This is a genomic window from Barrientosiimonas humi (assembly GCF_006716095.1).
Taxonomy (GTDB): domain Bacteria; phylum Actinomycetota; class Actinomycetes; order Actinomycetales; family Dermatophilaceae; genus Barrientosiimonas; species Barrientosiimonas humi.
The window spans coordinates 2,945,456-3,003,126 of sequence record NZ_VFOK01000001.1; the positions used below are offsets into that span (position 1 = coordinate 2,945,456).

The window sequence follows — 57,671 nt, forward strand, 5'->3', positions numbered from 1 at the left end:
GGTCGTTGCAGCGCTCGACGTCACCGGCCTGCACCTCGTGCATCCCCGCCAGCTCCTGCACCGGCACCCCCAGCGCCTCGGCGAGCGGCGCGGCGGTGAGCTGCGCACGCAGGGCGCGGGAGGCGTACACCGCCTGGACGCCCTGGTCGGCGACGGCGTCGGGGATGGCCGCCGCCTGCTCGGTCCCGAGCTCGGTGAGCCCGGGGCCGGGCAGCAGCGTGTCGAGCGAGTGAGCGACGTTGGCGGGCGTCTGGCCGTGACGGATCAGCAGGAGGCGCACGCGGCCCATGCTCCCACGCGTCCCGCGCCGCGCCCGCCGGTCGTCAGCTGGTGCGCCGGTCGAGCGCGCGCAGCCGGGCGAGGGCCTTGTCGACGACCGTGGTGTCGGGCGAGCGCAGCTGCGCGTCGAGGCGGCGGACCTCGCTCGGGTTCAGCCCGGCGGCCTTGGCCTTGGCGAGGTTCTCCGGCGACGACAGGCGCATCGCGACGACGCGGTCGGCGGCGGCGCGGGTGCGCTGCGCCGGGCTCTGCTGCGGCGTCGGCTCGGCGCTGCGCTGCGCCGTCGCGGTGCGGCCGGTGACCGACGGGCCGAACAGGTTGGCGTAGCCCACGTTGCCGGCGCGGTTGGGGTGGTAGGACTCCTCGACCGGGTTGCTCAGCCCGTTGATCCACTCCGGGTCGTCGCACACGGCGTGGCCGGTGAACGAGGCGGTGGGGTCGACGAAGCGGAAGCCCGCACCGGTCGCCTTGCCCCGCGCCAGCGTGTTCAGCTCGCCGGTCGCGGTGTTGAGGCTGCTCTGCTCGTCGGGCGCGAAGAACGTGAGGGCGTTGCAGTCCTCGCCGTTGAAGATGCGCGGGTAGCCGCCGACCGTGACCGCCGCGTTGGCCGCCTTGGTGCGCACCTGCCCGAACAGGTTGTCGTAGCGCCCCGGCAGCTGGTCGCGCAGGATCGCCCGGCCGCCCGCGATCGCCCCCTCGCAGTCGCTCATCCAGCCCGGCTGCGCGCACTCGGTGAGGATGGAGGAGAACCCGACGTCGTTGCCGCCGATGGTCATCGTGACGTAGCCGGTGCCGCTGCCGAGCGTCCCCAGCTGGCTGTCGATCACGCTGGAGGTCGTCGCGCCCGTGCACGCCTGGTAGTCCAGGTTCAGGCCGTACGTCTGCGCCACCAGCGCGGGGTAGCCGTACGGCGAGCGGTAGCAGTCGTCGACCTTGGCGCGGGTGCCCACGTCGGCGGAGTAGGAGTCGCCGAGCGCGACGTAGTCGCCCGCCGCGGCCTGTGCGGGGGTGGTGGAGGACAGGACGAGCGCGGCGGCTGCGGTCAGCAGCCCGGCGGCGCGCAGCGGGGAGGTGGTCATGGGCCTCACCCTGGCCCGGTCGGGGCGTCCCCGGGGCATACGGCAGGTCAAGACTTCCCCAACTGCACGCTGCCTCTACGGTGAACGGCCATGAGCGGTGATCGCCCGTGAGCTCCAACCTCGCCTGCATCGGGATGGGCGTGACCTCACCGGCCGAGCTGTCCGAGCTGGTCGCGCAGGTCGCCCGCCTCGGCAGCGAGCCGGTGGCGGACAGCCCCGGCGTGCAGACGTACGCCTGGCAGGACGCCAGCGGCGCGCGCGTCGTGCTCGACGTGCTGGCGGGCAAGCCGCTGATCCTGCCGTCGTTCGCGAGCTCCAGCGACTTCACCAGCACGGCGGTCGAGGCGCACTCCCCCGACGTCGCCAGGGTGACGGTGCTCGGGGAGGACGGCGTGACCGAGACCGGTGTGACGTGCGAGCTGGAGCAGCGGCGACACGTCGAGGGTCAGGTCGATGCCGGCCGAATCCGGTTGGTAGCGCTCGGGATCAACGTCACTGCCTTCGACGACGAGCCGACCTTCCTCGCCGACGACGCGAGCCTGCTGGGCACCGAGGACGAGCTCGGTCCACCCCCGCCCGAGGTCGCCGAGCGCGGCCTCGCCTGGCCGCCGCGCATGTCGGCCTCGGCGTTCTTCGCCAACGGCTTCTACCCCGGCCCGGTCGACCCGACCCCGCACGCGCTCCTGTCCGGCGTGGTGCTGCGCGCCGAGGTCCGCACCAACTCGCTGACCGGCCGCCGCTTCGTCGCCTCCCGCGTGCTCACCGCGTTCGGCGAGCTCGACCTGTGCCTGCCCGAGGAGTTCGCGCTGCTGCTCCCCGGCCAGGTGATCGCCGGCACGGTCGCCGTGGTCGGCCGGCTGCTGGAGGACACCCCGGCCGCCTCCGCGGAGCGGGCTGGCGAGGATGCCGGTGGCGACGACGACGCCCAGCCTCGCCCCGGCGAGACCCGCCGCGAGTGGCGCGACCGCACCGGCCGCTGACTGTCGAGTCGGTCGAGCAGGGCACTCCACGCTGGTCGAGCGCCGCCCTGAGTAGCGCGAGGGACGAGCGCGTATCGAAGGGTAGGGCGAGCCGCTAGGCGAGGCCGTATCGAGACCAGGTCACCTACTCGTGTGGTGACCGAAAGGCGCCGGGAGGCGTGAGTACGCCTGGGGTGACGACGGATTCGCGAGTCGCCGACGGCGTACATCGCCAGAGTGGTCACCAACTAACAAAGTGGTCGGTTGCAACTGACCAGTCTTTGAGCTCGACGCCAGTCTGGGCGGGGTCGGTCCTGACCCGACCCCACGATCTCGACACGACAGTGCGTTGTTGACACGAAGTGCTGCTACAGCACGCATTCCTGTCAACAACGTCAGTCCGTGTCAACAACGTCGGGCTCTGTCAGCAACGTCACCACGGTGAGCCATCAGACCAGGCCGACCAGGCACCCGCTCCCGCTTCCAGGCGCCTTTCGGTGGCCACAGACCGTGGTGACGGGTCTCGATACGGCCTCGCCTAGCGGCTCGGCCTACCCTTCGATACGCGCTCGTCCCTCGCGCTACTCAGGGCGGCGCTCGACCAGCTTGGGGGCGTTCGACCACCTTGGTGCTACTCGACGGACGTGGCGGCCCGAACCTCCCGGTCGAGCTGGTGCAGCCGGGCCTCGGCGTCGGGGCCGCCGGCCTCGGCGAGGCGGCGCACCTCGTCGACATCGAGACCCGAATCCTTCGCACCCGCAAGGCTTTCCGGCGACAACAGGTCGGGCAGGCGGAACATCTTGCGGCCGTGGTCGTGGGGGCGGCCGTACGCGATCGCGGGCCTGCTGGACAGCACGGCCGGACGCTGCTGGGCGGGCGCTGCGACCGGTTGCCGGCCCAGCTCGACCAGCACCGCGTCGGCGATCGCCCGGTGGCCAGCGGCGTTGGGGTGGAACGACTCGTCCAGCGGCCACGACGCGCCGCGGATCCACTCCGGGTCCTGGCAGACGGCGTGCCCCTGGAACTCGTCGCGCACGTCGACGAACACCGCACCCGCCGCGCGGGCGGCCGCCCCCATCACCTCGGCGAGCAGGTCGGCGGCGGCGTTGAGCCGGGTGAGCTCGCGCGGGCTGAAGAACGTCGACAGGTTGCAGTCCTCGCCGGCGAACAGCCGCGGGTAGCCCGTGGCGACGACCTGCGCCTGCGGCGCGCGCGAGCGTACGTCCTCGTGGAGCGCCGCCAGCCGGTCCGGCAGGTCCTCGCGCATCACCCGCTCGGCCTCGTCGATGATCGGGTCGGTCTCGCCCATCCAGGCCGGGCGGGCGCAGGCGGTGAGCACCTCGGCGAACCCGGCGTCGTTGCCGCCGACCGACATCGTGACCAGCTCGGTCGCGGAGTCGAGGCGGGCGAGCTGGCCACGGCGTACGTCGTCGACCACCGCGCCCGAACAGGCTTCGTAGGCAAGGGTTCTGCCGATCTCCTCGGCCACGATCACCGGGTATCCGGCGCGCGACCGGAAGCAGGCGTCGACACGTTCGCCGCCGCCGACACCGGCGGCGTAGGAGTCTCCGAGCGCGACGTAGGTCATGGGTCCATCCAAGCGGGTCGGGGCCTCGATACGCCCTCCGCTGCGCTCCGGGCTACTCGACCGACGTGTCCGCTGCGCTCCGGGCTGCTCGACCGGCGTGCTCGACCGGCTTCGGGCTGAGCGGCGCGATCAGGAGTGGCCGGCGCGCAGCACCATCTCCAGCTCGAACCGGGTCAGCGGGTCGTCGAGGGCGTCGCCGAAGATCTCGCGCAGCTGGCCGACGCGGTAGCCGACGGTCTGCGGGTGGATGTGCAGCTCGGCCGCGACCTTGGCCCGCTCGCCCTGGTGGCTGAGCCACGAGAGCAGCGTCTCGGCGAGCCGCGCGCGCTGGTTGGGCCGCAGCTGGTCCAGCGGCGCAAGCCGTTGTGCCGCAAGGTCGTTCAGCAGCTCGGGCTCGTGCCCGAGCACCAGGGTCGACAGGTGGTCGCGCACCCACCACGGGCCGTCGCCCTCGGCCGCCTGCACCGACGCCGGGTCGGGCATCGTCATGGCCGCGTGCGCCGCCCGCAACGAGCCGGCCGCCCGCAGCCACGGGCGTACCGGACCGATCCAGGCCCGCCGCCCGGCCAGCACCCGCTCCAGCTCGGCCCGGGCCCGCTCGCTGCGCGGGGCGGCGACCAGCACCACGGCGTACTCGCTGCGCGAGCGGGCCAGCCCCCGCTCGCCGAGCGCGAGCCGCAGCCCGTCGGCCTTCTCCAGCGGCATCGCGGCCACGACGACCTCGCGCGGGATGACCCAGCCGGCGTCGGCGGCGAGCGCGCGCAGGTCGGCCTCCTCGGCCCGGCCCGACACCAGCTGCTCGAGCAGCGCGGCCCGGCGCCGGTCGCGCTCGCCGGCCTGCCGGAACTGCTCGGCGGTGAACGCCTCGATGCTGGCCGAGGACAGCTCGTCGATGTAGACGAAGATCGACTCGCCGAGCGGCATGAGCAGGGTCGGGTCGAGCCCCTCCTGCACCGAGATGCGCGACACCGCCCGGAACGCCATCCGCGCCCCGACGCGGTAGGCCCCGAGCAGCGCCTCGAGCGGGCGGCCGGTGCGGGCCTCGCCCTTGCCGAGCCCGGCGTACACCAGCCGCGCCTCGGGCGGCAGCGCCGGCTCGTCACGGCCCGGCAGCTCCAGCAGCAACCGGCTGAGCGCGACCTCGACGCCCTGGCGCACGGCCACCCCGAAGTCGCCCTCGAGCGGGCGGGAGTAGGCGGGCACGTCGCGCTGGATCGCCTCGATGATCGACTCGACGATCTCGCCGAGGTGGGGCTGCAGCGCCCGGGACACCTCGCGCGGGAGCGAGGCCCAGGGGGGCGGGTCACCCGTTAGGGGTGTGTCGGGCGTCACGTCAGGCCTCTCCGTGCCCCTTTTTTCAGCGCCTCGCAACAAAGACGCTCGCCCCGATTGTGAGCACGAGCAGCAGAATATGACCCGCCGCGCCAATCACACTAGACGGGTGACTGAACGACGACCTCTGGCGATGCGCGCGCTCGGTGTGTTCACCGCGCCGTTCCCGCCCGAGGAGTTCCTGGGGCTGGTGAACCCCTTGTCCTCGGCGCGCCAGCTGCGCGGCGTGGTCACCCGCGTGACCCCCGAGACCGACCACAGCACCACCATCCACTTCCGCCCCGGCCGTGGCTGGTCGGCCCACGCCGCGGGGCAGTACGCCCGCATCGGCGTCGAGATCGACGGCGTGCGCCAGTGGCGCAGCTACTCGCTGTCGGCCGCCGAGGGCCACGACCCCGCGATCACCGTGACGGCCATCGGCCGGGTGTCCCAGCACCTGGTGCAGCACACCCGCGTCGGAGACGTGCTCTTCCTCGCCCCGCCGCAGGGCGACTTCGTGCTGCCGCCCGGCCCGCGCCCGCTGCTGATGCTGACCGCCGGCTCCGGCATCACCCCGGTCATGTCGATGATCCGCACCCTCGTGCCGCGCCGCCGCGACGCCGACGTGGTGCTCATCCACTCCTCGCGCACCCCGCAGACCACGCTGTTCCGCGAGGAGCTCGCCGAGCTCGCGCAGGACAACCCCGGCCTGCACGTCGTGCACCGCTACACCGCGGTCGAGGGCCGCCTCGACCTGCGCAGCCCCGACCAGCTCGAGGCCACCTGCCCCGACTGGCGCTCGCGCAAGGCGTACGTCTGCGGCCCGACCGAGCTGCTCGACGACGCCACCGACTTCTGGCGCACCTTCCACGCCGAGGACGCCCTCTCGGTCGAGCGGTTCGAGACCGGCCTGCTCGCCGGCGACGCCGCCGGGGGCCGCGTGGTCTTCGAGAAGTCCGACAAGGAGGCCGAGGCGGAAGGCTCGACCACCCTGCTCGAGGTCGGCGAGAACGCCGGCGTCCTCATGCCCCACGGGTGCCGCATGGGCATCTGCCACAGCTGTCTGACCCCGCTGCTCTCGGGACAGGTCAAGGACCTGCGCACCGGAGAGATCCGGAGCGACGAGGGCGAGCTCATCCAGACGTGCATCTCGGCCGCAGCCGGCCCGGTGCACCTCGACGTCTGACCCCTTGAACGCAACACGACAGGAGCATTCCCTGATGGCCCTGGCCGCAGTTCCCTACACGACCACCGACGACGAGCCGTTCGACACCTCGTTGCGGCGTGGCAGCAAGCCGTCCGCCGTCAAGCGCACCGGTGTGCTCCCCACCGAGGGCAGCCCGACCGTGCGCCCGCCGGGCGCGGACCACCTGAGCGACGACGACGTACGCCAGCTCGGGGCCGAGCTGGACGCGATCCGTGACGAGGTGATCCAGTCGCGCGGGGCCCGCGACGCGGCGTACATCAAGCGGATGATCAAGATCCAGCGCAGCCTGGAGCTCGGCGGCCGGCTGCTGATGCTGGCCTCGCGCTACAAGCCCGCGTGGGTCGCCGGCACCGGGATGGTCGCGACGGCCAAGGTGCTCGACAACATGGAGATCGGGCACAACACGCTGCACGGGCAGTGGGACTGGATGCGCGACCCCGACATCCACTCCACGACGTACGAGTGGGACTTCGTCGCGCCGGCGCGCGGCTGGCAGCACACGCACAACGACCTGCACCACACCTGGACCAACGTCATCGGCAAGGACCGCGACGTGGGCTACAACATCCTGCGCGTCAGCGAGGACCAGCCGTGGACCAAGCGCGACATCTTCAACCCGGCGGTCAACGCGGGGCTGTCGCTGGTCTTCGAGTGGGGCATCGCCTCCTACGACCTGGAGTGGGACCAGGTGCAGGAGGGGCACAAGACCCGCGAGGCGTTCGACGCCGACATGGCGCTGCTCAAGCGCAAGGCCGCGAAGCAGGTGCTGAAGGAGTACATCGCCTTCCCGTTCGTCGCGCAGGTCGTGTCGCGCTCGGGCGTCGCGGCGCTGACCGCGTCGGTGGCGGCCAACGCGCTGCGCAACGTGTGGGCGCACGCGGTGATCTTCTGCGGTCACTTCCCCGAGGGCGTCGAGACGTTCAGCGAGGAGATGATCGAGGGCGAGACGCGCGGTGACTGGTACATCCGCCAGATGATGGGCTCGGCCAACCTGTCGGGCAGCAAGTTCTTCCACATCATGACCGGCAACCTCAGCCACCAGATCGAGCACCACTGCTTCCCCGACATCCCGTCGAACCGCTACATCGAGATCGCGCCGCGGGTGCGCGAGATCTGCGAGCGCTACGGCCTGCCCTACACCACCGGCCCGCTGCCCAAGCAGCTCGCGTCGACGTGGAAGCGGATCTTCCAGCTGTCGCTGCCGGAGGGCAAGCGCTGGCGCGACGTGCCGGCGCTGCTGCGCGCCTGAGGCGAGCCGGGCGTACGCCATCGGCCGGCCGGGCGTACGCCATCGGCCGGCCGGGCCTGCCCGGCTGGCAGACTTGCCGGCCATGGATCCCCGTTCGTTGCTGCTGGTCCGGCACGGGCAGGCGTCGTTCGGCAAGCAGGACTACGACCAGCTCTCCCCGAGCGGGCACCGACAGGCGCGGCTGCTCGGCGCCGACCTGGCGCGGCGCGGGCTGCGGCCCGACCGGATCGTGTGCGGCGGCATGAAGCGGCACGCGCAGACGGTCGCCGAGATCGTCGTCGGCGCCGAGTGGGAGGACCTGGAGACCGAGGTCGACGGGCGGTGGAACGAGCTGGACCACGTCGATGTGATCCAGGCCTACCGCCCGGCCTATCGGCACAACCTGCTGCTCAAGGCCGACATGGTGCGCACGCTGCGCCCGCGCGCGGCGTTCGAGTCGATGTTCGAGCAGGCGCTGCGGCGCTGGGCCGGCGGCCAGCACGACGCCGACTACCGCGAGAGCTTCGGCGCCTTCCGCGAGCGCGTCGACGCCGCGTTCGACGCGACGGTGGAGGCCACCACGGGCCGTACGCTCGTGGTCACCTCCGCCGGCTGCGTCAGCCAGATCGCCGCGCGCCTCACCGCGGCCGGCAGCCTGGACGCCTGGAAGGAGTTCGCGCTGAGCATCTCCAACACCAGCGTCAGCCGGGTCGCGCTCGGCAAGGAACGGGCGCGGCTGCAGACGTTCAACGAGGTGAGCCACCTGGACGCCGCCGGGCTGGTGACGCTGCGCTGAGCGGACGCGGGGTGAGGCTCAGTTCCTCGCTGCCCTGATGACGGCGATCGCCAGGCACACCAGCACGCTCACGAGCAGCACCCTTCGCGCGACCCGGCGCACGTGCTCCCGCTCGTCGGTCCAGGCGAGCAAGGTCGCGAGTCCGGCGATGCTGCCGGAGAGACCGAGCAAGACGCTGTAGATCATCACTACCGGCGACCATCGGTGAGACGCCGCCACCTCCCTGGGCGCAAGCCTGCATCACCGGCACACGTCGGGCCTGATGGCAGCCGTCACGGAGTCATCACGATGGTTGTTCACCGGCCACGGCGACCTGCCACCGTCGCGCCGCCGGGCTGGTGACGCTGCGCTGAGCGGGGTGCCGGACGGCGGAGGCGCACGGTCGTGACGCGGCGTAGCCTCGCCAGCATGTACCTCCCCAGCCACAGCGTCGTCGAGGACGAGGACCAGGTCCGGGCGTTCGTCGCGGCGGTGGGCTCGGCCAGCCTGGTCACCGTCGGCGACGACGGCGTCCCCGACGCCACGACGCTCCCGGTCCTCTGGGAGGGCGACCGCGTCACCTGCCACCTGGCGCGCAACAACGAGCAGTGGCAACGGATCTCGGGGGGCGCGCCCGGGCTCCTGGTCGTGCGCGGCCCCGAGGGTTACGTCTCTCCGAGCTGGTACGCCAGCAAGGCCGAGCACGGACGCGTCGTGCCCACGTGGAACTACACCGAGGTGCAGCTGCGCGGCCCGGTGACCGTGCACGACGACCCGGAGTGGGTGCTCGGCATGGTGACCCGGCTGACCGAGGCGCACGAGCGGGACCGCGAGCAGCCGTGGGCCGTCAGCGACGCGCCGGACAAGTTCGTGCGCACGCGGCTGCGGGCCATCGTCGGCGTCGAGCTCGCCGTCGCTGACGTGCAGGCCAAGGCCAAGCTCAGCCGCGACAAGTCCGAGGAGGACCAGGCGGGCGTGCTCGCCGGCATGCCGCCCGGGCCGCTGCACGAGGTGCAGGGCTCGGGCGGCCTACTGCCGTAAGGCGGTTCGGGCTCGGGCTGTCAGCGGGGGGTGGAGCCGGAGGCGACCTCGGCGGGGTAGTCCTCGTAGAACGGGACGTACCCCTCGGAGCCCTTGTAGACGTACAGCGGGTCGTCGGTCTTGTAACCCTGGTCGCGCAGCGAGACCTTGCGCGACTTGAACGTCGAGGTGTGCTCCAGCGAGGGCACGATGCGCAGGAACAGCGGCACGGCGTACGCCGGGAGCGCCGAGCCGAGCTCCTTCGCCGCACGCTCGGGGTCCAGCTGCTGGCCCTCGGCGAGCACGATCGAGGCCATGCCGGCCTTGCCGTCGGCGCCCGGGATCTCGACGCCGTAGACCGAGACGTCCTCGACCTCGGGCAGCCGGCCGACCGCGGCCTCGACCTCGGTGGTCGCGACGTTCTCGCTCTTCCACCGGAAGGTGTCGCCGAGCCGGTCGACGAACGCGACGTGGGTGAGGCCCTGGTGGCGCACCAGGTCGCCGGTGTTGAACCAGGTGTCGCCGTCCTTGAAGCCGTTGCGCACGAGCTTCTTCTCGGTGGCGTCGTCGTCGGTGTAGCCGTCGAACGGGGCCCGGTTGGTGACCTTGGCGAGCAGCAGCCCGACGTCACCGCGCTTGACCTTCGTCAGCCGACCGTTGGCGTCGCGCGCCGGGTCGCCGGTCTCCTGGTCGTAGGCCACGACCTTGTACGGCAGCGGGCAGGTGCCGGCGGTCTCGTCGACGTTGTAGGCGTTGATGAAGGCGATGTTGCACTCGCTCGCGCCGTAGAACTCGGCGATGCGCGCGATGCCGAAGCGCTCCTGGAACTCCGCCCACACGTCGGGGCGCAGGCCGTTGCCGACGATGACCCGCACCTTGTGGTCGCGGTCGGTGGGCTTGGCCGGCTGGGCCAGCAGGTATCGGCACAGCTCACCGATGTAGACGAAGGCGGTCGCGTCGTACGTGCGGATCTCGTCCCAGAAGCCGGAGGCGGAGAACTTGCGGCCGATCGCCATCGAGGCGCCGCCGGCGAACACGGCGCCGAGCGCGACCGTGATGGCGTTGTTGTGGTAGAGCGGCAGACAGACGTACATCGTGTCGTCAGGCCGCAGCCGCACCCCCAGGCCGCCCAGCCCGGAGTAGGACTTCAACCACCGGAAGTGGCTCATGATGCTGGCCTTGGGCATGCCGGTGGTGCCCGAGGTGAAGATGTAGAACGCCTGCTCGCTGCCCGCGATCTCGGCGGTCACGGCCGGGTCGGCGTCGGGCTTGCCCTCGGCCTCGGCGCGCAGCTGAGAGAAGGTGATCGACGACTGCTGCTCGGCCGCGGCGCCCGCCGAGGCGAGGTCTTCGACGCAGTCGTCGCCGACGACCACCAGCGGCGCCCCGAGCACCCCGAGGCTGTGCGCGAGCACCTCGCCGCGCTGGTTGTAGTTGAGCAGCCCGGCGACCGCGCCGATCTTGACGATGGCGAGCGACACCAGCACCGTCTCGAGCTCGTTGCGGGCGAGCAGCCCCACCACGTCGCCGCGCTGCACGCCGCGCTCGGTGAGCACGGCCGCATAGCGGTTGACGATGCGGTTGGCCTCGCCGTAGGTCTCGGTGCGTCCCTCGAACTTCAGGAACGGGCGGTCGGGCTGCTTGGCGGCGAGCTCCTGCAGGAGCAGGCCGACGGACTTCTTGTCCTTGGGCTTGCGCAGCAGCAGGCCCGGCGCTCCCTTGATCAGGATGGGCAGGTCCGGCGCCATGCGCGCGGCACCCTTGGCCAGGTCGAGCAAGCTGACCGTCTGTCGAGTCTGGACCGTCATGGTCTTCCCTTCGGATCTCGGCGTCAGACGATCTTACCTACTAACTAGTAACCGTAGGTCTCGGTTGGCTATCAACTGGCCGTCGGCGCCCGGTGGGTGGACTGCACAGGCTGCGGCTCGCGTACGGCGGGGAGGCAGGCGACCGCGAGCAGCAGGGCGGCGCCCACCACCAGCAGCGCGCGCAGCACGCCGACCTCGTGCCCGAGCAGTCCGAGCAGCGGCGGGCCGGCGAGGAACGCGCCGTACCCGACCGTCGCGACCACCGACAGCCGCGCGTGCGCGAGGCGCGGGTCGTCGGCGGCCGCGCTCATCCCGACCGGGAAGCCGAGCGCGACGCCGATGCCCCACACGGCCGCGCCGAGGTAGGCGTACGGCGCCGGGGTGAAGACCACGATCAGGCAGCCGACGAGCGCGAGGCCGAACATGACGCGCAGCACCGGGACCCGGCCGTACGTGTCGAGCAGCTTGGTGCCGGCCAGTCGCCCGATCGTCATGAAGGACAGGAAGACCGCGAAGGCGAGCACGCCCGCCCAGCCGGGCACCCCGTGCCCCTCGACGAACGCGACGGAGATCCAGTCGTTGGCGGTGCCCTCGGTGAACGCCGCGACGAGGGTGACGACCCCGATGAGCAGGGTGCGCGGCTCGGTCCACGGGTTGCGGGCGCGCGGCTGGTCGGCGTCCTCCTCGGCGGGCGGCTCGCCCGGGCGGAACGAGCGCAGTGCGAGCACGACGCCGGCGAGGCAGGCCAGCGCGATCAGCGGCAGGTGCACCCAGACCGGCACGCGCAGCCCGACCAGCCCGGCCGCGAGCAGCGCCGCCGCGACGGTGCCCGCGCTGAACGCCGCGTGGTAGTGCGGCATCACCGACCGGCCGAGCCCTCGCTCGACGTGCGCGCCCTCGAGGTTCATCGCCACGTCCCACAGCGCGATGCCGAGGCCGGTGACGAACAGGGCCGGGGCCGCGAGGCGCACGTCCTCGGCCACGCCGACCGCGAGACCGAGGCCCGTGATTCCGGTCGCCGCGAAGCCCGTGCCGAGCACCAGCGCGCGGGCGACCCCGAGGCGGTTCGCGATGTGCCCCGACAGCGGCAGCAGGAGCACCGACCCGAGCGAGCCGGCGAGCAGCAGCAGCCCGAGCGCGCGCGGGTCGAGGTCGAGGATGCGCTTGATGTCGGGGATGCGGGCCGCCCACGAGGCGAACGCCGCACCGGCGAGCGCGAACACCGTGAGCACCGCGACGTGCGCGCGGTTCAGGTCGGTCGAGGTCACCAGGTCAAGCCTGCCACCCCGCGGGCGCGTAGCGTCGCCGCGTGACCGCCCCCGAGACGCCCGCTGTCGAGGAGGGGCGGCCCGCTTGATCGAGGTGAGGCCCCCCTGTTACGTGGGCCTCACCTGCCGTATGCGGACCGCCCCTCCCCCCTCGGGGGCCTCGCCGCGCCGCTTACGGTCACGTAGCGTGGGTGGGCATGCAGGCACCGACGCTCGCCGAGCTGCGGATGATCCGCACCTTCGCCACCACGATGTACGCCGAGAAGGCCAAGCGGCGCTACGCCGCCTGGGTGCAGGGTGACCCGTTGGCGCGGGCCGGGCTGGCGCCGTGGCACGAGAACCCCTACCCGATGTACGAGCAGGTCCGCGCCCGCGGCGCGCTCAGCAAGACCCGGGTCCCGGGCGTGCGGGTGAGCATGGACCACGACCTGTGCGCGGCGGTGCTCAAGAGCCGCGACTTCGGCTCGGTCGGCCGCGAGGCCCCCGGTCGCGAGAGCGGCGAGATCGACCTGTCGCTGCTGGACATGAACCCGCCCGACCACACCCGCGTGCGGCGGGTGGCGGCGCCGGCGTTCACGCCGCGGCGGATGGCGGCGTACGAGACCAGCATCGAGAAGACCGTGCACCAGCTGCTCGACGACGCCGAGCGGCAGGGCAGCTTCGACCTGCAGCGGGCGCTGTCGGCGCCGCTGCCGATCACCGTCATCAGCGAGCTGCTGGGCGTGCCCGACGCCGACTCCGACACGTTCCTGCGCTACGGCACGGCGCTGGGCAGCGCGCTCGACGGCATCCAGTCGATGCGGCACGCGCGCCGGGCGTACGAGGCGAAGTACGCGCTGGAGCGCATGTTCGGGCGGCTCATCGAGGAGCGGCGCACCGACCCGCGCGACGACATGATCACCCTGCTCAGCCAGCAGGAGGGCCAGGCGATCAAGGCCAGCGAGATGCTGCCGCTGTGCCAGCTGCTGCTCGTGGCAGGGTTCGAGACCACGGTCAACCTCATCGGCAACGCCGTGCACCAGCTGCTGCGCCACCCCGACCAGTGGGAGCTGCTGGTCGCCGACCCCGAGGGTCGCGCGCCGGGGGTGGTCGAGGAGACGCTGCGGTTCGAGGCGCCGGTGCAGTTCACCTCGCGAGTTGCCATGAACGACACCGAGATTCACGGTCACGAGGTGCCCAAGGACCGTTGGGTGCTGATCGGCCTCGGCGGCACCGGCCGCGACCCCAAGACGTTCGCGCGGCCGCACGAGTTCGACATCACCCGCACCGACAACGCCGACCACCTCGCCTTCTCCAGCGGCATCCACTACTGCGTCGGCGCGCCGCTCGCCCGGCTCGAGGCGCAGGTCGCGCTGCGGCTGCTCGCCGAGCGGATGCCGCGGCTGCACCTCACCGGCGACGTGCCGATCCGGCGGTCGGTCACGATCCGGGGCGTTCAGCGGCTCCCCGTCGCGGCGGCCTGACGAGGCAGACGCTCCCCTGCCAGCGCGACCGGAGCCAGCGGTCGTGGCTGGCGACGAGCACGGTGACCGGCGTGCGGCGCACGGCCTCCTCGACGGCGTCGACCAGGCTCGGCGACAGGTGGTTGCTGGGTTCGTCGAGCAGCAGCAGGTCGTGCGGCGTGGCCATGAGCAGCGCGAGCGCAAGCCGGCGGCGCTGCCCCTCGCTGAGCACGCCGACGGGGCGGGTCAGGTCGCGCGGGTGCAGCAGGCCGAGGTCGGTGATCGGGCGCAGCGGGTCGACGTCGGCGTAGATGTCGCGCGGCGTGCGCGTCGGGACGGCGAACCGCACCTCCTGCGGCAGGAACCCGACCGAGCGCGCGTCGACCTGCACGTCGCCCGCGGCCTCCAGCCGGCCGGCCAGCACCGACAGCAGCGTCGACTTGCCCGTGCCGTTGGCGCCGGTCACGAGCAGGTGCTCGCCCGCGGCGACGTCGAGCCGCGCGAGGTGCAGGCGACCGGGCACGGACAGGTCACGAAGGCGTAGGCTCGCGGCCCGTCGGCCGTCGAACGACCCTGAGAAGTCAACGGGCACAGGCGGTTTCGGCACCAGATCTCGCTCGATGGCGGCGATCCGCTGCTCGGCGTCACGCACCCGACGACGCACCTGGGCCTGCACGTTCTCGCCCTTGAAGCTGTAGATGTACTTGTCGTTGTCCCGCGGCGGCCGGTCGTGCGCGATGTCGAGGGTCGTCGTGCGGGTGCGGACACGCAGCGCGTTCAGCGTCTCCTGCTGCTGCTCGAACGCCTCCTCCCACCGCCGCCGACTGTCGTGCTTGGCCGACAGATAGGTGGAGTAGGCCCCGGAGTAGGCGCGGCCGCCGCGCCCGTCGGTGCCGAGGTGCGCCGGGTCGAGGTCGACCAGCGTCGTGCACACGCGCTCCAGCAGCATCCGGTCGTGGCTCGCGACCAGGACGACACCCGGCATCGAGATCAGTTGTGCCTCAAGGAAGTCCAGCGCCTCGGCGTCGAGATGGTTGGTGGGTTCGTCGAGCACGAGACAGGCGGGGCGGCGGGTGAGCAGGGCCGCGAGCGCGAGCCGAGCACGCTGGCCGCCCGACAGCTCCCGCACCGGCTTGTCGCGCTCGAGCGCGCCGAGGCCGAGCCGGTGCGCGGCCACCTCGGCCCGGCGGTCGGCGTCCCAGGCGTCGTGCGCCTCGACCCACTCCAGCCGCTGCGCGTAGGCGTCGGCCGACCCGGGCAGCTCCCCCGCCAGCCGCTCCAGGTCGGCCACGCCGTCGTGCAGCGGGGCGAGGGCCGCGGTCAGCACCTCCTCGACGGTCGCGTCGTCGCGCAGGCCCGAGTCCTGGGCCAGATAGCCCAGGTCGTCGGGCGCGGTGATGCTGCCGGAGTCGGGCTGCTCGAGCCCGGCGACGAGGCGCACCAGCGTCGACTTGCCGGCGCCGTTCTCGCCGATGAGCCCGACCCGTTGGCCGGGCGTGGCCACCAGGTCGAGGCCGTCGAGCACGAGGCGGTCGGGGTAGGACTTGCGGACGTCGCGGACGACCAGGGAAGGGGCAGGCACGAGGCACTCCAACGGCCGCAGGGCGCGGCGGGTCGGTGGTTGCTCGCCGGGCGTGGGTCGCCTCGGGCGCGAGCGGGTCGGTGCCTCAGATCTTCATGGTGCGGCCAGCGTACGCACGCCGGCCGCACCACGTCATCCGACTTTCGCCCGGACCGGCTCAGCCGGTGTGGTGGCTCTCGGCGAGGGCGTACACCGGGGTGTCCATGCCCTCCTGACGAGCCTTGAGCTGCATCGCGAGGTACTTGGAGTAGTGCCGCGACTGGTGCAGGTTGCCGCCGTGGAACCACAGGTTGCTCACCTGGGTCGGCTTCCACATGTTGCGCAGCTCCCCCTCCCACGGACCGGGGTCCTTCGGGGTGTCGGAGCCCAGGCCCCACACCTTGCCGACCCGGTCGGCGGTGTCCTGGTCGATCAGCTGGGCCGCCCAGCCGTTCATCGACCCGTAGCCGGTCGCGAGCACCACCAGGTCGGCCGGCAGCTCGGTGCCGTCGGTGAGCACGACCGCGTCCTCGGTGAGCTCCTTGACCTCGGCGGGCGCGACGAGCTTGATGTCGCCCGACGCGATGAGGTCGGAGGCGCCGATGTCGATGTAGTAGCCCGAGCCGCGCCGCAGGTACTTCAGGAACAGCCCCGAGTCTTCGGCGCCGAAGTCGAGCATGAACCCCGCCTTCTCGAGCCGGTCGTAGAACTCCTTGTCCTGCTCGCGGATCGCGTCGAACGCGGGCTTCTGGAACTCGTTCAGCACCTGGTAGGGGATGGAGGCGAAGATCAGGTCGGCCGTCTCGTGGTCGACGCCGGACTCGACCGCGTCCTCGGAGTAGAGCGGGCCGAGCACGTGCTCCATCAGCGAGTCGGACCGCACGATGTGCGTGGTCGAGCGCTGCAGCATCGTCACGTCGGCGCCGTTCTCCCACAGGTCGGCGCAGATGTCGTGGGCGGAGTTGTTCGAGCCGATGACCACCGCCTTCTTGCCGCGGTACGGGCCGCCGCCAGGGTGCTTGGAGCTGTGGTGCACGTCGCCCTTGAACCGCTCCTGCCCCGGGATCTCGGGCTGGTTCGGCAGCCCCGACATGCCGGTGGCCATGACCAGGTGGGTCGGGCGCAGCACGATCTCCTCGCCGTCGCGGTCGACCCGCACCTCCCAGGTGCCGGACTCCTCGTCGAACTGCGCGCTCTTGGCCTCGGTGCTGGACCAGTAGTCCAGCTCCATGATCTTGACGTAGGACTCCAGCCAGTCGGCGATCTTGTCCTTCGGGGAGAACACCGGCCAGTCGTCGGGGAACGGCAGGTAGGGCAGGTGGTCGTACCAGACCGGGTCGTGCAGGCACAGCGAGTGGTATCGGCTGCGCCACTGGTCGCCGGGCCGCGGATACCGGTCCACGACAAGGGCGTTCACGCCCAGCCGCTTGAGCCTGGCCCCGAGGCCGATGCCGCCCTGACCGCCTCCGACGACGAGGACGTACGGCTGCTCGTCCTTCCCGAACGAGGCCACCCGGGCCTTGCGCCGGTCGAGCCAGTTGTCCTTGCTGACGTTGACCCCGTGCTCGGCGCCGAAGATGCGGCGGCGGCCCTTGGGCTCGGGGTGGTCCTTCAGCTCCTGGGCGGAGGTGAGGAAGGTCCAGCAGCGGCCGTCGCGCAGCCGGGCGATGCCCTTGCCGTTGAAGGTGTCGTTCTCGAAGGTGAAGTCGAGCGTGGTCACGCCGTCGGCCTCGTCGGCGCCGGTCACCTCGATCGAGCGCGGCCAGGCCCCCTGGCCCACCTCGCGCAGCATGGCGCCGACGGCGTCCTTGCCCTCGGCGGTGTGCAGGTTCCAGGTCATCGAGATCAGGTCTCGCCAGAAGCAGTCGTCGGCGAACTGCTCGAGGGCCGCGGCGACGTCGCCGGCCTCCAGGGCGGTCTGCAGCTGCTCGGTCCACGCCCGCGCGTCGTCCAGGGGCTGGGTGTCGCTCTGCGTCGCGGTGTCGGTCATCGGGAGCTCCTCATCTCGGTGCCGCTGCGGAATGCCGTGACGCTAGGCCGGGGTGCCGCGGCCCGGAAGGGTTGCAGGACGTTGCACCGGGCGCCCGCGGACCGCTCAGGGCTGGACGAGGCAGGGCGCGGTCAGGCGGTACGGCCGCGTGTCGATCAGCGGCCCGAGCCGGCCGCGCAGCCGCGACACCTCGGCGCGCAGCGTGACCAGGCTGACCGGCCGGTCGTACGCCGCCCGCACCAGCTCCTCCCCGCTCACCCCGTCGGGATGGGCGGCGAGCGCGGCGAGGATCGCGGCGTGCCGGGCGGTGAGCCGCACCTCCTCGGTGCCGCCGGCCGCGTGCACCACGGCCCGCGCCGGCGGGCCCGCGCACAGCACGACCCGCACGTCGCGGGTGCTGACCGGGCGCAGCGCCCAGCCGCCGGGCACCCGCTCGGCGTCGATGGCTCCGAGCAGCGGCGACCAGACCCGGCCCTCGTGCAGCCGGCCCGGCAGCCACACCCGGTCACCCACCGACACCCCCTCGGACTCGACCACCCAGCCGTCGTCGTCGACGAGCACCACCGGACCGCCGCCGGCGAGATCGCCCGCCGCCCGGCGTACGCGATCCAGGTCGGCCCGGTGCTCCGCGGCCAGCACCTGCTCGGCGAGCCGCACGGCTCCGCTCACGAGGGCGACGGTGTTGGGGTGAGCGCTCGCGAGCGGCCCGGACAGGGTGATCGCGCCCGCCGGCGCGCCGGTGCGCGGGCTGAGGATCGGCGCGCCCGTGCACACCCAGCCGTGGTGGCCCTCGTCGGTGTGCTCGGCGCCGAACACCTGGATCGGCCGCGCGTCGACGATGGCGGTGCCGAGGCCGTTGGTGCCGACGGCGTCCTCGCTCCAGTTGGCGCCCTCGACGAAGCCCAGGCGCTCGCTGGAGCGACGCACCTCGGACGGGCCGCGCACCCAGAGCACGAACCCCTTCGCGTCGCACACGACCAGCTCGTTGCTGGCCTCCGACGCGACGTCGAGCAACGTCGACTCCAGGTGCGGCAGCACGGTGCGCAGCTCGGTGGCCTGCGACCGGCGCTCGGCGACCGCGAGGTCGGGCAGGTGCGTCGTCGGCGCGGTCGAGGGCCGCGGCTGCTGGCGCGACCACGCCCGCGCGATCGCGGTCCGTACGCCGTCGGGCACCGTCGCCGTCTCCGCCCACCGGCGGTGCAGGTCGCGCAGGTCGTGCGCCTTGCGGCGCGGGTCGTCGCGCACCGTCACCGCCGCGACCGAACCCAGGTCGGTGCGTTCCGTGGTGGCGTGACTCATCCATCCAGCGTGACTCAGATCACGTCCGTGCGGGGCGGAACGGTCCAGATGGCGGGCGGCTCCCATGGTGGTCGAGCGGCTCCCACGGTGGTCGAGTAGGCCGGAGCGCAGCGGAGGCCGTATCGAGACCCCCTTCCCACGGTGGTCGAGTAGGCCGGAGCGCAGCGGAGGCCGTATCGAGACCCCCTTCCACGGTGGTCGAGTAGGCCGGAGCGCCAGCGGAGGCCGTATCGAGACCCGTCGGCTCCTGCTGTGGTCACCGAAAGGCGCCGGGAGGCGGGAGTCTGTCCGTGGTTGGCCGGTCTGGCGGCTCGCGGTGGCGACGTTCCTGACAGAGCCTGACGTTGTTGACACGGACTGGCGTTGTTGAGAGGACTGCGTGCTGTAGCAGCCCTTTGTGTCAACAACGCACTGCCGTGTCGGGATCGTGCGGTCGGGTCAGGACGGACCCCGGCCAGAGTGGCCAGAATCTCTCAGACTGGTCACGAGCTAACAGACTGGTCGGTTGCAACCGACCACTTTGTTAGTTGGTGACCACTCTGGCGATGTACGCCATCGGCGACTCGCGAGTCCGACGTCACCACAGGCGTACTCACGCCTCCCGGCGCTTTTCGGTCACCACCGAGCGCGGTGACCCTGGTCTCGATACGGCCTCGCCTAGCGGCTCGCCCTACTCGACCAGCGTGGCGCGCGACGTGGTCTCGATGCGGCCTCCGCTGCGCTCCGGACTGCTCGACCACCATGGAAACCCGTTCGACCACCGTGGCCGCGGGCTACTCCCCCAGCAGTCCCTGCTTGGTCGCGAGGGTGGCGGCTTCGGTGCGGGTGGCGGCGCCGAGCTTGGCGAGGATGTTGGACACGTGGACGCTCGCCGTCTTGGTGCTGATGAACAGCTCCTTGGCGATCTCCCCGTTGGTGTGCCCGCGCGCGACGAGCGCGAGCACCTCGCGCTCGCGCGGGGTGAGCTCAGGGGCGGAGCCGGAACCGGCGGGGGCGCGGGGAGCCTTGCCGCGGTGGCCGACGCGTTCGAGCACCCCGCGCGCGCCGAGCTCGAGGGCCAGGTCGCGGGCGGTGGCGGCCTCGGCGCGGGCGCCGGGCTGGTCTCCCGCGGCGGCGAGCACCTCGGCGAGCAGCACCCTGACGCGGGCCTGCTCGTAGGGGAAGCTCGCGTCGGTGAACAGCTCGGCGCTCTCGCGCAGCCGCTCGATCAGCTCGGGCGGCGGCGCGCCCTGACCGCCCCAGTCGTGCCGCAGCCGCTCGGCCCGCGCCCGCGCCAACCAGGCACGCGACTCCAGACCGAGCGAGCTCTCGTCGGCGCGCAACGCGGCGACGTCCTCGGCGGTGGCGGCGAGCTCGGCGACCACGTCGGACCGGTCGCGCCGCCGGTCGCCGCGCCGCCGGTCGTCACGCTGGTCGATGCGCGCGGTCGCGAGGTGGCCGATCACCACCGCCGACAGCCGGATCCGCGCGTCGAACGAGCGCATGTGCCAGACGCGGCGCACCGTGCCGACGACCTCGTCGTGCAGCTCGAGCATCGCCTCGATGTCGCCGTCGCGCCCCAGCACGTCGATGGCGGCACCGCCGCCGTGCATGCTCACCATCATCTCCCGCTCCCACGCGGGCCGGATCGTCTCGACCCGGTCGAGCACCGTCTCGCGCTCGCCGCGCGCGGCGGCGAGCGCCATGTCGATCGCGGTGAGCGGCGCGGTGGTGGGGCTCTCGCGCACTCCGAGACGGCGTACGTCGAGCATCTCGTCGGCGAGCCGCCAGTCGCCGGTGAGCACCGCGAACAGCGCGGCGAGGATCCGGCAGTCGAGCGCGAACCAGTTGGTGGCGGAGCCGAGCTCGCCAGCCCGACGTACGGCCGCGGCAGCTTCGTCGCGCGCGCCCACGTGGTCATCGAGCCGGGCCAGCACCCGGTGCCGCTGGTGCCGGGCGCGCAGCTCGGCCTCGACGTCACCGGTGGCCGCGGCCTGCCGGACCACCTCGTCGAGCCGCTCGAGCGACCGCTCGCCGAGGCCGGCGATCGAGTCGAGGCGCGCCAGGGTGGTGAGGGCGTCGGCCGTCACGGACGGCAGCTGGAGCTCGCGCGCGAGCTGGGTGGCCTCGTCGGCGGCCTGCGCCGACCCCTCGAAGTCGTCGTCGTCGAACAGCGCCCGGGCGCGCTTGGCGTGCAGGCTCGCGAGGACGGCGGACGGCTCGCCGGCCAGGGCCTCGATCGCCGACTGCAGCCGCGGCGCCATCGACTCGGGCGCGTCGGTGAGCAGGTGCGCCTCGGCGAGGCAGAGCGCGAGCCGTCCCTGGTCGAGCGCGCTGGACCCGGACGCGTCGAGGTCGGACAGCAGGTCGAACGCCCGGTAGGGGTCGCCGGAGTCGACCAGCGCGCTCGCGGCGCGCAGGGTGATCTCGAAGGGCGACAGCGGCGTCGGCAGGCCCGGGTCGGCGAGCACCAGCTCGAGCGCGTGCTGGTAGAGCTGGGCCGCGTCGGCCGGGCCGCTGGCCGCCGCCGCCTCGTCGCCCGCCTGGACGGCCGCGGTCACCGCGACGTCGCGCCGCCCCGCCGCGCGCGCGTGCCGGGCGATCGCCGCCGCCAGCCCCTGCCGGGCGTCGCCGGAGGCGCTCGCCTCGGCCTCCTGCAGCGCGTCGACATAGGCACCGTGCAGCCGCAGCCGCTCGCCGGGCAGCAGGTCGTCGTAGACCGCGTCGGCCAGCAGCGCGTGGCGGAAGGCGAAGCCGCTGCTGGTGGCGGTGAGCACCTGGGCGTCGAGCAGCGCGCGCAGGCCGGCGTCGAGCACGGTCGGCTCGAGCCCGCTCGCCCGCGCCAGCAGCTCGTGGTCGACCGCACGCCCCGCCGCCGAGGCCACCCGCACCACCTCGCGCGCGTCGTCACCGAGCGCGTCGACGCGCACCAGCAGCAGGTCGGCGAGGTCGTCGGGCAGGCCGCTGTCGCCCAGGCACTGCGCGGCCAGCAGCTCCTCGGCGAAGAACGGGTTGCCCGCGGCGCGGCGCACGATCTCGGCGGTCTTCCCCGGCAGCGGCTGGTCGGGCGCGAGCAGCCCGAGCAGCGCCCGGATGTCGTCGTCGGCGAGCGGCGCCAGCGTCTGGCGGTGCACCCCGGGCAGCCGCGCCCACTCGGCGAGGTTGCGGCGCAGCGGGTGGCGGCGGTGCAGGTCGTCGGCGCGGTAGGACACCACGAGCTGCACCGGCCCCGCGAACCGCCGGCTCAGCAGGAAGGTCAGCAGCTCGCGGGTGGACCGGTCGGCCCAGTGGGCGTCCTCGAGCAGCACCAGCACCGGCCGGTCGGTCGCGAGTGCGCCGAGGGCGGCGAGCACCTCGGTGAAGAACCCGGCCGGGTCGGCGGCCGAGGTCTCGGCACGCACCGACTCGGGCAGCAGCGGCGCCAGCCGGGGGTATGCCTGCGCCAGCTCGGCGACCCGCTCGGGCTCGTCGTGGTGCAGCCGGGTGAACATCTCGACGAGCGGGAGGTAGGGCGCGCCCGAGTCGCCAAGGTCGAGGCAGTGCCCGAGCAGCACCAGCGCCCCCGACTCCTGGGCCCGCGCGGTGAGCTCGGTCAGCAGCCGGGTCTTGCCGACGCCGGCGTCGCCGCCGAGCAGCACGACCGAGGAGGTGCCCGCCTCGAGCCGCTCGACGAGCTCGGCCAGGTCGGCGTCACGGCCGACCAGCGGCTGGTCGGCGACGGGGAACGCGGGCACCTCGCCATTGTGTCCGGGAGCACCGACAGGCTCGATCGGTACGCCGGTCTCGGCCATCACGTGGACGTCCGGTCCGTCGTCGGTCAGTGCGTGAACGCGTGGCGCCACCAGTGCTGACGCCGGGCGGGCTGCCGGCCGGTCTCCTGCTGCGCGAGCTGGGCCGCGGCCTCCTCGGCCGCCCGGATCTTGGCGGCCTCGCCGGCCCGGCGGGCGATCTGGTGCCGGTGCCAGGCCAGCTCGTGCTCGATGACGGGTGCCGTGGGCGTGAACATCGCGGTCTCCTTCGCTGGGTGTCGTCGTCCTGACACCGAGGAGATTTCGCCTCTGAGGTAGTCCCGGCCATCGGGCAGGTGCCGCGTTCTGCGGCACCTACCTCAGACGTCCGTGGCTACTCCACCGTCACCGACTTCGCCAGGTTGCGCGGCTTGTCGATGTCGTGGCCCAGCGCGAGCGCCGCGTGGTAGGCCAGCAGCTGCAGCGGGATCGTCAGCAGCAGCGGGTCGAGCTCGGGCTCGTTGCGCGGCACGTCGATCCGGTCGCCGCGCAGGTCGCCCAGCTCGACACCCTCGTGCGTGACGACCACGAGCGGGCCGCGGCGTGCGGCGATCTCGTGGCAGGCGCCCAGGTTGCGGTCGAGCAGCTCGTCGTCGGGCACGATCGCGACGGTCGGCAGCTCCGGCGAGATCAGCGCGAGCGGCCCGTGCTTCAGCTCGGAGGTCTGGTAGGCCTCGGCGTGGCGGTAGGAGATCTCCTTCAGCTTCTGCGCCCCCTCGCGCGCCACGGGGTATCCGCGCACGCGCCCGACGAAGAACATGCTCTGCGCGTCGGCGATGCGCTTCGCGACGGTGGCGATGGCGTCCTCCTGCTCGAGGATCTCGCCGACCTGATCCGGAATCTGCTTGAGTCCGTTGATGATTCGCTGACCATCAGCGAACGACAGGTCACGCACGCGACCCAGCGCGACCGCGAGCAGCGCGAAGCCGATGCCCATGTGCGTCAGCGCCTTCGTCGAGGCCACCGCGACCTCCGGACCGGCGTGCAGGTAGACCCCGCCGTCACACTCGCGCGCGATGGAGGAGCCCACCACGTTGACCAGCCCGACGACCCGGCCGCCCTTGCGCTGGATCTCGCGCACCGCGAACAGCGTGTCGGCGGTCTCGCCGGACTGGCTGACCGCGACGTACAGCGTGTCGGGCTCGATGATCGGGTTGCGGTAGCGGAACTCGCTGGCCGCCTCGGCGTCGGCCGGGATGCGCGCGAGGTCCTCGATCATCGAGGCGCCCATCTGCCCGACGTAGTAGGCCGAGCCGCAGCCCAGCACCTTGACCCGCCGGAACGCGCGCAGCTCGCGCGGCTCCAGCTGCAGCCCGTCGAGCCGGGCGGTCGCGAACCGGTCGTCGAGCCGACCCGACAGCATGCGCTGCAGCGTCTCCGGCTGCTCGTGCATCTCCTTGTGCATGAAGTGCTCGTGGCCGCCGCGCTCCCACTGCTCGGCCTCGACGTCGATCGTCTCGGGCGTCTTGGTGGTCGAGGTCGCGTCGGCGGTGAAGGTGTGGAACCCGTCGCGCGTCACGGTCGCGAGCTCACCCTCGTCGAGGTGCACGACCTGGCTGGTGTGACGCACCAGCGCCGCCACGTCGCTCGCCACGAACATCTCGTGCTCGCCGATGCCGAGCACGAGCGGCGACCCGTTGCGGGCGACCACGACCCGGTCGGGCTGGTCGGCGCTCGCGACGGCGATGGCGTACGTCCCCGTCACCTGGCGCAGCGCGGCGAGCACCTGCTCCTCGAGCGAGTCGCCCTCGGCGGCCGCCACCAGGTGCGCCAGCACCTCGGTGTCGGTGTCGGAGTGCAGCGTCACGCCCTCGGCGGTCAGCCGCTCCCGGAGCGCGGTCGCGTTGTCGAGAATTCCGTTGTGCACCAACAAGATCCGGCCGTCGGCGCTGGCGTGCGGGTGGGCGTTCTCCTCGCTGGCGGGGCCGTGCGTCGCCCACCGCGTGTGGCCGATGCCGACCGTCCCGGTGAGCCGCTTCGGCAGCGACGCCTCCAGGTCGCGCACCCGCCCCACGGTGCGCAGCACCTTCGGCTTGCCCGACGTCAGGACGCCGATGCCGGCCGAGTCGTAGCCGCGGTACTCCAGCCGCGCCAGCCCCTCGACCAAGATCGGCGCAGCCGGCTGCCCGCCGATGTATCCCACGATCCCGCACATGTTCTCTGCTCCATCTCCTCGCGGGCCGCGCGGCCCGCGTCGATCGCTTCGCTCACTCCGTCGGGCGCGTGGCCCGGTCGTCGATTCCGCCCGTCCACGTCCCGGTGAGGTGCCGTTCCGGTGGGCTTGCCGTCGATGTGTTGCCCGTTGCGGTGGGCTTGCCGTCGGTGTGTTGCCGTTCCGTGTGTTGCCGTTCCGTGCTTGTCGTGCGTCAGCCGTAGACGATCCGGCGCAGCTGGCGTTCGCTCAGCTGCGGTGCGGCGACGCGGCGCTCGCCCAGCTCCTCGGCCAGCCGGGCGAAGATCTCGGGGTTGCGCACCCCGTAGGTCTGCAGCTCGGCGTGCCGACGCCGGACGTACGCCTCCGTCGTCTCGTCGTAGAACGCCAGGACGTCGGCGATCACCCGGTCGGCCTCGGCGGCGCTGAGTCCGGTGGACGCGGCGACGCGCTGGACGAGTTCGGCATCGGGCACGAGGACGAGTGTGCGCCCATCTCCCGCGAACTCCAACTTTCTGCCCGATATCGGGCAGAAAGACGCGCTTCGGTCTCGATCGAGGCCGGGAGGTCCACTTCACGCTCCGGCGGTCCACCGCCGAACCGTGCGCCCCGCCGCACCCTCCGGCGGAGGACCGCGAGCGCGTACCCCACCGCCCACGCCTTGCCGGTCCACCGCCGAACCGTGCGCCCCACCGCACCCTCCGGCGGAGGACCGGGCTCGCGGCTACGACCCCGCCGAGCGCCGTACGCCCAGCTCGGCGGCGGCGAGCAGCACCAGCGCGGCGGTCCACGCCAGCGGAGCGACCGCGGCGGGACGGCCGTCCTGCAGCACCTTCTCGGGGAGGCTGCCGCCGGCCGTGCGGTGCGCCGCGACCCAGTCGAGCAGCGCGGTCGCCCGGGCGGCCTCACCCGCACCCGCCGCCGCGAGCGCGAACAGCGCCGTCTCCGGGGTCCAGCTGATGCCGTCGCGCTTCCACCCCGCGCCCGGCGCGAGCCCGCCGGCGGGTCGGCGCAGCTCCTGCTGCGCGGCGCGGAAGGCGACGAGCGCGTCGTCGGTGGCGGGGGCGTACGGCGGGAGGAGGAAGGCCACCGCGGCGTCGCGCTCGCGCCCGCCGAGCTCGCGGGGGTAACCGCTCGGCCCGAACCCGGCGCGGATGGACCCGCGCAGCCGACCCGCACCGGCCACCGCCTCGCGGCGTCGGCGCTCGTCGCCGAGGATCGCGAAAACCCTTGCGGCAGAGTCGAGTCCGGCCGCCAGTGGCGCTGCGGTGCCGAGCGTCGTGCGCGCCTCGTCGACCTCCCAGTAGTCCGGCGAGGGCCGCGGCAGCCCCGACGCCGTGTCGATCTCGCGCAGCGTCACCGCGAGGCAGGCCGCTGCCAGGGGCGCCACGGTCCGCGCGACCGGCACCCGCTGCTGCACCGGCACCTCGCGCAGCACCCGGTCGATCGCCCAGAGCGCCCACCCGACCCCGTCGAGCTGCGGCGCGCGGTCGTCGGGCGGCCCGTCGCCCTCGATCCGATATCTCGCCTCGAACCAGCCGTCCGCCCGCCGCGGCACCCGCTGCAGCACCCGCAGCGCCTGCACCGCCGGGGTCAGGTGGCCGGCGACCGCGAGCGCTGCCGCGACGTGGGCGGTGTCGCGCGGCCAGACGTAGCGCCACGGCGGCGACCAGCCGGCCACCGTCGCGGGCAGCCCGGCGGTGAGCACGTGCAGGTCGAGCAGGGCGGACCGGGCGAGATCGGCGTGCGGCCCGCTCCGGGTCCACGCCGCGGCCGAGTCGAGCCAGCCGCGCTCGCGCGCGAGCAGCCCGTCCACGTCGGGAGCCTCGCGCAGCACGCGCGACCCGGGGACCACCAGGTCGAACTCGGCGGGGGTCACCTCGCGGCGCGCGACCGGCCCGTCGAACGCGACGGTCGTGGCGTGCAGCGGCAGGAAGGCCGCGCCCTGCTCCAGCACCCGCGCCCCGAACAGGGTGCCGGCTCCCAGCAGCGCGACGGCCCCGCCGCCGCGCAGGACGGTGCGCCGCGTCGGCCACTCCCCCGCCCCACCCCTTTGCATGGAGCGACTCTAGGCCGCGGCCCGCCTCACAGGGACCGGATCCGGTGCTCCTTGGACAGGTGCCCCTTGGACAGGTGCACGACCAGGCCGCACTCGGCGCGGCCGATCGCGAACGCGGCGCGCACGTCGGCGAACCGCCACTGCCGCAACGGGACTCGCTCCAGGGGCGGGACCACGAAGCGACCGATCAGCACGACCATCGCGCAGAAGACCAGCACGATGACGGCGATGTTGACCAGCGGGTTCATGCCGCCGCCCCCGGACGCCGCGCCGTCGCGCCGGGGCGCCACGCGCCCCGACGACGAGACGCACCCCGACGAGACGTGCTCCCACGAGACGTGCTCCCACGAGACGCGACCGGACCCGGTACGCCCGCCAGCTCGGCGCCCGCCCGCGCGTCGTCGGCGGACTCCGGGCGTCCCGGGGCATGGTCGAGGGCGTGCGCGCGGCGGTGGGTGCGCTCCAGGAGCGCGACGAGGCCGACGAGCAGCAGGACGGCGAGCAGTGCGGACATGGGGACTGCCTCCTCGGGCGGTGGTCGTGACGAGCACGACGTTCGCCGTCTGAGGTAGTCCGAGACATCGGGCAGCCGCCCAGTCCTGGCGGCCCCAGGCACGACATCGCCCCCTCAGGCCTAGGCCTGAGGGGGCGACGGTCCGGTGGAGGAGGCTCAGCGCATCGCGCCGGCGCCCTCGAGGTCACCCGCGCGCGGACGGATGCGGCGCGAGTCGGGCTCGAAGCCGTGCCGCACGCCCCACAGCACGGCCTGGCTGCGGCTGGTCACGCCGATCTTGCGGTAGGCGGTGCGGATGTAGGACTTGACCGAGTTGATCGACAGGTGCGTCTGCTCGGCGATCGTGTTGTTGGACAGGCCCTGGGTGATCAGCGCGAGCACCTCGGCCTCGCGCGGGGTCAGGCCCTCCTCGCGGCCGGGCCAGTCGCCGGCGATCGGTCCGTTGCCGGGCGGCGGGGAGACCACCGACTCCCCGGCGGTCACCCGCTCCAGCGCCTGGACCAGCGAGGAGGCCGGCAGGGTCTTGGACAGGTAGCCCGCCACACCCCGGTCGATGGAGTTCTCGACCAGCGAGGGCTGGAAGTTCCAGGTGTAGACGCACACCTTGCGGATGTTGGGGTTCTCGAGCAGCTCGGTGACGCACTCGTGGTTCGCCTGCGGCTGACCGAACGTGTCGTAGAGCACCACGTCGACCGGCTGGGAGACCTCGGTCTGGGCGTTCATCTCGACGATCTCGATGCGGTCGGAGTACCGGTGCAGCATCGAGGCCAGGCCCTGGATCACGACTTCGTAGTCGTTGACCACGGCCAGGCGGATGGGGGTGGGGTCGGCGTCGTTCATGACGCACACTCAACCCTGCGGAGGCATCCGACAAAACCCCCCAAGGGGTGAGGTTCTCCCTACCCCTCCCTCGGAGGCTTCACCCTTGTGGGTCCGCCGGCGCCACCACGGCGCGGCCTCACGGGCGTCGGCGGGCCACCTTCCCCTGCACCTGGGCCAGCTTCTCCAGCATCCCGGACCCGGTTCCGCCGTCGCGCATCTCCTGCCCGGCCCGCACCATCAGGCGGTCGTAGACCGGGCGGGTGAAGCGCTTGCCCCGGTAGGCGACCTCGCCGTCCCGGTCGGTGAGGATGATGAACGTGCCTCGCTGCATCCCCGCGAACGCCTTCGCCGCGACCTGTTCGGCCGAGCGCGGCGCCTTGTTGATCAGGTTCACCGCGCTCTGCTCCAGGTGCACGTCCTTGCCGTGCAGCGATTCCGCGAGGTTGGTGCGGAAGAAGGCGGGACAGATCACCGAGACGCCGATGTCGTACGGCGCGAGCTCGTGGCGCAGCGTCTCGGACAGGGCGACCACCCCTGCCTTCACGACGTTGTACGCCGCCATGCCGGGCGCGTGGATGAGGCCGGCGAGCGAGGCGGTCTGGACCAGCTGGCCGCTGCCCTGCTCCTTGAGCATCGGCGCGAACGTGCGCACGCCCTTGACGATGCCCATCAGGTTGATCGACACCGCCCGGTCCCAGTCCTCGAGCCCGGTGACGTCGATGCGGCCCCCCACGGCGATGCCGGCGTTGCTCACCAGCAGGTCCAGGCGCCCCCAGGTGGCCTCGACCCAGTTGCGCAGCTCGTCCCAGCCCTCCTCGTCGCGCACGTCGAGCCGGCGATAGAGCACGCCCTCGGGGAGCGCACCCTCGGGCGCCTGCTCGTGCAGGTCGACGGCGAGCACCGTGGCGCCGTCGGCCGCGAGCAGCCGCACCAGCTCCAGCCCAAGACCGGAGGCACCCCCGGTGACGATGGCGTACTGACCTGCGTAGGAACGGGGCTTCGACATGCCTCCACCATACCTACGCCGCAGTAACCATGGGTGGTTTCGTCGCACCCGACCCCGCGGCCGAGACCAGCATCCGCGCGCACCCGCCACGCGCGTACCGTCACCGGGGAAGGGCAAGATCGGTGCGGCGACAGGAAGGAGCTGGGCATGGGCGCGTTGTGGCACCCGTTCTCCGACATGGGGGCGATCGAGGCCAAGGGCGAGTTCACCATCACCAGGGGTGAGGGCGTCCGGGTGTACGACGACGCCGGCCGGTCCTACCTCGACGCCACCGGCGGACTCTGGTTCGCCAACGTCGGTCACGGGCGCGGCGAGCTCGCCGACGCGGCCGCCGAGCAGATGCGCAAGGTCGCGCACTACAGCACCTTCGGCGACTACACGACCGACACCACCACGGCGCTCGCCGAGCGGCTCGCCGGCATCGCGCCGGTGCCCGGCTCGAAGGTGTTCCTGACCTCCGGCGGCTCCGACTCGGTCGACACCGCGGCCAAGATCGCCCGGCGGTACTGGGTCGAGCGGGGCGAGCCGAGCCGGACGTACGTCGTCGGCCGGCAGAAGGCGTACCACGGGATGCACTACGCCGGCACCGCCCTCGGCGGGCTGCCGCCCAACACCGAGGGTTACGGCGTGCTCGTGCCCGACACCGCGCACGTCGCCTGGGACGACGCGGAGGACCTGCGGGCGACCATCGAGCAGCTCGGCCCGGAGAACGTCGCGGCGTTCTTCTGCGAGCCGGTCATCGGCGCGGGCGGCGTCTATCCCCCGCCGCCGGACTACCTCACGGCGGTGCGCAAGGTCTGCACCGAGCTCGACGTGCTGTTCGTCGCCGACGAGGTGGTCACGGGATACGGCCGGATCGGCGGGTCGTGGTTCGCCTCGACCCGGTTCGGCCTGGAGCCGGACATGGTCACCTCGGCCAAGGGCCTGACCTCCGGCTACGCCCCGATGGGCGCGGTGCTGTGCGCGCCGAAGGTCACCGAGCCGTTCTTCCAGGCCGACGCGGGCGTGTGGTTCCGCCACGGCTACACCTACTCCGGCCACGCGATGTGCGCGGCCGTCGCGCTCGCCAACCTCGACCTGCTCGAGCGGGAGAACCTGCTCGAGGAGGCCGCCCGGCTGGAGACCTCGCTCGCCGAACGGCTGGGCCCGCTGGCCGAGCACGACGCGGTCGCCGAGGTGCGCTCCGGCACCGGCGCGTTGGCCGCGGTGCAGCTGCACGAGGCACCCCAGGCCGCGACCCTGGCGTCGCTGCTGCGCGAGGAGGGCGTCGTCACCCGCGCGGTGGGCGCGGGCGGGCTGCAGGTCTCCCCGGCGTTCGTCATGACCGACGACGAGGTCGAGGAGCTCGCGGGCGGCTTCCGCAGGGCGCTGGACCGGCTGGGCTGACCCGGCCGCCCGGCCGCGGGAACCATCGCGGTCGCTCGTTCGTAGGCCGGTATGTCCCCGTCCCCGAAACCCCCCGAGAAAGCAGTGGACCCCTCCCACCAGCCCGACCCCGCCGACGACGACCCGAGTCATAGTCCCTCCCCGCACGGAGGTGACCCCCGTTGATCGCCACCATCGGCATGCTCCTGCTGGGCGTGCTCGCGATCCTGCTGATCATCGCCGCGAACGGCTACTTCGTGGCCCAGGAGTTCGCGTACATGTCCGTCGACCGCGTCCGCCTGCGGACCGCCGCGGCGGGCGGTGACAAGGCCGCCGAGCGCGCGCTCTCGGTCACCCAGCGCACCTCGTTCATGCTGTCGGGCGCCCAGCTCGGCATCACCGTCACCGGCCTGCTCGTCGGGTACGTCGCCGAGCCGCTCGTCGGCGAGTCGCTCGGGACCCTGCTCGGCGGGGTCGGCGTCCCCGCCGCGGTCGGGATCACGGTCGGCACCATCGCCGCCCTGGCCATCTCGACGATCGTGCAGATGATCTTCGGCGAGCTGTACCCGAAGAACCTCGCGATCGCGAGCCCGGACCCGCTGGCCCGCCGGCTGGCCCGGTCGACCGTGATCTACCTCAAGGCCTTCGGCTGGCTCATCGTCATCTTCGACAAGGCCGCCAACCTGCTGCTGCGCGCGCTGCGCATCGACCCCGTCGAGGACGTCGACTCCTCCGCGACCGCGCGCGACCTGGAGTCGATCGTGGCCGACTCGCGGGCCAGCGGCGACCTGCGCGGCGAGCTGTCGTTCACCCTCGACCGCATCCTGGAGTTCCCCGAGCAGGACGTCGAGCACGCGATGATCCCCCGCTCGCGCGTCGACACCGTGCTCACCGGCACCCCGGTCGCGGACGTGCGTCGCCTCATGGCCGAGGGGCACACCCGCTATCCCGTGGTGACCGAGCTCGACGAGGTCGTCGGCGTCGTCTTCCTGATCGACGTGCTGCAGACCGAGGACTCCGGCCCGGTCCAGCGCATCATGCGCTCGCCGCTGGTGCTGCCGACCCTGATGCCGCTGCCCGAGGCGTTCGCGCTGATGCGCGACACGAAGAACGAGCTCGCCTGCGTCATCGACGAGTACGGCGGTTTCGCCGGCGTCATCACCATGGAGGACCTGGCCGAGGAGCTCGTCGGGGAGATCACCGACGAGCACGACGCCGAGGCCCACGAGGTCGTCGAGTCGGCCGAGCCCGACGTGTGGACGATGGACGGCGACGTGCCGGTCGACGAGGCCGAGCGGGCGATCGGGCACGACCTGCCGCGCGCCGACTACGAGACGATCGCCGGCCTGGTCATCGCCCAGAGCGGCACGCTGCCCGCCGAGGGCGAGGTCGTGTCGGTCGAGCTTCCCGCCGACCCGGCCGAGCTGGTCAACGACGAGCAGTTGCGCCGCAGCATCGACGTCGAGATCCTCGAGGTCGCCCGGCACGTGCCCTCCCAGGTGCGGGTGCGCCTGGTCGAGCACGGACCCACCGACGAGGCGGCCGAGGCCGCCCGCGACGAGCAGGAGCAGCGCTCATGAGCAACCCCTGGGTCGTCGTCGTGTCGACGTTCGCGCTGATCGCGCTCAGCGCGTTCTTCGTCATCATCGAGTTCGCGCTGCTCGGCGCCCGCCGCCACCGGCTGGAGGAGGCCGCGACGACCAGTCGCGCCGCCCGCGCCGCGCTGCGCTCGTCCAACGAGCTGACGGTCATGCTCGCCGGCGCACAGCTCGGCATCACCGCCTGTACGTTCGCGCTCGGCGCGATCACCAAGCCGGCGGTCGACGGGTTCCTCGGCCCGGTGCTCGAGGGTTGGGGCTTCCCGCCCCAGGTCAGCGGGGTCAGCGCCTTCGTGCTGTCGCTGCTGCTCGTGACCTTCCTGCACCTGGTCGTCGGCGAGATGGCGCCGAAGTCGTGGGCGATCGCGCACCCCGAGCAGTCGGCGGTCGCGATCGGTCTGCCGGCACGGGCGTTCATCTGGCCGCTGCGGCCGCTGCTCACCTGGATCAACAAGGTGGCCAACCGGCTCGTCGCCCGCTCGGGCGTGACCCCAGTCGACCGGGCCGCGGTCGGCGGCCGTGATGCCGAGACGATCCGGCAGCTGGTCCAGGACTCGGTCAACGTGGGCGCGCTCGACGCGTCCTACCGGTCCCAGCTGGACGGCGCGCTGGAGCTGGAGCAGCTGAAGGTCGGCGACCTCGTGGCCGAGCGGCCCAGCCCGCCGACCTCGGTGCCGGCCGCGGCCAGCGTCGCCGACGTGCAGGCCGCCTCGGCCCGCAGCGGGCACCTGCGCATCCTGCTCGAGAGCACCGCCCCGGGCGCGCTGCCCGGCGTGATCCACGTGCGCGACACCCTGCTGTCCGACCCGGGCACGGCGGCCCGGCCGTTCGCCCGGCAGACCCTGGAGCTGTCGCCGGAGACCCTCGCCTACGAGGCGTTCGCGCGCATGCGCGAGGCGAGCGAGCAGCTCGCGGTGGTGCGCGACGACGGCCGCCTCGTCGGCGTGCTCACCGTGCGCGACATCCTGCGCTGGCTGCTGCCGCACGTCGAGGGGATCGAGGGCGAGACGCAGCAGGTGTGACGAACCGAGCGTGACGTTCCGCGGCCGGCGCACGGGGCCCACTCCTTCGGGAGCGGGGCCCGTGCGCCGGCGGCGCTGAGACCTGGCTCACAAAAAGTCCCGCCGAAAACCTCCGTAACCGTAAGTTAGCGACTACGCTGGGTCGGAACAGCAAGGTCACGCAGCAGACGTTCGGAGGATTGCGATGACGCTCGCGCACGAGTTCCGCGCCCAGGTCGACGCCGACGACACGTTCCGCCGGCTGCTCTCCTCGAGCGAGCAGCTGTCGTACGACCCCAACAGCGAGATCGACTGGGAGACCCCGCTCGACCCGACCCACTACGGGCTCAACCCCGAGTGGTCCACGCTCTACGGCACTCCCCTGTGGTCGGAGATGAGCGAGGAGCAGCGCATCACGCTGACCCGCCACGAGGTCGGCTCGATCATGATGACGGGCATCTGGTTCGAGATGATCCTGCAGCAGATGATCCTGCGCGACCAGTACGTCAAGGACCCCGCCCAGGCCGAGTTCCGCTTCGCGCTCACCGAGATCGCCGACGAGTGTCGTCACTCGCTGATGTTCGCGCGCGCCTGCTCCGCGATGGGGGTGCCGCAGTACAAGCCGCACCGCATCAACATCGAGCTGGCCCGGTTCCTCAAGACCACCGCGTTCGGCGAGACGTCCTACGGCGCGATCCTGGTCGCCGAGGAGATGCTCGACGTCATGCAGCGCGACTGGATGCGCGGCGACAACGTGCTCGAGATCGTGCGCGGCACCAGCCGCATCCACGTGGTCGAGGAGGCGCGGCACATGGCGTTCGCGCGGGCCGAGATGCGTGACCGGCTGGCCGACGTGTGGGCGCCCCGGCGACAGCTGGCGGCCAAGGTGATCTCGATCGCGGCGTACGTCATCGCGACGAGCATGGTGCGCGGCGACGTCTACGCCAACGCCGGGCTCGACAAGGACCGCGCCATGCGCGAGGCCAAGGAGAACCAGCACCACCACAACCTGATGCGGCTGAGCTCGATCCACCTGATGGACTTCCTCAGCGAGTGCCGGTTGCTCACCAAGGCGTCGGTGCCGTGGTACCGCGCCGCCCACATGCTCTGATCGGCGCCGCATGACCTTCGTGATCACGCAGTCCTGCTGCGCGGACGCCTCCTGCGTGTCCGTGTGCCCCGTCAACTGCATCCACCCCACGCCCGACGAGCCCGACTTCGGCCACGTCGACACGCTGTACGTCGACCCCTCCGTGTGCATCGACTGCGGCGCCTGCCTCGACGCGTGCCCGGTCGGCGCGGCCCGCCCGGCCGATTCGCTGGTGGGCCGCGAGAAGCGGTTCGTCGAGATCAACGCCGAGTTCTACAAGGACCACCGGACCGAGACCGAGTGGACCGCGCCGGCCTTCACGCACGCCTCCGACAAGGACGGCGGGCGACTGCGGGTGGCGATCGTCGGCACCGGGCCCGCGGCGTCGTACACCGCCCGGCACCTGCTCACCACCACCGACTGCGTGATCACCATGATCGAGCGGCGCTCCGCCCCGGGCGGGCTGCTGCGCGCCGGGGTCGCGCCGGACCACACCGGCACCCGCGGGATGGTCGACACCTTCCGGTGGGTCTATCGCCACCCGCGCACGACCGTGCACCTCGGGGTCGAGGTCGGTCGCGACATCACCCACGAGGAGCTGACCCGCCACCACCACGCGGTGGTCTACGGCACCGGCGCGGGCGACAACCCCGAGCTCGGCATCGACGGCGAGGACTCGCCGGCCGTGGTGACCGCCGCCGAGCTGGTGCGCTGGTTCACCGGCCACGAGGACCAGGCGCCGGTGCGGCTGGACTCCGAGCGGGTCGTCGTCGTCGGCAACGGCAACGTCGCGCTCGACGTGGCGCGCGTGCTGCTGGCCACGCCCGACGTGCTGCGCCGCAGCGACGTCAGCGACGCCGCCCGGGCCGAGCTCGAGCGCAGCGCGATCCGCGAGGTCGTGCTGCTCGCGCGGCGCGGCCCGCAGCACGCGGCCTTCACCCGGCCCGAGCTGCTCATGCTCCCCGAGTCGATGGACGCCGAGGTCGTGATCTCCCGCTCGGTCGGGGTCGAGGAGACCGTCGCGGCCATCACCGAGCCGCGGCTGAGCGTGCTGCGCGAGCTGCCGGTGGTCGACCTCGACTGGGCGTCCGAGCCTGCGCCCGGGCGACGCCTGGTGCTGGCCTTCGACGCCGCGGTGGAGTCGGTCGGCGACGGCGAGCTGACCCTGCGTCACACCGGCAGCGCCGAGGGCACCTGGCAGACGCCGTCGCGGATGCTGGTGCGCGCCAACGGTTTTCGGGTGCGACCCATCGAGGGTCTGCCGTTCGACCCGGTGCAGGGCCGCATCCCGCAGGACGCCGGGCGGGTGCTCGACGACACCGGCGGCGAGGCGCTGCCGGGAACGTACGTCGTCGGCTGGGCCAAGCGCGGCGCGCAGGGCGGCATCGGGGCCAACCGGCACGACGCCGAGGAGACCGTGGCCAGCATGCTGCAGGACGCCCTCGACGGCCGGCTCGAGGCCCCCGCGCAGGGTCCGCTGTCGCTGCGGCGGTCGCTGCTGCGCACCGGCCGCACCTCGACCCGGCGCGGTCTCAAGGCGCTCGACCGCGAGCACGACCGGCGTCGGACGGCCGCCCACGACGGCTGACCGCCGGGTGCCTATGGTTGCCCGGTGCTTCACCGTCCCCGCCGGCAGGGTCTGCTCGCCGGCCTCACCGCGCTGACCCTGCTCGCCTCGGCCGCCTGCACGGCCGACACCCCCGACCCGGCCGGGTCGACGTCGTCCACCGGACCGACGACCACCCCGGGCACCGGCTCCACGACGGGCCCGGGCACGCCGTCGCCGACGCCGCTCACGCCGGGCGACCCGCTGCCCAACCTGCCCGCCGAGCTCACGCCGGGGGTGAGCGACGACGCGGTGACCGACCAGACGTACCGGATCAGCCTGTCGGTCCCCCGCATCCCGCAGACGCCCGGGCTCACCCGCTGGCTGGTGGGGCAGCGCGACCGCACCGCGAGCACGTTCCGCTCCGACTACGGCCCGGCGAAGAGCCCGACCAGCGCCGAGCTCAACGGCGACTGGCGCCTCATCGGGGCGAGCCCGCAGGTGGTGGGGGTGCGCCTGTCGCGGATGGAGCTCTCCGGCGCGTCGACGGTCGATCTCGACACCTTCGTGTGGTGGGACGTCGCCGCCGGCCGCCGGATCCCCGCCCGCGGGCTGGTGCGCGGCGACGCCTGGTCGCGCCTGTCGGCCGAGGTCACCCGCCGGCTCGGCGAGCGCGCCGACCCCGACGACCTCAAGGCGCGGCTGGCCGAGCCGGAGGCGCCCGAGGGCGCGGGCCCGGCCATCGCGTTCCTGCGCGACGGACGCATGTGGGTCGGGTTCGAGCCCGGCGAGGTCGCGCCCTACTCCGAGGGCGCGGTGTCGGTGGTGCTGCCCCGCGCGGTCGGTGACGCGCTGCTGTCCGAGCAGGGCAGCGCCGCTCGCGACGCGGCGGTGAAGCCGACGGCGGTGGGCCGGCCCACGACGAGCACCACCGCTCCCCCGACCACGCCGACGCCGTCGACCACCGCACGACCGGTCGACTGCACGGTCGAGCGGTGCGTGGCGCTGACGTACGACGACGGCCCGGGCGCGCACACCGAGCGGCTGCTGTCGACGCTGCGCAGCAAGGGGGCCCGGGCGACGTTCTTCATGCTGGGCGAGCAGGCCAGCCGCTATCCGGAGGTCGTGCAGTCGGTCAAGAACGCCGGCATGGAGATCGGGTCGCACTCCTGGGGCCACGAGCAGCTCACCGCCATGACGCCCGGCGCGCTGCGCAGCGACCTGTCGCGCACCAACCAGACGCTGTCGCAGCTCACCGGCACGCCGGTGCGGCTGGTGCGGCCGCCGTACGGCGCGCGCACGGCGCAGGTCGACAAGGTGTCCGGGGAGCTGGGCATGGCCGAGGTGCTGTGGGACGTCGACACGCTGGACTGGAAGTACCGCGACCCCGGCCGGCTGCCGAAGGACGCGACGAGCGCGGTGCGGCCCGGGTCGATCGTGCTCATGCACGACATCCACCGCAGCACGGTCGACGGGGCGCCGGCGCTGATCGACGCGCTGCAGAAGAAGGGCTACACGCTCGTGACGGTGTCGGAGCTGCTCGGCTCGACGCAGGCGGGGAAGACCTACTCCCGCCGCTGAACGCCTGTGCCGCCGGAGTGCGTGGCGATCGTCCACAGGCCGGTCGTGACCGGGCTCGCCGTCCACAGGCCGGCGCAGATCCCGGGGACTGACGGTGGTCGCGGTTACCGTCGAAGACGTGGAACGGGCGTACGACGTGCGGGGAGCCGAGTGGGTCACTCGGGTCACCGACGACGCCATCGCCCGCGCCTGCGGCACCCCGGCGCTGGAGCGCGGACAGGGATACGTCGACGCCGAGCGGGTGCGCTCGGTCACCACCGGCGACCAGGGCCGGATGCTGCTGGGCGTGGTGGCCGGCGGTCGTCCGACGCCCTACTCCACGATGATCGCGAGCGACGGCGACCTCGACGGCGAGCCGCGCTGGAGCGGGCGGTGCAGCTGCCCGGTCACGACGTCGTGCAAGCACGTCGCGGCGGTGCTGCTCGCGGTGCGCGAGGAGCTGGTCGAGCAGGCCGACCCGGGGGCGCGGTGGCGGTCCGAGCTGCAGTCGGTGCTGAGTCGCGCCGAGCGCGCCGCGGCGGTCGGCCACCCCGAGCCCGAGCAGCTGGGGCTGCTGTTCCTGCTGCAGCACCGGCCGGGGCCCGCCGGCCGCCCACCGGTGGTCGACGTCGAGGTGCGGCCGAGCCGGCGCACCCGCACGGGCCGCTGGCACCAGACGTACGGCTGGGGCGAGGTGCTTCGCCCCGACTTCGCCAACCTCGGCGCCCGGGTGCGCGCCGACGGACCGCAGCAGGAGCTGCTGCTCGCGCTCGCCCGGGCCGCGGCGCTCGGTGAGTGGACCTCCGGCGCGCAGCCGCTGACGCTGCACGACGCGCCGCCGATCGTGTGGCCGATGCTGCGCGAGGTGCTCGCCGGCGGCGTGCTGCTCGAGCCCGAGCAACGGTCCCGACTCGTCGGGCGCACCGCCGTGACGACCAAGACCGTGCGGCTGCTGCACGAGCCCGCGCGGCTCGACGTCGAGGTCGCCGACGACCCCTCGGGGGCGCTCGACGTGACCGCGGTCGTCGACGGCTTCCCCGCCGGCGCCGAGGTGCACCTGCTCGGCGACCCGGCGCACGGCGTGATCGGGGTGCACGACGGCGAGCTGCTGCTCGGGCCGCTGGCCCCCGACCCCGACCCGCTGGCGCTCGCGCTGCTGCGCATGCCGCCGGTGCAGGTGCCCTCGCGCGACGCCGACACCTTCACCCACCACTTCCTGCCCGCGTTCGAGCGGCACGCCCCGGTGCGGCGGCGCTCGTCCGACGGGAGCACGACGCGGGCCGAGCGGGCCGGCGCCCAGCCGCTGCGGCTGCAGCTGCACGTGGGCGACCTGAGGCCGGGGCACGTGGTGGTGCAGCAGTTCTTCGGCTACGGCCCCACCCGGGTGCCGACCAGCCTCGGGGAGGCCTCGCCCGTGCGCCGCCGGCACGACGAGCAGACCCTGGTCCAGCGGCTGCACGAGCACCTGCACCCGCTGGGGCTCTACGAGCTGGTCGGCGGGCTGGGGCACTGGCCGGCCGCGGTCGTCACCCTCACCGGCATCGACGCGGTGCGGCTCACCGCCTCGCTCGACCGGCTCGCCCTGCTCGACGACGTCGAGATCGAGGTCGCCGACGACCTCCCGGCCTACGAGGAGTCCACCGCCGAGCCGCTCATCGAGATCGGCACGAGCGAGTCCGAGGGCGGTGACGCCGACTGGTTCGACCTGCACGTCGACGTCACGGTCGACGGCGAGGAGGTGCCGTTCGAGGCGCTGTTCGCCGCGCTGGCGCGCGACGAGGACTTCATGCTGCTCGACTCCGGCACCTACTTCCGGCTCGACCGGCCGGCGCTGCAGCGGCTGCGCACGCTGATCGGCGAGGCCCGCGAGCTGGCCGACCGCGAGTCGGGCACCAGCATCAACCGGTTCCAGGTCGGGCTCTGGCAGGAGCTGGTCGACCTCGGGGTCGTGGGCGAGCAGGCCCAGGCGTGGGAGCAGTCCGTCGAGCGGCTGCGCCAGCTCGACAAGCTGGTCCCGCCCGACCCGCCGCAGGGGCTGCGGGCCGAGCTGCGTCCCTACCAGCTCGACGGCTACGCCTGGCTGACGACGCTGTGGGACGCCGGCCTCGGCGGGGTGCTCGCCGACGACATGGGCCTCGGCAAGACGCTGCAGACGCTGGCCACCGTCGCGCGCGCCCGCGAGCTCGGCGAGGTCGGCGGCGACGCCGGCCCGGTGCTGGTGGTCGCCCCCACGTCGGTGGTCGGGGCCTGGGTCGACGAGGCCGCGCGGTTCACCCCTGACCTGCGGGTCGTCGCCGTCACCCAGACCCACAGGAAGCGTCGCGAGCCGCTCGAGGAGGTGGTGGCGGGCGCGGACGTGGTGGTGACGTCGTACGCCGTGCTCCGGCTCGACGACGAGCAGTTCCACGCGCTGCCGTGGCGCGGGCTGGTGCTCGACGAGGCGCAGGCGGTGAAGAACCACCACTCCAAGACCTATCAAGCGGTCCGGCAGGTGCGGGCGCCGTTCCGACTGGCCATCTCGGGCACCCCGCTGGAGAACTCGCTGATGGACCTGTGGTCGCTGCTGTCGATCACCGCTCCCGGGCTCTACCCGCGTCCCGACGACTTCACGGTGAGCTATCGGCGGCCGATCGAGTCGGGCCGCGCGCCCGAGCTGCTCGACCAGCTGCGGCGGCGCATCCGGCCGCTGATGATGCGCCGCACCAAGGCCGAGGTCGCGGCCGACCTGCCCGAGAAGCAGGTGCAGGTGACGCACGTGCCGCTGGCCCCGGCCCACGCCCGCATCTACGACCAGCACCTGCAGCGCGAGCGCCAGCGGGTGCTGGGGCTGCTCGACGACCCCGACGCCAACCGCGTCGCGATCCTCGCCTCGCTCACCCGACTGCGGCAGCTGGCGCTCGACCCGGCCCTGATCGACGACTCCTACTCCGACGTCGGCACCTCCGCCAAGGTCGCCGCGCTCGTCGAGCACCTGCGCGAGGTCGCGGCCGAGGGGCACCGGGCGCTGGTGTTCAGCCAGTTCACCCGATACCTGCGCATCGCCGAGCAGGCGTTGCACCGGGCCGGGCTCGAGACCTGCTACCTCGACGGCGCCATGTCCGCCACCGAGCGCAGCGAGCAGGTGCGGGCGTTCCAGGAGGGCGACGCCGCGGCGTTCCTCATCTCGCTCAAGGCGGGCGGCACGGGGCTCACCCTCACCGAGGCCGACTACGTCTTCGTGCTCGACCCCTGGTGGAACCCCGCCACCGAGGCGCAGGCCATCGACCGCACCCACCGCATCGGACAGACCCGGCAGGTCATGGTCTATCGGCTGGTGTCGGAGGGGACGGTCGAGGACAAGGTCGTCGCCCTGCAGCAGCGCAAGCGCGACCTGTTCGACCGGGTGCTCGGCTCGGGCGGCGCACTGAGCAGCGCGATCACTGCCGACGACATCCGGGGGCTGCTCGACCTCTGAGGCATGCAGAAGGCCCCCGCCCGAGTGGGACGGAGGCCGGTTGCGTCAGTGCTGACTCAGAACCCCTGGCGCTGGGCCGCGGCGATCAGGTCGGCGCGCATCGAGGGGCTCGACGCGTCGGAGATGGCCTGGGCGAGCGCGCGGCGGTTGCGAGCGAGCTGACGTCGGGTGCGGATGGTCTTCGCGAGGGTCATGCCTCGTCACTCCTTGCTGCGCTTGTTCTACTTCGAGTTCTTCGATGTAGAACTATTCTACGTCGCAAATATTCCGCGGCCTAACCGTGGCGGGGTGAGTTCGACCACACCGGCGAGCCCGGCGTACGCCCCCGCGGACCACCGCCGAACCGTGCGCCCTGCGAAGCAGGCGAGCCCGGCGTACGCCCCCGCGGACCACCGCCGAACCGTGCGCCCCACCGCACCCCCCGGCGGACCACCGCCGACCCGTGACCCCTGCGACCCAGGCGAGCCCGGCGCACGCCCTCGCGGACCACCGCCGACCCGTGCGCCCGGGAGCGTCCCCCGCTCAGCCGCGGTGGTGCCGGCCGATCGGGACCACCAGCGGGCTGCCGGCGACCGGGTCGTCGACCACCTGGCACGGAACGCCGAAGACCTCCTCGACGACGTCGGCGGTGACGACCTCGGCGGGCGTGCCCTCGCGCACGATCCGGCCGTCGCACATGGCGACGACGTGGTGGGCGTAGCGCGCGGCGAGGTTGAGGTCGTGCAGCACCATCACCACGGTGGCGCCGTGACCGTTGAGGTCGGTCACCAGGTCGAGCAGCTCGACGGCGTGCGCGATGTCGAGGAACGACGTCGGCTCGTCGAGCAGCAGCAGGTCGGTCTGCTGCGCGAGCACCATCGCGATCCAGACGCGCTGGCGCTGACCGCCGGAGAGCGCGTCGACGTCACGGTGGGCCAGCTCGGTGGTGCCGGTGAGCTCCAGCGCCCGGGCGATGGCCTCGTCGTCGGCGCGCGACCACTGCCGCAGCAGTCCGTGGTGCGGGTGCCGGCCGCGGCTGACCAGCTCGGTGACGGTGATCCCCTCAGGCGCGATCGGCGACTGCGGCAGCAGCCCGACGACGCGCGCGACCTCCTTGGTGGATCGGTCGTGGATCGACTTCCCGTCCAGCAGCACCTGCCCGGCGGTCGGCTTCAGCAGCCGCGACAGGCCGCGCAGCAGCGTCGACTTGCCGCACCCGTTGGACCCCACGATCGCGGTGATCCGCCCGGTCGGCACCGACACGTCGAGGCCCTCGACGACCGGCCGCTCGCCGTAGCCCAGCGTCACCTGCCGCGCCGCGAGCCGACTGGCGCCGGCCGCGTCGGCCCGCACCGAGCGGTGCACGTCGGCGTCGGTCACGGCGGGGCGTACGTCCGTCGCCCCTGGGCCCGCCGGGCCTGCGGTGTCGAGGGAGGAGTCGGTCATGGTCATCTCATCCGTCCTTGATCACACGGCGGCTGCGCACGAGCAGCCAGAGCAGGAAGGGCGCGCCGGCGATGCCGGTCACGACCCCGACGGGCAGGTTGTCGTCGCCGACGCCGTAGGCCCCGACGTAGTCGGCGGCCACGACGATGCAGGCGCCGACGACCCCGGCCAGGGCGATGGCGGTGCGTCCGCCGTTGAGCCGGCGCGCGATCGGGCCGGACAGCAGCGCCACGAACGCGATGGGCCCGACCACCGAGGTGGTGATCGCCATCATCAGCACCACCGTGCACATCAGCGCCAGGCGCGTGGGGGCGGCCCGCACGCCGAGGCCCTGCGACGCGTCGTCACCGAGCTCGAGCACGCGCAGCCGCGGCACCAGCACCGCGACGACCGGCAGCAGCACGAGCACCGCGAGGGCCACCTGCCCGATCTCCGTCCAGGTCGCCATGTTGAGGCTGCCGGTGAGCCAGACCAGGGCGTCGCTCGCCTGCCGCACGTCGGCGGTGATGAACACCCACTGCACGAGCGACTGCAGCGCCGCCGCGAGACCGATGCCGATGAGGATCAGCTTCATCGTGGCGGTGCCGCGGCTGCCCGACAGCACGGTGACCGCGAGCGCGACGAGCAGCCCGCCGCCGATGGCGAGCAGCGCGACCGGGCCGCCCTCGAGGCCGAACCACAGGATCCCGATCACCGCCGCGGCCGAGGCGCCCATGCTCACGCCGATCACGTCGGGGCTGGCGAGCGGGTTGCGCAGCATCGACTGGAACACCGCGCCGGACACGCCGAACGAGATGCCGGCGAGGGTGCCGACCACCGCACGCGGCAGCTTCGACTCCATCACGAGGAACGATGCGACCGGGATGTCCTCGCCCAGCACGATGCGCACGAAGTCGGGAGCGGTGACGGTGTAGTCGCCGAGCAGCACCCGGGCCGCGAACAGCACGAACCACAGCAGGCCGACGGCGACGAACGCGACGGCGGCACGACGGCGTACGCGCCGGCGGACGTCGCGCACGACCTCCCGGGCGCGGGCGGGCTCGGTCTCGGGCGCCTCCAACGCGGTCGCGGGGACGGCGGCCATCACGAGGTCCGCACCCGGCGCACGAGCCAGATCAGCGCGGGCGCGCCGATCAGGGCGGTGACGATGCCGACCGAGATCTCGGCCGGCGGCGCGACGACCCGGCCGACGGTGTCGGCGAGCAGCAGCAGCGCCGGCCCGCCGAACATCGACCCGACGAGCACCCGGCGGTAGTCGGGCCCGACGACCAGGCGCACCACGTGCGGCACGACCAGGCCCACGAAGCCGATCGGCCCGGCGACGGCGGTGGCGCCGGCGCACAGCAGGACGGCACCGAAGGAGGCGACCAGGCGCCCCAGGCGCACCCGCTGCCCGAGAGCGCTGGCCATGTCGTCACCCAGCGCGAGCGCGTTGAGGATCGGGCCGGAGGCCAGGCACAGCAGCAGGCCGACGAGGAACATCGGCAGCACGGGCACGATCGCGTCGACGTCGCGCCCGGCGACCGACCCGACCTGCCAGAAGCGGAAGGTGTCGAGCACCTCGTCGGAGGTGACCATGATCCCGGCGATGATGCTGCTGGCGGCGGCGGTGACGGCGGCACCGGCCAGCGCCATCGTCACCGGCTGGCTGGCGCGCGGGCCGAGGCTCGCGATGGCGTACACCGCGACCGCGGCGACCGACCCGCCGAGCACCGCCAGCCAGATGTAGGCCGGCAGCGTCGAGATCCCGGCCCAGTAGATCCCGAGGATCACCGCGAGCGCGGCGCCGGAGTTGACGCCGAGGATGCCCGGGTCGGCCAGCGGGTTGCGGGTGACCCCCTGCATCACCGCACCCGAGACCGCGACCGAGCCCCCGATCAGGATGCCGACCAGGGTGCGCTGCACGCGCGCGTCGACGAGCGCGTCCGTGCTCTGCCCGGCCGAGCCGAACAGGCTGCGCAGCACCTCGCCCGGGCTGAGCGCCACCGCGCCCACCGCCAGCGAGAGCAGCGCCGCCGCGGCGACGACCAACGCCCCCACCCCCACGACCACGAGGTACGCCCGCGCGGACGAGCCGCGCGCGCTCGCGACCGCCGGCGTGGCCGGGGTCGTCGGGGCGTCGATCGTCGCCGTCACCGGACTACTTGGCCTTGGTGGCCGCCGCCTGCAGCTTGGGCAGCAGGCGCGGGAGACCCTCGGGGATGGTCAGCGGCGTCGGGCTCGACATGAAGTAGCTCTCGCCCGGCTCGAGCGTCGCGACGTAGGCGCCGTCCTTCAGCGCCGGGATCTGGCCGATGAGCGGGTGGCTGGTGAAGGTCTTCTCCTCGCCCGGCTTCTCGATGTAGAACACGACGACGTCGGCGTCGAGGGTCGAGGCCTTCTCGGAGGAGATGTCGACCGAGAACGTCTTCTTGCCCTTGCTGAGCTGGGTGACGATCGGGGCGTTCTTCATCCCGAGGTTCTCCAGCATCCGCGGCCGGTTGTCGAGCGTGGTGTAGGCCGCGAACTTGCTCAGGTCGGTCGGCTGGATCATCAGCCACGAGGCGGTCTTGCCCTTGATCGCGGGGTACTTCGCGACCGCGTCGCGGATCGCCTTCTCGGTCGCGGCGGTGACCTGCTTGGCCTTGCCCTCCAGGCCGAGCGCCTGCCCGGCCAGCTTCACGCCGTCCTGCCAGGACGTGCCGTACGCCTCGCCCGGGTAGGCGACGACCGGCGCGATCTTGGAGAGGCGGGCGTACTCCTCCTTGGTGACGCCGGAGTTGGTCGCAAGGATCAGGTCGGGGCGCAGCTTGGCGATCTCGTCGACCGGGGCGCCGTCGGCGTCGCTGTAGCGGGTGGGCTGCTGGCCGCCCATCTTGGCCAGCGCCTTGTCGAAGGAGTCGGTGGACTCGTTCTTGTTGCCGCCCCAGGTGATCTTCGGGCAGCCGACCGGCACGACGCCGAGCGCCAGCACCATGTCGGCGTCGGACCAGCCGAGGGTCGCGACCCGCGTCGGCTTCTGCTCGATCGTGGTGCTGCCGAGCGCGTGCTTGATGGTGACCGGGAAGGCACCTGCCGCGGAGCCGCTGCTGCCGGCACCCGAGGGCGACGACGCCGAGGCGCCGCTGTCTCCGGACGGGCCGGTCTGGCAGGCGGCGAGCGTCGTGGCGGCGGCGGTCGCCGAGACGAGCGCGAGGAAGGAACGGCGGTGCATCGAGTCTCCGTGAGGTCGGTCCGGGTCGGTCTGCGCGGCTCACCTGTTTAGGCAAGCCTTAAGTTACTTAGGGCAGACTAACCACAGGCTCCGGCGACTCGCCAGGCCCCCCTCGCGGTCACTCCACGGACGACTCCGGCAGCTCCCGGTCCAGCTCGGCCAACCAGGTCGCGGCCACGGCGTCGGACGGCATGCGCCAGTCGCCCCGCGGCGACATCGACCCGCCGCCGACGACCTTGGGACCGTTCGGCAGCGCCGACCGCTTGAACTGGTTGGCGAAGAAGCGCGTCAGGAACACCACGAGCCAGTGGCGAATCTCCTTGAGGTCGTAGGAGATTCGTCGATCCTCGGGATAACCGGGCGGCCACTCCCCCGCCTCGGCGTCACGCCAGGCGTGGTGGGCGAGGAAGGCGATCTTGCTGGGCCGCGCACCCTGCCGGTGGACGTGGAACAGGGTGAAGTCCTGCAGGGCGTACGGCCCGATCTTCTCCTCGGTCGACTGCGGCTTCGCGTCGTCGCCGCTCGGCACCAGCTCGGGGCTGATCTCCTGCTCGACGATCTCCTCCAGCACCGCGTCGACGGCGTCGTCGAAGAAGCCCTCGGCGATGACCCAGCGGATCACGTGCTGGATCAGCGTCTTCGGGATGCCGGCGTTGACGTTGTAGTGCGACATCTGGTCGCCGACGCCGTAGGTGCACCAGCCGAGCGCGAGCTCGGACATGTCGCCGGTGCCGACCACGATCCCGCCGTGGTGGTTGGCCAGCCGGAAGAGGTAGTCGTAGCGCAGCCCGGCCTGGACGTTCTCGAACGTCACGTCGTAGACCGGCTCGCCCTGCCCCGCCGGGTGCCCCATGTCGGCGAGCATCTGCGTCGCCGCCGGGCGGATGTCGAGCTCGCTGAACGTGACGCCGAGCAGCTCCGACAGCCGCTGGGCGTTGCTCTTGGTGCTGCTCGAGGTCGCGAACCCGGGCATGGTGTACGCGAGGATGTCCGACCGCGGACGACCCAGCCGGTCCATCGCGCGCGCGGCCACGATCAGCGCGTGCGTGGAGTCGAGCCCGCCCGAGACGCCGATGACCAGCTTCGGCTCGCCGATGGCGCGCATCCGCTGCTCCAGGCCGTGCACCTGGATGTTGTACGCCTCGTAGCAGTCCTGCGCGAGCCGCGCCGGGTCGTCGGGCACGAACGGGAAGCGGTCGATGCTGCGCCGCAGCCCCACGTCGCCCGACGGGGGCGCGAGCTCGAAGGCGACAGAACGGAACTCGTCGATCCGGTCGGCGAACGTGCGGCGGTTGTCGTCGAACGATCCCTGCCGGATGCGCTCCTGCACGAGGCGGTCGAGGTCGACGTCGGCGACGCTCGTCAGCGGCTCGGCCGAGAACCGGTCGCCCTCGGCGAGCAGCCCGCCGCACTCGTACACCATCGTCATGCCGTCCCACGACAGGTCGGTCGTGGACTCGCCCTGCCCGGCCGCCGTGTAGACGTACGCCGCGTTGCCGCGCGCGGACAGCGAGCGGCACATCAGGTGGCGGTCCTCGGCCCGCCCGACGGTGATCGGCGAGGCCGACAGGTTGAGCAGCACCGTGGCGCCGGCGAGCGCCGCCTCGGCCGACGGCGGGATCGGCACCCACACGTCCTCGCAAACCTCGGCGTGCACGACCAGCCCCGGCACGTCGCTCGCCGCGAACAGCAGGTCGGGACCGAACGGCACCGGCTCGCCGCGCAGCCAGATCGTCTGCCCGCGCTGGTCGTCGCCCGGCGCGAAGTGCCGCTTCTCGTAGAACTCGCGGTAGTTCGGCAGGTACGACTTCGGCGCCACCCCCAGCACGCGCCCGCGGTGGATCACCACCGCGCAGTTGAACAGCCGCGACCCGTGCCGCAGCGGCGCACCGACCACGAGCATCGGCAGCAGGTCGGCGCTGGCCTCGACGAGCGTGTCGATCGCGTCGAGCACCGCGTCCAGCAGCGGCTGCTGCATCAGCAGGTCGTCGATGGCGTATCCCGACAGCGACAGCTCGGGGAAGACCGCGACCGCCACCGCCTGCTCGTCGCAGGCGCGCGCCTGCTCGAGGATCGCCTGGGCGTTGGCGGCGGGGTCGCCGATCGTCACGGGCAGGGCGCAGGCCGCCACCCGGGCGAACCCCTGGTGATAGGCGGAGAAGAAGTCCACGGCCGCAGTGTGTCAGCGCGGGATGTTGCGCAGGTTGGAGCGTGCCATCGAGATCGCCTCTCCCGCACCGCCGTTGAGCACGATCTTGCTCATCGCGGTCGCGAAGCCGAACACCTGCGAGGAGGAGATCTTCGGCGGGATCGACAGCGCGAGCGGGTCGGTGACGACGTCGATCAGCGCGGGCCCGTCGTGCGCGAACGCCGCGGCCATCTCGGCCTCGAGCTTGCGCGGGTCGGTGATGCGCACCGAGTGCCAGCCCATCGCCTGGGCGATCGCGGCGTAGTCGACCTCGGGCACGTCGACGCCGAAGTCGGGCAGCTTGTCGACGAGCATCTCCAGCTTGACCATGCCGAGCGTGGAGTTGTTGAACAGCACCACCTTGATGGGCAGGTCGTACATGCGCACGGTGAGCAGCTCCCCCAGCAGCATCGCGAGGCCGCCGTCGCCGCTCACCGACACGACCTGCCGGTCGGGGTAGGCCAGCTGGGCGCCGAGGGCCTGCGGCAGCGCGTTGGCCATCGACCCGTGCAGGAAGCTGCCGATCAGGCGCCGGGTGCCGAGCGGGTTGAGGTACCGGGCGGTCCAGACGTTGCCCATGCCGGTGTCGGCGGTGAAGATCGCGTCGTCGGCCGCGACCTGGTCGAGGATCGACGCCGCGAACTCGGGGTGGATCGGCTGCTTGTGCTCGACGTTCTTGGTGTAGGCCCCGACCGCCTTGTTCATCAGCTTGTCGTGCCGCTTGTGCATCTGGTCGAGGAAGCGGTGCTTGCGCTTGGCCTCGACCAGCGGGAGCAGGGTGGCCAGCGTGGCGCGCACGTCGCCGTGCACGGGCAGGTCGACGGCCGTACGCCGGCCGATCACCGTCGCGTCGGTGTCGACCTGGGCGGTCGTCACGTCGTCGGGCAGGAACTGGTCGTAGGGGAAGTCGGTGCCGAGCATGATCAGCAGGTCGGCCTCGTCGAGGCCCTCGGCGGCGGCGCCGTAGCCGAGCAGACCGGTCATGCCGACGTCGTTGGGGTTGTCGTACTGCACGACCTCCTTGCCGCGCAGCGTGTGCCCGACGGGCGCCCCGATCTTCTCGGCGAGCTCGATGACCTCGTCGTGCGCGCCCGCGGCGCCGGCGCCGACGAACAGGGCGACCTTGTCGGAGTCGTTGATCGCGTCGGCGAGACGCTGGACCACCGACGCCGGCGGCTGGAGCACGCCCGGCTCGACGGGGACGTACAGCGGGGCGTCGGCGGTGGCCTCCTCGTCGGCGATGTCGCCGGGGAGGGTGATGACCGCGACGCCGGGCGCGCCGACCGCGTGCCGGATGGCCGCGGCGACCACGCGGGGCGACTGCGCGGGCGTGCTGACCAGCTCGGAGTAGACCGAGCACTCGGTGAAGATCCGGTCGGGGTGGGTCTCCTGGAAGTAGCCCTGACCGATCTGGCTGCTCGGGATGTGGCTGGCGATCGCGACCACGGGCGCGTGCGAGCGGTTGGCGTCGTAGAGCCCGTTGATCAGGTGCAGGTTGCCCGGGCCGCAGGAGCCGGCGCAGGCCACCAGCTCGCCGGTGAGCTGGGCGTCGGCGCCCGCCGCGAACGCCGCGGCCTCCTCGTGGCGCACGTGGATCCAGTCGATCCCGCCGGCCTTGGACCCGCCGGTGCGGCGCACCGCGTCGACCACCGGGTTGAGGCTGTCACCGACGATCCCGTAGATCCGGCGCACCCCCGCCTGCTGCAGCTGCTGGACGATCTGCTCGGCGAGCTTCATGACGCTCCTTCGCGACGGGTCGGGTGTCGCCTCCGACGCTACGCCGCCACCCCTTGGTGTCCTCAGGGGAGCAGGCGCGGGCTGAACCGGGCCGGCGCCGAGGAGCGCGCGGCCTTGCGGATGCGCCCGGTGTTGGGCGCGGCCAGCAGCACCGCCTGCTCCCAGCGCTCGCGCGCGAACGTACGTCGGGGGCTGGCGCTCCAGCGCGTGTCGAAGAGGCGCTTGGCGGCGGCGACGGCGTCGGGCGAGCGGGTGAGCAGCTGGTCGACCAGCTCGTCGGCGGCCGCGGCCGGGTCGTCGGCGCTCTGCGTCGCGAGGCCGAGCCGGACCGCCTCGGTGCCCGAGACCGTCTCGCCGGTCATCGTCAGGCGCTTGGCGACGTCGAGACCGAGCTGCTGCGCGAGCGTGCGCACCCCGGACATGTCGGGCACCAGCCCCCACTTGCCCTCGAGCACCGACCACTGCGCGTCGGGCGCGGTGATGCGGAAGTCGGCGCCCATCGCGATCTGCAGACCGCCGCCGAGGCAGTGCCCGTGCACGACGGCGACGACGGGGACGGGCAGCCGCCGCCACGCCCAGCAGGCCTCCTGGAAGGTGTTGGTGCCGCGCCACGGGCGGGGCGCGAACCGGCGCAGCACCGCCAGCTGACCGTCCTCGGCGACCGAGCCGAAGTCGAGCCCGGCGCAGAACGAGCGGCCCGCGCCGCTGAGCACGACGGCCCGCAGCGACCGGTCGCGCCGCAGCCGGTGCGCGGTGGCGACCAGCTCGTCGAGCGTGTCGAGGGTGAGGGCGTTGAGCTTGTCGGGGCGCTCCAGCCGCACGCGGGCGACGCCGTCGGACACCTGGCAGGACACGGTCGATGAGGGCATGGCTCACACCGTACGGCGCTGGCTGGGAGTCCTCTGTGAGTCACCCGCGCGCGGTTGCGGCACGCCGGAGCGCAGGTCTTGACTGGCCGGCATGCGGGACATCAGGCGGGGCTGGTGGCGAGCCACCGAGACGGTGAAGCATCGGGTGCGCCCGCTGCGCGACCGGGTCGTCGCCGCCGCGCCCGCCACGTCGCGCTTCCTGGTCCGGCGCCCGGCGATGCAGTCGCTGCACAAGCAGCGGATGTTCTGGACCGACCCCGAGCGCCCGATCAAGCCGCTCCCCTTCACCGAGGCGTCGGTCGAGGCGATCCTGCGCCAGGCCAGCGCCCTCGGCCCCGACGACAGGGTGCTCGAGGTCGGCTCCGGCCTCGGCGCCACGCTCGCGGCGCTGGTCGACCACGGCGTCACCAACGTCACCGGCGTGGAGATCAATCCCCTTGCGGTGCAACGGATGCGCGAGCTGCACCCGCAGCTGGCCGGCGTCGAGATGCTCGTCGGCCCGGCCGAAGAGCTGCTTGCCGAGCTGCCCGACGACAGCTTCTCGCTGGTAATCGCGGTGCGCACCCTGCTGCACACCCACCCCGACAGCGTCGGGCTGTTCGCCACCCTCGCCCGCCTCGCGCCGATGATCGTCACCATCGACGAGCCGGCCTACCTCGGCCGGCACAGCTATCCGTGGGACCTCGCCGCCGAGCTCGGCAAGCACGGCATGCAGGTCGTCCAGCGCCGCCCCCTCGTCGTCGACGGCACGCTCTCCTCGAGCACGGTCCTGACGATGCAGCGGGGTGAGCGGCGCGGCGGCCACCACGGCCTGCGCCGCTGGCTCGCGGCGAGCTGAGAGGTGCGGCCGCCCGAGGTGGTCGAGCGGCTCCCCCACGCTGGTCGAGGAGGCCGGAGCGAGTCCCCACCAAGCTGGTCGAGCGTCGCCCTGTAGCGCGAGGGACGAGCCCGTATCGAGACCGGGTCACCTACTCGTGTGGTGACCGAAAGGCGCCGGGAGGCGTGAGTACGCCTGGGGTGACGTCGGATTCGCGAGTCGCCGATGGCGTACGGCACCAGAGTGGTCGGTCCTGACAGCACCCCACGATCTCGACACGACAGTGCGTTGTTGACACAAAGGGCTGCTACAGCACGCACGTCTGTCAACAACGCCAGTCCGTGTCAACAACGTCCGGCTCTGTCAGAAACGTCGCCACGGTGAGCCGCCAGACCAGGCCGACCACGCACCCGCTCCCGCTTCCCGGCGCCTTTCGGTGACCACAGCGAGTGGTGACGGGTCTCGATACGGCCTCGCCTAGCGGCTCGGCCTACTCGACCACCGTGGAAGGGGGTCTCGATACGGCCTCCGCTGCGCTCCGGCCTACTCGACCTGCTTGTTGGGGTGAGGGGTCTCGATACGGCCTCCGCTAGCGCTCCGGCCTACTCGACCACCTTGGGCCGCTCGACCAGCTTGGTGGGCTCAGCGGCGGCGGGCGCGCAGGCGGCGGGCGAGGTGACGGGAGACGACCGGGGGGAGCAGGTCCTTGGCGAGGTGCTTGACCCGCCCCTCCCGCCGTACGTCCTCGGCCGGCTGGCCGGCAGCCCCCGCCTTCGCCGGAGCGGACTCAGCGACCGGCCTCGGCGCAGGCGCGGGAGGCGGTGGCATCGCCCGGGGGAACCACGCCTTGGCGCGCACGATCGACTGGTCGTACACCGCGAGCCGCTGGCCCCAGGCGTTCTGGTCGTCGGTCAGCCACTCCAGCAGCGCGGTGCGCCACGGCTCGGGGTCGCCCCAGGTGGCGTAGAGCTTGTTCTCCGAGACGCCGATGACCTGCAGCCCCTTGTCCAGCACGCCCTCCCACACGGCGGCCGCGACACCGGGGCAGTGCTCGCTGCGGTAGTCGTCGAACGCCACGATCCCCTGCTCGCCGAGCAGGGTGCGGGCGGAGTCGACGTCGACCGCGACGTGGTCGTACAGGTGCGAGGCGTCGACGTGCACGAAGCGGCACGACCCGGCCGGCACCCGGTCGACGATGACCGACGACACGTCGCGCACGACCGTCGGCAGCTGCGGGTGGAAGCGCAGGTAGTTCTCGGCGAAGCGCTGCTCGGTGAGCGTGGCGTAGGAGTCGGCCTGCTCGGCGGCGTTGCCGGCATCGCTGGTCTCGCCCTCGAACAGGTCGAGCACCGTGAAGGTCTCGCCGGGCTGCACGTAGTCACCGATGAGCACCGCGCTCTTGCCGAGGTAGCTGCCCAGCTCGACCAGGTTGCCGTGCACCCCGAGCTCGGTCTGCCGGGCCAGCAGCCAGGAGAAGATGCGCCGGTCGCTGGGGAAGAACCAGCCCTTGATGGTGTCGAGCTCGGCCTGGACCTGGGCGCTCAGCAGTGCAGCGTCGTCGTGCATCGGCGCACGCTAGCAACGGCCCTCAGAGGGTGGACCGCTCCGCCCCCGGGCCAGTCGCCGGGCGGGGTTGGGCGAGCGCGAGCACGATGCCGAGCACCAGCACCGCGGCCGAGACGAGCAAGCCGGAGGTGAGGCTGTCCAGCCGGTCGCTCACCCACCCGGTGAGCACCGGCCCCACGGTCTGGCCGAGGCCGAAACCGACTGTGGCAAAAGCCATTCCGGCGGTCCAGTGCGGCTGCGGCAGCGCCTCGCGCACCGCCACCGTCATTGCCGTCACGACGGTGAGGAAGGTGCCGCCGACGAGGGCACCACTGACGTACGCCAGGGCCGGCTCGGTGCTCCACGCCGGCATCGCGGTGCCGAGCGCGAGCACCCCCATCACCAGCGCCATGCCGCGCCCGCCGGGCAGCCGCCCGAGCACCCGTCCCCACACGAGCCCGCTGGCCGAGGCGGCCACCCCGACCACGGCCCAGAACGTGGCGACCTGCGGCGTGCTGAACCCGCGCTCGGTCAGCAGCGCGATGACGAACGTCAGGTAGGCGATGTAGCCGATGCCGAAGCAGGTGTAGCCCGCGACGACGGGGGCGATCGAGCGCCGGTCCCAGCGCTCGGCGTCGGCCGCGGGAGGGGCCGGGTCGGACGTACGCCGGCAGGCCCAGGCCGCCACGACCGTCGCCGCGGCCGCCACGGCGGCTAGCGCCACCCAGCCGAGGCGCCAGCTGTCGTCGGTGACCGCGAGGATCGCCGGCACGAGCAGGCCGGCCAGCACGATGCCGAGCCCGGCACCGCCGAAGTAGATCCCGAGCATGAGCGCGGCCCGCCCCTTGCTGGCGCGGTGGCTGGCCTCGGCCACGATGCCGGCGCCGAGCACGAAGCTCAGCGCGCCGAAGAGCCCCGCGAGCAGACGGATCACCAGCAGCAGCGCGAAGCTGCTCGTCGAGGCGGTGGCCAGGAGCATCAGCGCGGTGGCGGCGCAGCCGAGCAGGAAGCAGCGCCGCGCGCCGAGCCGGGTCGCGAGCGTGGGTGCGGCGAGCGCCCCGATCAGATAGCCAGCGGCGTTGGTGGTGTTGAGCGTCCCGGCCGCGGAGTAGGACCACGCGAGCTGGTCGCGCATGGGCGGCAGGAGGAGGGCGTACGCGAACCGCGCGAGCCCGAGCGCGATCAGCGGACCGGCCGACATGCCGACCGCGACCGCGATGCTGCCGTTCCCGTCGTCGCGCCGAGTCGTCGTCGTCACTCTCGTGAACCTAGTGGCGCGACGCGGCGGCCCCGCCCGCCAGAAGGTGTGGAATGCGCATGGTTCATGCTCGTTGTACAGAGTGGACGAATGTGACCGCTAGTGCAGGAGCACCCATGGCAACGCAAGAGCTGACCGCCGACAACTTCCAGCAGACCGTCCAGGGCGAGGGCATCGTGCTCGTCGACTTCTGGGCGTCGTGGTGCGGCCCGTGCCGCCAGTTCGCGCCGGTGTACGAGGACTCGTCCGACAAGCACGAGGACATCGTCTTCGGCAAGGTCGACACCGAGGCCGAGCAGCAGCTGGGCGCGGCGCTCGGCATCACCTCGATCCCGACGGTGATGGCCTTCCGCGACGGCATCCTGCTGCACGCGCAGCCCGGCGCGCTCCCACCCGCGGCGCTGGAGGACCTCATCTCCCAGGTGCGCGCGCTCGACATGGACGACGTGCGCGCCAAGGTCGCCGAGCAGCAGCAGGGCGAGCAGGCCTCCGGCGACCAGCCGGAGTGAGCGACCGGCCTCACTCCTCGCCGAGGCGGGGCGGGCGGCGGCGGTAGTCCGCCGGCGTGGCGCTGAGCCGGATCGGGTTGGCCACCTGGCGTACGCCATCGATCTCGACCACGGCCGGCGCGCCCACGCGCTCGGCCAGGGCGAACGCGTCGGGCAGCGTGTTGACCGGACCGCAGGGCACGCCCGCGGCGAGCAGCCGCTGCGACCACGCGTCGGCCCCGTCGCTCTCGAGCAGCCGCTCGAGCTCGGCGGTGAGCTCACCGGCGTGCGCGACCCGGGCGGCGTTGGTCTCGAAGCGCGCGTCGCTCGCGAGCTGCAGGACGCCGAGCTCGGTTGCGAGAGAAGCGAACTGGCGGTCGTTGCCGACGGCCAGGATCACCGGCCGGTCGGCGGTGCGATAGAGCGCGTAGGGCGCGATCGAGGGGTGCTCGTTGCCGGTCGCGACGGGCACGACACCGGTCAGCAGGTGGGCCGACGCCTGGTTGGCGAGGGCCGACAGCGCCGACGACAGCAGGTTGACCTCGACCCGCTGCCCCTCGCCGGTGCGGTCGCGGTGCCGCAGCGCCGCGAGGATCCCGGTGGTCGCGTGCAGCCCGGTGATGATGTCGAGCAGCGCCACCCCGACCTTGGTCGGCTCGTCGGGCGACGGCCCGGTCACCGACATCAGCCCGCTCATCGCCTGCACCAGGAGGTCGTAGCCGGGCATCTGCGAGTCGCGGCCGAATCCGGTGACGCTGCAATAGATCACGTCGTCGTTGACGGCGCGCACGTCGTCGAGCCCGAGACCGAGCCGGTCCATGACCCCGGGCAGGAAGTTCTCGATCACCACGTCGGCCTCGGCCGCCAGCGCGAGCGCCGCGTCTCGCCCCTCGTCGGTGCGCAGGTCGAGGACGCGGGAGGACTTGTTGCGGTTGACCGACAGGAAGTACGTCGACTCGCCGTCGTCGGTGAACGGCGGCCCCCAGGCGCGGGTGTCGTCACCGGCGCCGGGCCGTTCGATCTTGATCACCTCGGCGCCGAGGTCGGCCATCAGCATCGTCGCGTAGGGCGCCGCCAGCACCCGCCCGAAGTCGGCGACGACCAGGCCCTCGAGTGCACCGGTCATCGCAGCTCGCCACCGGCATGCGTCGAGAAGGCTTGTGCGACATCGGTTTCCGCGAGCAGGGCGGCCTGGAGCAGCAGCCTCGCCTGGAGCGGTACGAGGGCGCCGGCGCGCACGAGCCCCATCTCGAGCAGCTCGACCTCGCCGCCGGAGTATCCGTAGGTGCGGCTCAGCACCTCGCCCGCGCCGGTGCGCGAGGCCAGCACCACCGGCATGCGCCCGACGAGCGCGCGCAGCGGGTCGAGCCAGCTGGTGTGCACGTGCCCGCCGCCGAACGCCGCGATCACGGCGCCGCGATAGCCGAGGTCGGGCAGCGCGCCGAGCAGCCGGCCGTCGTCACCGAGCGTGGCCGTCACCAGGGCGACGGGCGGCACGTCCTCGACGGCGTCGGGCAGGCGGAGCGCGGGGCGGCGGTGCGGCCGCTGCGCGACGCGCACCCGGTCCTCGACCACCCAGCCGACCGGCCCCGGCCACGACACGAACGCAGCGGGGCTGCTGGTGTGCGCCTTGCGCACCGAGCGCGCGGCGTGCAGCTCGTCGCCCAGCACGACGAGCACGCCGAGGTCGCGCGACTGCGGCGAGACGGCCGTGCGCACCGACGCCAGCAGGTTGGCCGGCCCGTCGGCCCCGACCACGCTCGCGCCGCGCATCGCGCCGGTCAGCACCAGCGGCTCCGGGCGGTCCCAGACGAGGTCGAGCAGGAAGGCGCTCTCCTCGAGGCTGTCGGTGCCCTGCGACACCACGACCCCGTCGGCGCCGCCGTCGACCAGCTCGCGCGCGCGGGCCGCGACCCGCAGCAGGTCGGGCATCGTCACCCGGGCGCTGCTGACCTGCAGCAGGTCCTCGCCCGCGACGTCGGCCACGTCCGTCAGGCCCGGCACGGCCGCCGCGATCTGGGCGGCGCCGAGGCCCGGTCGGCTCGGCGCGCCGGGCTCGTCGGGGATCGAGGCGATGGTGCCGCCGAGCGCGAGGTAGCCCACGCGCGGCCGGATGGTGGGCACGGGCTGCTCGGTCGTGCTCAGCGGAAGGCCTCCGCCCCCGTGAGCGCCTTGCCGATGACCAGCTGGTGCACCTCGCTGGTGCCTTCGTACGTCAGCACCGACTCGAGGTTGTTGGCGTGCCGGATGACGGGGTACTCCAGCGTGATCCCGTTGGCGGCCAGGATGGTGCGGCACGTGCGCGCGATCTGGATCGCCTCGCGCACGTTGTTGAGCTTGCCGACGCTCACCTGCTCCGACTGCAGGGTGCCGGCGTCCTTGAGCCGGCCCAGGTGCAGCGCGAGCAGCTGGCCCTTGCCGAGCTCGAGCGCCATGTCGGCGAGCTTGGCCTGGGTCAGCTGATAACCCGCGAGCGACTTGTCGAAGACCTTGCGGTCCTGGGCGTACTCGATCGCGCTCTGCAGGCAGTCGCGCGCGGCGCCCATCGCCCCGAACACGATGCCGAACCGGGCCTCGTTGAGGCAGCCGAGCGGGCCGCGCAGCCCCTGCACCTCGGGCAGCACCGCGCTGCCGGGCAGACGCACGTCCTCCAGCACCAGCTCGGAGGTGACCGACGCGCGCAGCGACAGCTTCTTGCCGATCTTGGGGGCGCTGAACCCGGCCGAGTCGGTGGGCACGACGAACCCGCGGATCTTCTCGTCGGTCTGCGCCCAGACGACCGCGACGTCGGCGATCGAGCCGTTGGTGATCCACATCTTCGTGCCGTTGAGCACCCAGTCGTCGCCGTCGCGCCTGGCGCGGGTGCGCATGCCGGCCGGGTTGGAGCCGAAGTCGGGCTCGGTCAGGCCGAAGCAGCCGATGGCCTCGCCGGCGGCCATCCGCGGCAACCACTCCTGCTTCTGCTCCTCCGAGCCGTAGGCGTGGATGGCGTACATCGCGAGCGAGCCCTGCACCGACACCAGGCTGCGGATGCCGGAGTCGCCGGCCTCCAGCTCCTGGCAGGCCAGGCCGTACGACGTCGCGGACATGCCCGCGGCGCCGTAGCCCTCGAGGTGCATGCCGAGCACACCGAGCTTGCCGAGCTCGAGCGCGAGCTCGCGGGCGGGCAGCTCACCGGTCTCGAACCACTCGCCGATGTCGGGCTTGATCCGCTCGTCGACGAAGCGGCGCACCGCGTCGCGGATCGCGCGCTCGTCGTCGTCGAGCAGGGTGTCGAGGGCGAACAGCTGATCGGTGGTCATGGGTGCGGGCACGGCGGTGCTCCTCTCCTCGGGCGTTCACCCCAGGATGGCACACACTAAGCGCTTGCTTAGTCGACGCGTCTCGCTCCGTGAGCCTGCTC

General features: G+C 72.8%; 47 protein-coding genes (2 of these 47 running past the window's edge). 15 read left to right on the forward strand and 32 right to left on the reverse strand.

All coding sequences use genetic code 11. The features are described 5' to 3' along the window. Together FB554_RS13765 and FB554_RS13770 are read right to left on the reverse strand one after the other, a co-directional pair. Positions 1 to 280 carry the start of a histidine phosphatase family protein gene (locus FB554_RS13765; protein ID WP_142006966.1) on the reverse strand. It extends 386 nt beyond the left edge of the window, so 280 of the gene's 666 nt are visible here — the first part of the coding sequence; the start codon lies at positions 278 to 280; the stop codon falls past the left edge of the window. Positions 281 to 323: 43 nt separating this feature from the next. Beyond that, the gene (locus FB554_RS13770; RefSeq protein WP_142006967.1) at positions 324 to 1,358 is read right to left on the reverse strand and encodes an SGNH/GDSL hydrolase family protein; all 1,035 of its coding nucleotides are present in this window, start codon (positions 1,356 to 1,358) and stop codon (positions 324 to 326) included. Between the two features lie 107 nt (positions 1,359 to 1,465). On the opposite strand from FB554_RS13770, the gene FB554_RS13775 reads away from it, so the two are divergent. Continuing rightward, complete coding sequence (locus tag FB554_RS13775; protein ID WP_142006968.1) at positions 1,466 to 2,338, forward strand: hypothetical protein; 873 nt, start codon at positions 1,466 to 1,468, stop codon at positions 2,336 to 2,338. Positions 2,339 to 2,948: 610 nt separating this feature from the next. Here FB554_RS13775 and FB554_RS13780 read toward each other — a convergent pair. Continuing rightward, positions 2,949 to 3,905: an SGNH/GDSL hydrolase family protein gene (locus FB554_RS13780; RefSeq protein ID WP_142006969.1), complete on the reverse strand. Its 957-nt coding sequence runs from the start codon at positions 3,903 to 3,905 to the stop codon at positions 2,949 to 2,951. Positions 3,906 to 4,034: 129 nt separating this feature from the next. Beyond that, positions 4,035 to 5,237, reverse strand: a complete 1,203-nt coding sequence (locus FB554_RS13785; RefSeq protein ID WP_476693161.1) for a PucR-like N-terminal domain-containing protein — start codon at positions 5,235 to 5,237, stop codon at positions 4,035 to 4,037. A 109-nt stretch (positions 5,238 to 5,346) separates the two neighbouring features. Between FB554_RS13785 and FB554_RS13790 the strand changes: the two genes are divergently transcribed. The 3 genes from FB554_RS13790 (at position 5,347) to FB554_RS13800 (ending at position 8,447) form a co-directional block, all read left to right on the forward strand. Continuing rightward, positions 5,347 to 6,402, forward strand: a complete 1,056-nt coding sequence (locus FB554_RS13790; protein WP_142006971.1) for a ferredoxin reductase — start codon at positions 5,347 to 5,349, stop codon at positions 6,400 to 6,402. A gap of 34 nt (positions 6,403 to 6,436) precedes the next feature. Beyond that, complete coding sequence (locus FB554_RS13795) at positions 6,437 to 7,672, forward strand: fatty acid desaturase family protein (protein ID WP_142006972.1); 1,236 nt, start codon at positions 6,437 to 6,439, stop codon at positions 7,670 to 7,672. A gap of 82 nt (positions 7,673 to 7,754) precedes the next feature. Continuing rightward, the gene (locus FB554_RS13800) at positions 7,755 to 8,447 is read left to right on the forward strand and encodes a histidine phosphatase family protein (protein WP_142006973.1); all 693 of its coding nucleotides are present in this window, start codon (positions 7,755 to 7,757) and stop codon (positions 8,445 to 8,447) included. An 18-nt stretch (positions 8,448 to 8,465) separates the two neighbouring features. Here FB554_RS13800 and FB554_RS17225 read toward each other — a convergent pair whose 3' ends face one another. Next, positions 8,466 to 8,633: a hypothetical protein gene (locus FB554_RS17225; RefSeq protein WP_170206889.1), complete on the reverse strand. Its 168-nt coding sequence runs from the start codon at positions 8,631 to 8,633 to the stop codon at positions 8,466 to 8,468. Positions 8,634 to 8,855: 222 nt separating this feature from the next. On the opposite strand from FB554_RS17225, the gene FB554_RS13805 reads away from it, so the two are divergent. Beyond that, complete coding sequence (locus tag FB554_RS13805) at positions 8,856 to 9,467, forward strand: FMN-binding negative transcriptional regulator (RefSeq protein WP_142006974.1); 612 nt, start codon at positions 8,856 to 8,858, stop codon at positions 9,465 to 9,467. Between the two features lie 20 nt (positions 9,468 to 9,487). Here the strand turns inward: FB554_RS13805 and FB554_RS13810 are convergent, their stop codons facing one another. Both FB554_RS13810 and FB554_RS13815 read right to left on the reverse strand, forming a co-directional pair. Continuing rightward, positions 9,488 to 11,254 (reverse strand): long-chain-acyl-CoA synthetase, encoded by a 1,767-nt coding sequence (locus FB554_RS13810; protein WP_142006975.1) that lies wholly within the window; start codon positions 11,252 to 11,254, stop codon positions 9,488 to 9,490. 71 nt (positions 11,255 to 11,325) lie between these two features. Continuing rightward, entirely contained in the window at positions 11,326 to 12,522 is a 1,197-nt protein-coding gene (locus tag FB554_RS13815; RefSeq protein ID WP_236022406.1) for an MFS transporter, read from the reverse strand. A 197-nt stretch (positions 12,523 to 12,719) separates the two neighbouring features. On the opposite strand from FB554_RS13815, the gene FB554_RS13820 reads away from it, so the two are divergent. Next, positions 12,720 to 13,985 (forward strand): cytochrome P450, encoded by a 1,266-nt coding sequence (locus tag FB554_RS13820; RefSeq protein WP_142006977.1) that lies wholly within the window; start codon positions 12,720 to 12,722, stop codon positions 13,983 to 13,985. Here the strand turns inward: FB554_RS13820 and FB554_RS13825 are convergent. From FB554_RS13825 to FB554_RS13875, 11 genes are all read right to left on the reverse strand, one after another. After that, positions 13,942 to 15,546, reverse strand: coding sequence for an ABC-F family ATP-binding cassette domain-containing protein (locus FB554_RS13825; protein WP_142006978.1), 1,605 nt, complete (start codon positions 15,544 to 15,546; stop codon positions 13,942 to 13,944). The genes FB554_RS13820 and FB554_RS13825 overlap by 44 nt on opposite strands. A 157-nt stretch (positions 15,547 to 15,703) precedes the next feature. Continuing rightward, on the reverse strand, positions 15,704 to 17,515 hold the full coding sequence (locus FB554_RS13830) for an NAD(P)/FAD-dependent oxidoreductase (RefSeq protein WP_142006979.1): 1,812 nt from the start codon (positions 17,513 to 17,515) through the stop codon (positions 15,704 to 15,706). A 105-nt stretch (positions 17,516 to 17,620) separates the two neighbouring features. Next, positions 17,621 to 18,814 (reverse strand): sigma-54-dependent transcriptional regulator family protein, encoded by a 1,194-nt coding sequence (locus tag FB554_RS13835; protein WP_142006980.1) that lies wholly within the window; start codon positions 18,812 to 18,814, stop codon positions 17,621 to 17,623. 773 nt (positions 18,815 to 19,587) lie between these two features. Next, positions 19,588 to 22,527 (reverse strand): helix-turn-helix transcriptional regulator, encoded by a 2,940-nt coding sequence (locus FB554_RS17835; protein ID WP_170206890.1) that lies wholly within the window; start codon positions 22,525 to 22,527, stop codon positions 19,588 to 19,590. A gap of 83 nt (positions 22,528 to 22,610) precedes the next feature. Next, positions 22,611 to 22,799: a hypothetical protein gene (locus FB554_RS13845; RefSeq protein ID WP_142006982.1), complete on the reverse strand. Its 189-nt coding sequence runs from the start codon at positions 22,797 to 22,799 to the stop codon at positions 22,611 to 22,613. Between the two features lie 116 nt (positions 22,800 to 22,915). Continuing rightward, on the reverse strand, positions 22,916 to 24,736 hold the full coding sequence (glmS, locus tag FB554_RS13850; RefSeq protein WP_142006983.1) for a glutamine--fructose-6-phosphate transaminase (isomerizing): 1,821 nt from the start codon (positions 24,734 to 24,736) through the stop codon (positions 22,916 to 22,918). A gap of 211 nt (positions 24,737 to 24,947) precedes the next feature. Continuing rightward, positions 24,948 to 25,208: an HU family DNA-binding protein gene (locus FB554_RS13855; protein WP_142006984.1), complete on the reverse strand. Its 261-nt coding sequence runs from the start codon at positions 25,206 to 25,208 to the stop codon at positions 24,948 to 24,950. A 249-nt stretch (positions 25,209 to 25,457) separates the two neighbouring features. After that, positions 25,458 to 26,792 (reverse strand): glycoside hydrolase family 15, encoded by a 1,335-nt coding sequence (locus tag FB554_RS13860; protein WP_142006985.1) that lies wholly within the window; start codon positions 26,790 to 26,792, stop codon positions 25,458 to 25,460. 26 nt (positions 26,793 to 26,818) lie between these two features. Further along, entirely contained in the window at positions 26,819 to 27,040 is a 222-nt protein-coding gene (locus tag FB554_RS13865) for a hypothetical protein (protein ID WP_142006986.1), read from the reverse strand. A 422-nt stretch (positions 27,041 to 27,462) separates the two neighbouring features. Further along, positions 27,463 to 28,146 (reverse strand): response regulator transcription factor, encoded by a 684-nt coding sequence (locus tag FB554_RS13870; protein ID WP_142006987.1) that lies wholly within the window; start codon positions 28,144 to 28,146, stop codon positions 27,463 to 27,465. A gap of 118 nt (positions 28,147 to 28,264) precedes the next feature. Next, on the reverse strand, positions 28,265 to 29,134 hold the full coding sequence (locus FB554_RS13875; RefSeq protein WP_142006988.1) for an SDR family NAD(P)-dependent oxidoreductase: 870 nt from the start codon (positions 29,132 to 29,134) through the stop codon (positions 28,265 to 28,267). A gap of 147 nt (positions 29,135 to 29,281) precedes the next feature. Here FB554_RS13875 and FB554_RS13880 point away from each other — a divergent pair, with 147 nt between their 5' ends. From FB554_RS13880 to FB554_RS13910, 7 genes are all read left to right on the forward strand, one after another. After that, positions 29,282 to 30,520, forward strand: coding sequence for an aminotransferase family protein (locus FB554_RS13880; protein ID WP_142006989.1), 1,239 nt, complete (start codon positions 29,282 to 29,284; stop codon positions 30,518 to 30,520). A 161-nt stretch (positions 30,521 to 30,681) separates the two neighbouring features. Continuing rightward, entirely contained in the window at positions 30,682 to 32,079 is a 1,398-nt protein-coding gene (locus FB554_RS13885) for a hemolysin family protein (protein WP_236022407.1), read from the forward strand. Then, positions 32,076 to 33,119, forward strand: a complete 1,044-nt coding sequence (locus tag FB554_RS13890; protein ID WP_142006990.1) for a CNNM domain-containing protein — start codon at positions 32,076 to 32,078, stop codon at positions 33,117 to 33,119. Before FB554_RS13885 ends, FB554_RS13890 begins: the two co-directional genes overlap by 4 nt. Positions 33,120 to 33,303: 184 nt before the next feature. Then, positions 33,304 to 34,209, forward strand: a complete 906-nt coding sequence (locus FB554_RS13895; RefSeq protein ID WP_142006991.1) for an AurF N-oxygenase family protein — start codon at positions 33,304 to 33,306, stop codon at positions 34,207 to 34,209. A 10-nt stretch (positions 34,210 to 34,219) separates the two neighbouring features. Then, complete coding sequence (locus FB554_RS13900; RefSeq protein ID WP_142006992.1) at positions 34,220 to 35,776, forward strand: 4Fe-4S binding protein; 1,557 nt, start codon at positions 34,220 to 34,222, stop codon at positions 35,774 to 35,776. Between the two features lie 24 nt (positions 35,777 to 35,800). Then, the gene (locus FB554_RS13905) at positions 35,801 to 37,315 is read left to right on the forward strand and encodes a polysaccharide deacetylase family protein (RefSeq protein ID WP_142006993.1); all 1,515 of its coding nucleotides are present in this window, start codon (positions 35,801 to 35,803) and stop codon (positions 37,313 to 37,315) included. A 118-nt stretch (positions 37,316 to 37,433) separates the two neighbouring features. Continuing rightward, on the forward strand, positions 37,434 to 40,748 hold the full coding sequence (locus tag FB554_RS13910; RefSeq protein ID WP_236022408.1) for a DEAD/DEAH box helicase: 3,315 nt from the start codon (positions 37,434 to 37,436) through the stop codon (positions 40,746 to 40,748). Between the two features lie 56 nt (positions 40,749 to 40,804). On the opposite strand, the gene FB554_RS17230 is transcribed toward FB554_RS13910, so the two are convergent. The 8 genes from FB554_RS17230 to FB554_RS13945 form a co-directional block, all read right to left on the reverse strand. Next, positions 40,805 to 40,942, reverse strand: a complete 138-nt coding sequence (locus tag FB554_RS17230; RefSeq protein ID WP_170206891.1) for a hypothetical protein — start codon at positions 40,940 to 40,942, stop codon at positions 40,805 to 40,807. A gap of 328 nt (positions 40,943 to 41,270) precedes the next feature. Then, positions 41,271 to 42,173, reverse strand: a complete 903-nt coding sequence (locus tag FB554_RS13915) for an ABC transporter ATP-binding protein (RefSeq protein ID WP_142007620.1) — start codon at positions 42,171 to 42,173, stop codon at positions 41,271 to 41,273. 7 nt (positions 42,174 to 42,180) lie between these two features. Then, on the reverse strand, positions 42,181 to 43,257 hold the full coding sequence (locus tag FB554_RS13920; RefSeq protein ID WP_142006994.1) for a FecCD family ABC transporter permease: 1,077 nt from the start codon (positions 43,255 to 43,257) through the stop codon (positions 42,181 to 42,183). Then, on the reverse strand, positions 43,257 to 44,309 hold the full coding sequence (locus FB554_RS13925; protein ID WP_142006995.1) for a FecCD family ABC transporter permease: 1,053 nt from the start codon (positions 44,307 to 44,309) through the stop codon (positions 43,257 to 43,259). The genes FB554_RS13920 and FB554_RS13925 overlap by 1 nt, the downstream gene beginning before the upstream one ends. A 4-nt stretch (positions 44,310 to 44,313) precedes the next feature. Beyond that, complete coding sequence (locus FB554_RS13930; protein ID WP_142006996.1) at positions 44,314 to 45,366, reverse strand: iron-siderophore ABC transporter substrate-binding protein; 1,053 nt, start codon at positions 45,364 to 45,366, stop codon at positions 44,314 to 44,316. Positions 45,367 to 45,484: 118 nt separating this feature from the next. Beyond that, complete coding sequence (locus FB554_RS13935) at positions 45,485 to 47,536, reverse strand: NAD(+) synthase (protein WP_142006997.1); 2,052 nt, start codon at positions 47,534 to 47,536, stop codon at positions 45,485 to 45,487. A gap of 12 nt (positions 47,537 to 47,548) precedes the next feature. After that, complete coding sequence (locus tag FB554_RS13940) at positions 47,549 to 49,291, reverse strand: pyruvate dehydrogenase (RefSeq protein WP_142006998.1); 1,743 nt, start codon at positions 49,289 to 49,291, stop codon at positions 47,549 to 47,551. Between the two features lie 62 nt (positions 49,292 to 49,353). Continuing rightward, positions 49,354 to 50,160: a crotonase/enoyl-CoA hydratase family protein gene (locus tag FB554_RS13945; RefSeq protein ID WP_142006999.1), complete on the reverse strand. Its 807-nt coding sequence runs from the start codon at positions 50,158 to 50,160 to the stop codon at positions 49,354 to 49,356. Positions 50,161 to 50,251: 91 nt separating this feature from the next. Between FB554_RS13945 and FB554_RS13950 the strand changes: the two genes are divergently transcribed. Next, the gene (locus FB554_RS13950; RefSeq protein WP_142007000.1) at positions 50,252 to 50,998 is read left to right on the forward strand and encodes a class I SAM-dependent methyltransferase; all 747 of its coding nucleotides are present in this window, start codon (positions 50,252 to 50,254) and stop codon (positions 50,996 to 50,998) included. Between the two features lie 621 nt (positions 50,999 to 51,619). Here the strand turns inward: FB554_RS13950 and FB554_RS13955 are convergent. After that, positions 51,620 to 52,543 carry a class I SAM-dependent methyltransferase gene (locus tag FB554_RS13955; RefSeq protein WP_142007001.1) on the reverse strand — a complete coding sequence of 308 codons (924 nt, stop codon included), beginning with the start codon at positions 52,541 to 52,543 and terminating at the stop codon, positions 51,620 to 51,622. Between the two features lie 22 nt (positions 52,544 to 52,565). Then, positions 52,566 to 53,780: a YbfB/YjiJ family MFS transporter gene (locus FB554_RS13960; RefSeq protein ID WP_142007002.1), complete on the reverse strand. Its 1,215-nt coding sequence runs from the start codon at positions 53,778 to 53,780 to the stop codon at positions 52,566 to 52,568. A gap of 116 nt (positions 53,781 to 53,896) precedes the next feature. On the opposite strand from FB554_RS13960, the gene trxA reads away from it, so the two are divergent. After that, complete coding sequence (trxA, locus tag FB554_RS13965; RefSeq protein WP_142007003.1) at positions 53,897 to 54,289, forward strand: thioredoxin; 393 nt, start codon at positions 53,897 to 53,899, stop codon at positions 54,287 to 54,289. Between the two features lie 10 nt (positions 54,290 to 54,299). Here trxA and FB554_RS13970 read toward each other — a convergent pair whose 3' ends face one another. From FB554_RS13970 to FB554_RS13985, 4 genes are all read right to left on the reverse strand, one after another. Further along, positions 54,300 to 55,394: a CaiB/BaiF CoA transferase family protein gene (locus FB554_RS13970; protein WP_142007004.1), complete on the reverse strand. Its 1,095-nt coding sequence runs from the start codon at positions 55,392 to 55,394 to the stop codon at positions 54,300 to 54,302. Beyond that, positions 55,391 to 56,392, reverse strand: coding sequence for an asparaginase (locus FB554_RS13975; protein WP_142007005.1), 1,002 nt, complete (start codon positions 56,390 to 56,392; stop codon positions 55,391 to 55,393). Before FB554_RS13975 ends, FB554_RS13970 begins: the two co-directional genes overlap by 4 nt. 17 nt (positions 56,393 to 56,409) lie before the next feature. Next, the gene (locus tag FB554_RS13980; protein ID WP_142007621.1) at positions 56,410 to 57,570 is read right to left on the reverse strand and encodes an acyl-CoA dehydrogenase family protein; all 1,161 of its coding nucleotides are present in this window, start codon (positions 57,568 to 57,570) and stop codon (positions 56,410 to 56,412) included. Between the two features lie 99 nt (positions 57,571 to 57,669). Continuing rightward, on the reverse strand, positions 57,670 to 57,671 hold a 2-nt sliver of the coding sequence (locus FB554_RS13985) for a flavin-containing monooxygenase (RefSeq protein WP_142007006.1). 1,576 nt of this gene lie beyond the right edge of the window; just 2 of its 1,578 coding nucleotides fall inside the window; the start codon falls outside the window, past its right edge — the gene reads right to left on this strand; its stop codon straddles the right edge of the window (only 2 of its three bases are visible, at positions 57,670 to 57,671).

Coding starts and splice junctions, on each gene's coding strand:
- FB554_RS13770 (WP_142006967.1), bottom strand. CDS start 1,358: ATGACCACCTCCCCGCTGCGCGCCGCCGGGCTGCTGACCGCAGCCGCC.
- FB554_RS13780 (WP_142006969.1), bottom strand. CDS start 3,905: ATGACCTACGTCGCGCTCGGAGACTCCTACGCCGCCGGTGTCGGCGGC.
- FB554_RS13795 (WP_142006972.1), top strand. CDS start 6,437: ATGGCCCTGGCCGCAGTTCCCTACACGACCACCGACGACGAGCCGTTC.
- FB554_RS13800 (WP_142006973.1), top strand. CDS start 7,755: ATGGATCCCCGTTCGTTGCTGCTGGTCCGGCACGGGCAGGCGTCGTTC.
- FB554_RS17225 (WP_170206889.1), bottom strand. CDS start 8,633: ATGATCTACAGCGTCTTGCTCGGTCTCTCCGGCAGCATCGCCGGACTC.
- FB554_RS13805 (WP_142006974.1), top strand. CDS start 8,856: ATGTACCTCCCCAGCCACAGCGTCGTCGAGGACGAGGACCAGGTCCGG.
- FB554_RS13810 (WP_142006975.1), bottom strand. CDS start 11,254: ATGACGGTCCAGACTCGACAGACGGTCAGCTTGCTCGACCTGGCCAAG.
- FB554_RS13820 (WP_142006977.1), top strand. CDS start 12,720: ATGCAGGCACCGACGCTCGCCGAGCTGCGGATGATCCGCACCTTCGCC.
- FB554_RS13830 (WP_142006979.1), bottom strand. CDS start 17,515: ATGACCGACACCGCGACGCAGAGCGACACCCAGCCCCTGGACGACGCG.
- FB554_RS13835 (WP_142006980.1), bottom strand. CDS start 18,814: ATGAGTCACGCCACCACGGAACGCACCGACCTGGGTTCGGTCGCGGCG.
- FB554_RS13845 (WP_142006982.1), bottom strand. CDS start 22,799: ATGTTCACGCCCACGGCACCCGTCATCGAGCACGAGCTGGCCTGGCAC.
- glmS (WP_142006983.1), bottom strand. CDS start 24,736: ATGTGCGGGATCGTGGGATACATCGGCGGGCAGCCGGCTGCGCCGATC.
- FB554_RS13860 (WP_142006985.1), bottom strand. CDS start 26,792: ATGCAAAGGGGTGGGGCGGGGGAGTGGCCGACGCGGCGCACCGTCCTG.
- FB554_RS13865 (WP_142006986.1), bottom strand. CDS start 27,040: ATGAACCCGCTGGTCAACATCGCCGTCATCGTGCTGGTCTTCTGCGCG.
- FB554_RS13870 (WP_142006987.1), bottom strand. CDS start 28,146: ATGAACGACGCCGACCCCACCCCCATCCGCCTGGCCGTGGTCAACGAC.
- FB554_RS13875 (WP_142006988.1), bottom strand. CDS start 29,134: ATGTCGAAGCCCCGTTCCTACGCAGGTCAGTACGCCATCGTCACCGGG.
- FB554_RS13880 (WP_142006989.1), top strand. CDS start 29,282: ATGGGCGCGTTGTGGCACCCGTTCTCCGACATGGGGGCGATCGAGGCC.
- FB554_RS13890 (WP_142006990.1), top strand. CDS start 32,076: ATGAGCAACCCCTGGGTCGTCGTCGTGTCGACGTTCGCGCTGATCGCG.
- FB554_RS13895 (WP_142006991.1), top strand. CDS start 33,304: ATGACGCTCGCGCACGAGTTCCGCGCCCAGGTCGACGCCGACGACACG.
- FB554_RS13900 (WP_142006992.1), top strand. CDS start 34,220: ATGACCTTCGTGATCACGCAGTCCTGCTGCGCGGACGCCTCCTGCGTG.
- FB554_RS17230 (WP_170206891.1), bottom strand. CDS start 40,942: ATGACCCTCGCGAAGACCATCCGCACCCGACGTCAGCTCGCTCGCAAC.
- FB554_RS13915 (WP_142007620.1), bottom strand. CDS start 42,173: ATGACCGACTCCTCCCTCGACACCGCAGGCCCGGCGGGCCCAGGGGCG.
- FB554_RS13920 (WP_142006994.1), bottom strand. CDS start 43,257: ATGGCCGCCGTCCCCGCGACCGCGTTGGAGGCGCCCGAGACCGAGCCC.
- FB554_RS13930 (WP_142006996.1), bottom strand. CDS start 45,366: ATGCACCGCCGTTCCTTCCTCGCGCTCGTCTCGGCGACCGCCGCCGCC.
- FB554_RS13940 (WP_142006998.1), bottom strand. CDS start 49,291: ATGAAGCTCGCCGAGCAGATCGTCCAGCAGCTGCAGCAGGCGGGGGTG.
- FB554_RS13945 (WP_142006999.1), bottom strand. CDS start 50,160: ATGCCCTCATCGACCGTGTCCTGCCAGGTGTCCGACGGCGTCGCCCGC.
- FB554_RS13950 (WP_142007000.1), top strand. CDS start 50,252: ATGCGGGACATCAGGCGGGGCTGGTGGCGAGCCACCGAGACGGTGAAG.
- FB554_RS13955 (WP_142007001.1), bottom strand. CDS start 52,543: ATGCACGACGACGCTGCACTGCTGAGCGCCCAGGTCCAGGCCGAGCTC.
- trxA (WP_142007003.1), top strand. CDS start 53,897: ATGGCAACGCAAGAGCTGACCGCCGACAACTTCCAGCAGACCGTCCAG.
- FB554_RS13970 (WP_142007004.1), bottom strand. CDS start 55,394: ATGACCGGTGCACTCGAGGGCCTGGTCGTCGCCGACTTCGGGCGGGTG.
- FB554_RS13980 (WP_142007621.1), bottom strand. CDS start 57,570: ATGACCACCGATCAGCTGTTCGCCCTCGACACCCTGCTCGACGACGAC.